Origin of the sequence: Streptomyces sp. NPDC056734 (assembly GCF_042790455.1) — a bacterium.
Taxonomy (GTDB): domain Bacteria; phylum Actinomycetota; class Actinomycetes; order Streptomycetales; family Streptomycetaceae; genus Streptomyces.
In genome coordinates this window covers 1-47428 of the sequence record NZ_JBHTZD010000027.1, presented here as the reverse complement: position 1 = coordinate 47428, position 47428 = coordinate 1, and the positions used below count along the sequence as shown (strand labels likewise).

The following is a 47428-nucleotide window of genomic DNA, read 5'->3' as shown; positions in this document are numbered from 1 at the left end:
GCCTCACCACACCTGCGAGGCCGACTCCTCCACGGGTCGACACGGCCTCACCACACCTGCGAGGCCGACTCCTCCACGGGTCGACACGGCCTCACCACACCCACGAAGCCGACTCCTCCGCAGGGCGACACGGCCTCACGACACCTGCGCGGCCCGCCTGAGCCCCAGGCCGACGCCGCCCAACGACGCCCACGGACCCGATCCCTCCACCGGGCAAGGCCGCCTCACGACACCCGCGGAGCGAGACCGCACCGCAGGGCGACACGGCCCAACGAAACCCGCGTGCCCGCCGCCTCCACCAGGCAACGCCGCCTCACAACACCCGCGGAGCGAGACCGCACCGCAGGGCGACGCAGCCTCACGGTGTCGGTCGCCCCGGCGGCTCGACGGGGCGGCCCGGGCGGCCGACGATCCTTCCCGCGCGCTCCCCCACGCCCCACAGCGTCACCCGCCACAGCGCCTCGACCAGGATGTCCCGGTTCATCTTGGAGTCGCCCAGCTCGCGATCGACGAAGGTGATGGGGACCTCGACCACGTGGTAGCCGGCCTTGATGGCGCGACGGGCGAGGTCGACCTGGAAGCAGTAGCCCTGCGAGGCCACGTCGGCCATGCCCAGTCCCTGGAGGGTCTCGCGGCGGAAGGCGCGGTAGCCGCCGGTGACATCGCGGATGGGGACGTCCAGCAGGACCCGGGAGTACAGGCTGCCGCCGCGCGAGATCAGCTCGCGGGTGCGCGGCCAGTTCACCACCCGCCCACCGGGCACCCAGCGCGAGCCGAGCACCAGGTCGGCGCCCTTGAGCGCGGTGAGCAGCCGGGGCAGTTCCTCGGGCTGGTGGGAGCCGTCGGCGTCCATCTCGATCAGTACGCCGTAGTCGCGCTCCAGGCCCCACCGGAAGCCCGCGAGATAGGCGGCGCCAAGGCCCTCCTTGCTCCTGCGGTGCAGTACGTGGACCCGCTCGTCCTCGGCGGCCAGCTCGTCGGCGAGTTTGCCCGTGCCGTCGGGGCTGTTGTCGTCGGCCACCAGGACATGCGCCTCGGGGACCGCCTCGCGCACCCGGCGGACGATGGACTTGATGTTCTCCGCCTCGTTGAAGGTCGGGATGATCACCAGAGCCGTGCCGAGCGGCCCGAAACGCCCGCTCTGGGCCGGTGTGACCGGCGTCCCGTCACCGTCGTTCACTGCTGCCCCTTCGAGTCCGTACGCAGGCGTCCACCATAGTGGCCGCGGCCTGCGATGACGTGACAGCACGTTGGTATGCCCGGCGCGAATCCACAAGAGCCGTGCCCGAGCGCGCGCGGGGGAGATCGCGCGCGGGCGCCGCGGGGACGGCGGATGGGGGCCCGGCACCCTTCGGGCCGGCCCGGCACCCGCTGGCTGCGGATCGACCGAAAGCCGTTGTCTACTGAGCGGCCGGACCCCATCCGGGTCACACCTGCCGACCGGCCGGAACGTTCCCTCGCTGTGGCGCGGGCACTGCGCCTGGCTCCCGTGGCCGGTGCCCCGGTTCGGTACCGGCCCTGACCCAGTGGCGCCCCGGCGAGCGTGCGGACCCTCCCCGGTCGGGCGTCCGGTGGTGGACCCGGCCGAACCTACCCGCCCGGGGCGGCCGGATGTCAATACCTCTCACGACCTGCGGGTCTTAACAGTTCGCGGCGGTGGGCGGCCAGGACACGCAGGTCGTACGACGGGGCGGCGGGGCGGGGAGCGCCGCCCGCGGCCCCGGGAGATCACTCGCCCGGCCGTACGAACACCGTCCGTCCGCCGACCACCGTGCGCAGACAGACCGGCAGTTCGGTGCCAGGGGTGAGGTCGGGCAGGCCGGGGGTGCCGGAGCGCGGGTCGGTGGACCAGCGGGCGACCCGGTCGTCGGGGGCCTGCACGATCAGCTCGCCGGTGCGCCACACCGCGTAGTCGGCAGGCGCGCCCGGCACCAGCACCCCGGCGTCGTCGCGCCCGACCGCCCGCCAGCCGCCCCGCGTGTGCGCCGTGAAGGCGGCGCGTACGGAGATCCGGTGCTCCGGCGTGCGGTGGAAGGCGGCGGCGCGGACCGTGCCCCACGGGTCGATCGGGGTGACCGGGCTGTCGGAGCCGAGGGCGAGCGGGACACCGGCCCGCAGCAGGGCGGCGAAGGGGTTGAGGGCGCGGGCCCGCTCGGCGCCCAGGCGTCGGGCGTACATGCCGTCGGTGCCGCCCCACAGGGCGTCGAAGGCGGGCTGGACGGAGGCGGTCAGGCCCAGTTCGGCGAAGGCGGCGATGGTGTCCGGGGTGAGCAGTTCGGCGTGCTCGACGCGGTGCCGGGCGGCACGGACGCGAGCGAGGCCGACCTTCTCGGCGGCGGCGCGCGCGCCCTCGACCACGGACGTCACGGCGGCGTCGCCGATCGCGTGGAAGCCCGCCTGGAGACCGGCCTCGGTGCAGGCGGCGACATGGGCGGCGACGGCCCCGGCGTCGAGGTGGGCGATGCCGGTGTGCGGGGCGTCGGCGTAGGGGGCGTGCAGACAGGCGGTGTGCGAGCCGAGGGCGCCGTCCACGAACAGGTCCCCGGCGGCGCCGAGCGCGCCCAGCGCGCGTGCCTTGTCGACGTCCTGCTCGGCCCAGTAGCCGACGACCCGCGGGCCGGGCTCCTCGGCGGCGAGCCGCAGCAGGCCGGTGAAGTCGTCCTCGGAGGAGATGTCGGGACCGGCGCACTCGTGCAGGGAGCCGATCCCGAGCGAGACGGCGTGCGCGAGCGCGGCGCGCTGGGCCTCGGTGCGCTGGGCGTCGGTGACGGCGGCGAGGGCGGCGGCGCGCACGGTGTGGTGGGCGGCGGCGGTCAGCGGGACGTCCTCGCGTGGTACGTCCCCGGCGGCCAGGTCGAGCAGGGCGGTGCTGACCACCGCCGAGTGGACGTCGATACGGCTGAGGTAGAGCGGCCGGCCGCCGGTCGCCTCGTCCAGTTCGGCGCGGGTCGGGGGGCGCCCGCCGGGCCAGCGGGACGCGTCCCAGCCGTGGCCGAGCAGCACGCGGTCGCCGGGGCGGGCGGCGGCGAACTCCCGTACCCGGGCCAGGGCCGCGTCCAGGGAGGCGGCGGAGGTCAGATCGAGGCCGGTGAGGGCGAGGCCGGTGGCGGTGGTGTGCACATGGGCGTCGGTGAACGCCGGGGTGACCAGTGCGCCGTCGAGGTCGATCACCTCGTCCACGCCGTCCGCGAAGGCGTCGGCGGCGCCCTCGGAGCCGACCCAGGCGATGGCGCCGTGCTCGACGACCATCGCGGTGGCGAAGGGATCGGCGGGGCTGTGGACCTCACCGCGGCGCAGCAGAACCGTGCGTTCACTCATGCCGGACAGTTTCTCTCCCGCCGGGGAGGGCGACGCCATCGGGGCAGCTCCGGGGGCGCCCGGCGCGGGCTAGATCTTCGGCGGTCGCGCCTCGTACGGCGTCGACAGCACCACCGTCGTCCGGGTCGACACGCCCGCCAGCGAGCGGAGTCGCGCGAGGAGTTCCTCCAGCTCGTGCGGGGTCGCCACGCGGACCTTGAGGATGTAGTTCTCCTCGCCCGCGACGCTGTGGCACGCCTCGATCTCGGGGACCCCGGCGAGGCGGTCGGCGATGTCGTCGGGGGCGCTGGGGTCGAACGGTTTGACCGAGATGAACGCGGTCAGCGGCAGTCCGACGGCCTCGGGGTCGACCACGGCGGCGTAGCCGCGGATGACGCCACGCTGTTCGAGCCGGCGCACCCGCTGGTGCACGGCCGACGTGGAAAGGCCCGTGGCCTTGCCCAGGTCTGTGTAGCTCATTCGCCCGTCCTTGACGAGCAGCTGCACGATATGACGGTCCAGCTCCTCCATGGCGGAGAACCTACAGTGCCGTTGATCTCCACGGATAGCTGAGAGGTACAGGTCATGCCCTGTTCGTGATGTGCGCGGGAGCGATCGGTGAGCCGCCGGGGGCCGTCGGGCCGGTCGCTTTCACTGTGGCGGGCACCTGCGGACGGCATGTGACGAACACCACAAGCCCTCAGAGCCCTTCGTGATGGTCTCGTGATTACCCGGAAGAGCGGACGGGAAGTGCTTGCTGTGGTCGAGGCCGCAGCGCCTTCACGGCCCAGCCCGAGGGGGAGAACCCAATGCAGAGTCTTAAGCGCCCTGGTCGCACCGCGCCCAAGCGGCAGCAGCCGGTCCTGGAGATCGTGCCGGAGGGCGTCGATTCCGACGACTTCGACGCGGAGGAACTCGACGCGTACGACACCTTCGAGATGTTCCGGGTGATCTGCCCGGACTGCGCGCAGCCCATCGCGCTCCTGGCGGACGAGGAGTTTCTGCCGGAGCACGCGCTGTGCGTCTCGCCGTGGAACCCGTTCGGCCTCACGGTCTGCGCGGGCACCGGCCGGCAGGCCGCCGACGCCCGTCCCGCCGACGAGTCCGTCGAGCCGCAGGAGCAGGACACCGCCCTGCTGCTGACGCTTCCGCAGGGGCTCGACTGGCGGACCCAGCCCTTCTCGCACGTGGGCGGTCCGGGCTCGCGCCCGATGCGCGTCCCGGTGATGCGCCGCCACGCCGCCTGAACCTTTCTCCACCGCGTCCGACGCGACGTCACACGGCCCGCACGGCCCGCCCCGACGCCGGGTCCGCCGTCCCTCCACTCCATCCCGGTCATGCCCGTCCACCACGGCCCGCAGGACGCCGTGGTGGGGATCAGGCTGCCCCGGGACGGCGACCGCAGCGCGGTACGCCTGCGGCGGGCCACACGCGGCATCACACTCGCGTGCCGCGGCCAGGCATCCAGGGTGGGGACGTGTCCTCCAGGACCGCATGGCGCGCACGGTGGTCCCGGACCGGCCGAGGCAGCGCCGCCGCACCCCCGGGGCGGGCCGGGCAAGTCCGCCGCCCGGATGGGTACTTGGCCGTACGGCCGAGCCGGTACGCCGACCTGGCGACCTCCGGCTCCTCCTGCACGGCCTCCGTCGCAGCGCGGCACCGTGATGTCGCCGTGCTCGGCGTTCGCCCAGGCGCGGTACCGGCGGGGCGGCCTCGTACGGCATCCATCGCGACCCCAAGCGACATTCATCACGGCGCGCCACCGGGACGCCGCTGCGCTCGGCGCCCGCCCAGGCGCGGGGCGCGTCGCGGCGGGCTTTGTCGTACCCGGGGAGGACGACGTACGCCCCCCGTCGCGGCGCGCACGGCACAGCGGTCGACGGCGAGGAGCAGGGACCCGCGCTACGGGCGGGAAGCCCGGCGTGTCGTGCTGACGAACTCACGGTCGATTCCGGCGTTCGGTGACCTGTCCCCGGTCGGGCGCGTTGCCCTGGTATGACCCCCAGACAGTCCACGACCGGGCGTCAGCGCCAGATTTTTGTACCGGTCCCCGCAGAATCGGTTCCGCGCGGCCCGCACGCGCCTCGTGCCCCCCAGCGGTACGTCCCGCTGTCGCCGCAGCAGCACCAGGACCCGCCGATCTTCCGGGAGTTGATGCTCACCTGGGAGCATCGCGGGCGCACCCTGCCGGGGCGCCACGATCCGGAGTGGGTCCGGCTCGCGGCGCCGCAGGTCAGGGCGGGGCAGTTCAGCGGGTCTCGGGACCCGCAAGGTGGCGGGCGATGACCATCCGCTGGATCTGATTGGTGCCCTCGACGATCTGGAGCACCTTGGCCTCGCGCAGATAGCGCTCGGCCGGGAAGTCGGCGGTGTAGCCGTAGCCGCCGAGAATCTGCAAGGCGTCGATGGTGACCTTCATGGCCGTGTCCGTGCAGTGCAGTTTGGCCATGGCCGCCTGTTTGGCGAACGGCAGGCCCGCGTCGCGCAGCCGGGCCGCCGCGAGGTACAGGGCGCGGCCCGCCTCGATCTGGGTCGCCATGTCGGCGAGCAGGAACCGCAGCCCCTGGAAGTCGGCGATGGGCCGCCCGAACTGGCGCCGCCCGGCCGCGTACGCCACGGCCTCGTCCAGCGCCGCCTGGGCGACACCGATGGCGCAGGCCGCGATGCCGAGCCGCCCGGAGTCCAGCGCGGCCAGGGCGATGGCGAAACCCTGGCCCTCCTCGCCGATCCGCCGACTGTCCGGAACGCGTACGCCGTCCAGGTGGATCTGGGCGGTCGGGGAACCCTTCATGCCCATCTTCCGCTCGGGCGCCGCCGCGCTCAGGCCCTCGGCGTCGCCGGGCACCAGGAAGGCGGTGATCCCGCGGGCGCCCGGCTCGCCGGTGCGGGCCAGCACGGTGCAGAAGTCGGCGATCCCGCCGTGCGTGATCCACGCCTTGGTGCCGGTGATCGCCCAGCCGTCGCCGTCCCGGACCGCCCGGGTGCGCAGCGCGGCGGCGTCGGAGCCGGAGGAGGGCTCGGAGAGGCAGTACGCGCCGAGCAGGCCGCCGCCGAGCATCGCGGGCAGATGCTCGGCCTGCTGTTCCTTGGTGCCGTCGGCGGCGAGGGCGTAACAGGCGAGGGAGTGGACGCTGACGCCGAGGCCGACGGTCAGCCGGGCGGCGGCGAGTTCTTCGAGGACCTGGAGGTAGACCTCGTAGGGCTGGTCCCCGCCGCCGTACTCACCGGCGTAGGGCAGGGCGAGCAGGCCGGAGCGGGAGAGCAGGGTGAAGACCTCGCGCGGGAAGCGTCCGGCGTCCTCCTCCTCGGCCGCCTTCGGGGCGATCTCGCGGGCGGCGATGTCACGGACCAGCGAGATCAGCTCGCGGGCCTCGTCGGTGGGCAATTGCCGGTCCACCGGCTGGGCGCGGTCGGGCATGGCGACGCTCTCCTCCCTCGCGGGCACTGCGGCGGGCGTCGCCTCGGGTGGTGGCCGCTCCGCCGGGTTTCCCTGCGCCGGCCGAGGTCATCGCGCTCCCGGGTCACGGAAGCGGCTGACCGGCGGCTGCGCGCTGTGAGTCTGCCCGATCGGGCAGACGGCGTCACTTGTTGACGACCGCTCACCCCAGGAAACCAACTGTGGCCGAAATTGGTCCGAACCATTGACCCGACTGGTCTAGTCCTCCTAAGGTTCCGGTCAATCGCCGCATCTTCGCGTTCATGCCAATCGGCCCGCGCTCTCTTCCCCCTTTCCTCAGGAGACCTCTCGATGCGATCCCTCCCCCGCCCCCGCGTCAGATTCAGGGCGCTCGTGGCAGCGGTGTGTACGACCGTTCTCGGCGCCGGACTGCTGGCCGGGGCGGGCACCGCCACGGCGAAGTCCGAGCCGGCGGCGGCCAAGGCGCCGTCCGGCCAGAGCTCCGACAAGGTGATCGGCTACTACACCGAGTGGGGCACGTACGGCCGCGACTATCTGGTCAAGGACATCGTCACGTCGGGCTCCGCGAAGAAGCTCACCCACATCAACTACGCCTTCGGCAACGTGGTCGACGGCAAGTGCACGATCGGCGACAGCTACGCGGCGACCGAACGGGCCTACACCGCCGAGGAGTCGGTGGACGGGGTCGCGGACACCGCGGACCAGGCGCTCAAGGGCACCTTCAACCAGCTGCTCGAACTGAAGAAGAAGTACCCGCACATCAAGGTGCTGTACTCGTTCGGCGGCTGGTCCTGGTCCGGCGGCTTCGGTGAGGCCACGCAGGACCCGGCCGCGTTCGCCGAGTCCTGCTACGACCTGGTCGAGAACTCGCAGTGGAAGAACGTCTTCGACGGCATCGACATCGACTGGGAGTACCCGAACGCCTGCGGTCTCACCTGTGACACCACCGGCCGGGAGTCCTTCCCCGCGCTGATGAAGGCCGTGCGCGCCGAGTTCGGCAAGCGCAACCTGGTCACCGCCGCCATCACCGCGGACGCCAGCGCCGGCGGCAAGATCGACGCCGCCAACTACGCGGGCGCCGCGAAGTACGTCGACTGGTACCTGCCGATGACGTACGACTTCTTCGGCGCCTGGGCCGCGGCCGGCCCGACCGCGCCGCACTCGCCGCTCACCGCCTACCCCGGCATCCCCAACGCCGACTTCAACGCCGCGGCGACCATCGCCAAGCTGAAGAGCCTCGGCATCCCGTCCTCCAAGCTGCTGCTCGGCATCGGCTTCTACGGCCGCGGCTGGACCGGCGTCACCCAGGCGGAGCCCGGCGGCACGGCGACCGGGCCGGCGACCGGCACGTACGAGGCCGGGTTCGAGGACTACAAGGTCCTCAAGGAGACCTGCCCCGCGACCGGGACGGTGGGCGGCGCCGCGTACGCCAAGTGCGGTGACGACTGGTGGAGCTACGACACCCCCGGCACCATCAACACCAAGATGAAGTACAAGGACCAGCAGGACCTCGGTGGCACCTTCTTCTGGGAGCTGAGCGGCGACACCGCCAACGGTGAGCTGATCAAGGCCATCAAGTAACACGCACCACGGACACTTGGGGCGGGGATCGGCGGATCCCCGCCCCAAGGCTGTTCCGGCCCCCCGGCTGTTCCGGCCCCGGTGGCGAGGCTCCGGCGGTCGGCTCCCGTAAGCCGATCAGCCCTCCGGGAACCCGCTCAGCCCTCCCGGGGCGCGGGCACCCCGTCCCGGCGGGCGGGGCCGGGGGCACGGTGGGAGGGGTCCATCTCCTCCACCGCGCGGAGGGTGCCGCCGAGGGTCTTGACCAGCAGCCGGCACATCGCGTCGCGGGTCAGGACCGGGCGGGCGATCCAGTCGAGGACGGCCCCCTCGACCCCGCAGATCCAGCTGATCAGCGCCACCCGGGCGACCGGCGCGATCTCCCGCCGCCCGTAGGCGCCCTCGGCGATGGTCTCGACGATCGCCTCGCGCACCCCGTCCCGGATGGCCTGCACCTCGGTGTCGAAGCCGACGCCGCCGCTGACGATCGTGCGGTACGCGGCCTGGTGGTGCTCGGCGTAGCGCAGATAGCCGTCGATGGTGCGGTGCACCCGGTCCACCGGGTTGCGGTCCGGGCCACCGGCGGCGGAGGTGACCAGCTCGGACACCGCGTCCTGGATGATCGCCAGGTAGTAGCCGCGCTTGGACCGGAAGTAGTAGTAGATCAGGCCCTTGGCGACCCCGGCCTGGCGGGCGATGTCGTCCATCGACAGGGCGTCGTAGGACGTGTCGGCGAACAGCTTCCGCCCGATGGCGATGAGTTCGGCCCGGCGGGCCAGCGAGCGCTCGGTGCCACGGGCCCGGGGACGGGAGGCGGCGTCACGCCGCTGACTGGTACTCACATTCGACCCTGGTCTCATCCGGGCTGCGGGAGTGAGCAGTATGCCAGGTCGGTCCGCGCCGGAGATCAAGGACGCGGAAACGGCCGGTCACGCCGCACGGCATCGCCGGGCGCGGGATCAGACCAGGCCGAGCTGGGTGATCAGCATCGCGACGACCACGACGAGGGTCCAGCCGACGAGGTGCTCCACGATCTTGGGGCCGTCCGCCCTGGGGCCGCCGGTACGGGTGCGGGCACCGGCTCGGGTGGTGCTGGAGTGCGCGGTCATGGGCAGTCTCGCTCTGGTCGTGCGGGTGGTGGTCTCCCCCGTCGGCGGCTCGCCGATCCGTCCACTGTGCCACCGCCGGCGACCGGCGCGGCGGAGAGCTTGGTCACAGGCGGACGCCCCCGGCCGGGCGGCGCAGGGCGTCCACCGAACGACCGGCAGCCCGATCGACCTTCTGATCAGCCGCTGGTCAGCGGCCGGTCAGCGCACCCCCACCGCCGCGAGCGCCGTGCGCTGCCGGGTACTGAGGCGGGCCGGGAAATAGAGGTAGCAGACCCCGCCGGTGCCGGAGGCCACCTTGCCGGAGGCGTTGTAGCGCTTGGTCCGCAGCCAGATGTTCTCCCACTCGCGCCGCCGGTAGACCCGCCGTACGGCGTCATTGCCGGGCGAGGCCGGGTCGTTGGCGATCACATCGCCGTCGGCGGTGAAGCCGATCACCGTCATCAGATGCCCGGCGGTGCCGTACCCGGCGCCGGTCAGCTCCGACTCCAGGAAGGACTGGGAAGTGATGACCGGAATGCCCGCCTCGATGAGGGTCTCCACGTCCGTGAGCGAGCCCAGCCGAGTCACCACGCCCTGGAGCCCGTCGAAGGTGGCGGCATAGGCGGCGTTGAACGGCCAGTTGCCGCACCCCGCGTACTGGTGGTCGTAGGTGTGGCGGGCCGCGTGGCACACCTGCGGGTCGGTGTAGGCCGGGTCGACCCAGGACAGCTGCTCCTCGGTGAGCCCGCCGCCCCAGTATTCGATGATCATCTGCGAGGAGGTGGGGCTGCACCAGGCCTCGCCGCCGTTGTCGTACTGCGGGTACCGGCCCTTGTGGATCTCCTGGGAATAGCGCGGCACGGTCAGTTCGGCGGCGAGCGCGGGCACGGACGCCGGGACGGTGAAGCGGTCGGGGACGTCGGAGCCCAGCGCGCCCGCCCGCCACACGGTCGGGGTGAGCCGGGTGCCCGGCCTGCGGTACAGGGTGAGCCGCAGCCGGTACGAGGCCAGGCGCAGGCCGGACGCCGGGTCGTCGATCCCGAAGGTGTCCGTCGAGACGCTGCTCCTGCCGTCGCTCTGGTCGTCCAGGGAGGTCCGCCGGATGTCCTCGTCGCCTGCCGCCCAGCGGCCCATCACGTACCAGGGTGTCTCCGTGCCGTCCGTGTACGTGCCGGTCAGCTCGGTCTGGAGCCAGGTGCCGGGCGTGGTGTGCGCGTTCCAGGACACGATGACCTCGGTGGCGGGCACGATGAGCGGGTGCACGGGCGAGGTCCAGGTGCCGTACTCCCAGGCGGCGGTCGTCCCGGTGTGCGGATCCCGGTGGTCGACGGTGCCCGCCGGGGTGGCGAGCACCAGGCCGGGACGGTCCCCGGACACCGCCGAGGTACCGCGCGCGACACCGGAGCACCAGTCGTCGTACGAGATCCAGGCCCGATTGTCGACCGGGCGGGCCGGAGCGCCGCCGCCGTCCCCGCCGCCGCGGGGGGCGGCGGAGGCGGACCCGGCGCCGCCCGCGACGGCGGCGGCCACGGTCGCTGCCAGAACGGTTCTGCGGGACGGCTCTTCGGCACGGCGGATATCGGCACGGCGCATGGGTGTGCGACCCCCAGGAGTCCGGGACGGGCGCGGCCGGTCCGACCGCGTGGGGCAACTATGGCCGCCGGGGAGGGGCGCGGCCAGCACCCGCGAGCGTGTGCCGGGCACCAATATTGGTTCAGTCCATTGGCATGTCCCGGGTGGCCCTGTTCGGCTCCGCCCGGCCCGTACCAGCGATGATGGTGAGATGCCCCGCCCGAATGACACCGGCCGCACCACCCGGCCCGACCTGTCCCACCCGTCTGGCCCGCCCGGCCCATCCGGCCCTTCGGAGGGATCCCCCCTGTCCACCCTCGCCGGCACCCTGCGCGCACTCCCGCCCTCCTGCGGCCCCGTGCGGCTCATCGCGGTGGACGGGCACGCCGGTTCCGGGAAGACCACCTTCGCCGGGCGGCTGGCCGAGGCGCTGGGCGGCGTGCCCGTCCTGCACCTGGACGACATCGCCAGCCACGCCGAGCTGTTCGGCTGGACCGGCCGCCTGCTGGACCAGGTGATCGCTCCGCTCGCCCACGGCGAGGACGCGCGCTACTCCCCCTACGACTGGCACGCCCGCGCCTTCGGCACCCCGAGGGCGCTGCCCGCCGCGCCGGTGGTGATCGTCGAGGGGGTCGGCGCCGGCCGGCGCGCGCTGCGCCCGTATCTGGCGCGGCTGCTGTGGATGGACGTACCGCACGAGACGGCGTGGGCGCGGGGGCGGACGCGGGACGGGGCGGAGCAGCGGGAGTTCTGGTCCGGGTGGGTCGCCGCGGAACGGCGGCACTTCGCCGAGGACCCCTCGCGGCCCCACGCCGAGGCGCTGGTGCGGCAGTTGCCCACGGGGTACCTGGTGCTGCCGGGGTCTGTGATGAGTGCAGGTCCAGACCAGATTGTGACCGAGGGTGACGACTCCACGCCAATGTGTTGAACTTGTGAAGACCCTTGCGCCCCAACTTGTGCCGGTGCCTCAACTCGGCTTGACCCAAGGGCCGTACAGGACTTACGTTCTCAATGTGCGGCCAATCGAGGCCGCCCCAGGACGCGAAGCCCCCGGTTGTTCCCCCGTGATCGGGGGCTTCGTTCTGCCCTCCCCCTCTTTTCCCCCTCGTTTTCGGCGTTTTTCGTGCGCCAGGCGCTGATTCCCGCTCACCCTCGGTCACCGCGTGCGCCGTGCCGTGTCCGCTCGGCTCCGCGCCGGGTCTGCCGGGTCTCTGCTCCCACCTCGCCGAATGGCCTGTGCGGCACCCTACGGCGGGCCGTGCCGCCGCGGGTACCATGCCCTCGGTGCGGCCTTCGGACGGCTGCTTCGCGCACCTGGCAACTCCGGTCCGCGGCACAGCGGTTGGCGGGGCCGACGGCCACCGGGCGACGGCCCGGTGGGACACCGACGGGGGCACGGTTTGTGGGGGGACGTGATGGACTTCGGCACGCAGGGCGGCCCCGAGGCCCCGGCCGATCTGGCCTGGCTCAGAGGCGTGGACGCCTACACGATGGGCGCCTATCCGCAGGCCGAGGAGGAGTTCCGGACCGCGGTCAGGATCGACCCCGGCATGGCGGACGGCTGGCTGGGACTGCACGCGCTGCGGGTCGACACCACGACCGCGCTGCTGCGGATGTACCGGCACCAGGACCGCTTCGGCGAACAGCGCACCCGGCACCGCCGGACACTCAACTCCTGGTACTGGCTGGGCTGGTGGGTGCAGCCGGTACTGGAGAATCCGCGTGATCTGCTGCTCGCGCACGCCTCGCACTGGCTCGACGGACGGCATGTCCCCGAGCTGGACCGGGCGCTCGCCGGGCTCCCGCCGGTCGACACCGACCCGCAGGTGCGCTTTCTGCACGCCTGCCGGTCATATCTGGTCAAGGACTGGGAGCAGTTGGTACGGCACACCGACCCGCTTCTCGGCGATCAGCTGCTCGGTATCGAGGCGGGCCTGTTCGGCGGGATGGCCCGGGTCCGCCTTGAGATGTACGGACAGGCCGAGCCGCTGCTGTCGGCGGCCCTGATGCGCTGCCGCAGCGAGCAGCCGCAGCGCAAGGAGCTGCGCTACTGGCTGGCGCGGGCGCACGAGGGCACCGGGCGCAGCGCCGCCGCGCTCCCCCTGTACCGGGCGGTGCACCGGGTCGACCCCGCGTTCATGGACACCTCGGCCCGGCTCGCCGCGATCGCCGAGGGCGACGGGTACGACGACGCGGACGGGCTCGCGGCGCTCACCCTGACCAGCGCCGGGCCGGACGGCTTCGACGGGGACGGGCTGGATCCGCTGTTCGGCGGCGAGGACCGCAATCTGAAGCTGACCGAGCCGGTCGGTCCGGGCGGTCCGGCGCCGGCCGGGCCGGTGCCGTCGGTGCCGGACCCCGTGGTGCGGGCCAAGTCACCGGGGCCCGAACAGCCACTGCCGGCCGGGCCGACCGATGCCGCGTTACTTGACGAGGCGCTCGCCGAGCTGGAGCGCATGGTCGGCCTTGAGCCGGTGAAACGGCAGGTCAAGGCCCTGTCGGCACAGTTGAACATGGCCCGGCTGCGGGCCGGGCAGGGGCTGCCGGTGCAGCCGCCGAAACGCCACTTCGTCTTCTCCGGCCCCTCCGGCACCGGCAAGACCACCGTCGCCCGCATCCTGGGCCGGGTCTTCTACGCCCTCGGCCTGCTCGGCGGCGACCATCTGGTGGAGGCCCAGCGCGCCGATCTGGTCGGCGAGTATCTGGGCCAGACCGCCGTCAAGGCGAACGAGCTGATCGACTCCGCGCTCGGCGGTGTCCTCTTCGTCGACGAGGCGTACTCGCTGTCCAACTCCGGCTACGGCAAGGGGGACGCGTACGGCGACGAGGCGCTCCAGGTGCTGCTGAAGCGGGCCGAGGACAACCGCGACCATCTCGTGGTGATCCTCGCCGGGTACCCGGAGGGCATGGACCGGCTGCTCACGGCGAACCCCGGACTGTCGTCCCGCTTCACGACGCGCGTCGACTTCCCCTCGTACCGCCCCCTGGAACTCACCTCGATCGGGGAGGTGCTCGCGGCGGAGAACGGGGACGTGTGGGACGAGGAGGCGCTGGACGAGCTGCGGTCGATCGCCGGGCACGTCGTCGACCAGGGGTGGATCGACGAACTGGGCAACGGGCGGTTTCTGCGCACGCTGTACGAGAAGAGCTGCGCGTACCGGGATCTGCGGCTGTCGGGATACCCGGGCACACTGTCCCGGGACGACCTCGCGACCCTCCGGCTGCCGGATCTGATGCAGGCGTACGGAGAGGTGCTGTCGGGTCGGGGACCACAGGATCCGTCCGCTTTGTGACACCTTCGCCGCGGGCGGGGGACGTGGAGCACCCCCGCCCCCCGCACCCCCGCCCGCGGCGACCGCGACCTACGTGGCGAGCACCTGCTCCGGCAGTCTCGCCGCCGGGTGGGCCGGGTCGGTCACCTCCCCGACCAGCAGTTCGAGTACGTCCTCCAGGGTCACCACGCCGAGCACCTTGCCGGACGCGTCCGCGACCTGGGCCAGATGGGTGGCCGCCCGGCGCATCACGGTCAGGGCGTCGTCCAGGGGGAGGTCCGGGCGCAGGGTCGTCATCGGGCGCCACACCTGCTGGGGGACCGCCCGCGCCGAGTCCTCCTCGTCGAGCACGTCCTTGACGTGGATGTAGCCCATGAAGGCGCCGTCCTCCACCGCCACCGGGAAGCGGGAGTAGCCGGTGCGGGCGGTGAGGCCGACGATCCGGGCCGGGGTGACCGACGGGTCGACCGTCACCAGGCAGTCGCGGGCCAGCAGGACGTCCGTCACCGGGCGGGAGCCCAGTTCCAGAGCGTCCTCCAGGCGTTCCTGCTCCTCGGGGTCGAGCAGTCCGGCCTGGCCGGAGTCGCCGACCAGGCGGTTGAGCTGTTCGCTGGTGAAGACGGCCTCGACCTCGTCCTTCGGCTCCACCCGGAACAGCCGGAGCACGGCCTCGGCGCAGGCGCCGAGCGTCACCGTGATCGGCCGGCACAGCCGGGCGAAGGCGACCAGGCCGGGGCTCAGCCACAGGGCTGCCTTCTCGGGGGCGGCCATCGCCAGGTTCTTCGGGACCATCTCGCCGATGACCAGATGGCAGAAGACCACCACCGCGAGCGCGATGACATAGCCCAGCGGGTGGATCATCGCGTGCGGGAGATGTATCCAGGCGAACAGCGGTTCCAGGAGATCGGCCACGGTCGGTTCGGCCACCGCGCCCAGGGTCAGCGAGCAGACCGTGATGCCGAACTGGGCGGCGGCCATCATCTGCGGCAGATGTTCCAGGCCGTACAGGACCTGGCGGGCGCGGGCCGTGCCGAGGGGTTCGATCTGGCTGCGGCGGACCGAGATCAGGGCGAACTCGGCGCCGACGAAGAAGCCGTTGGCCAGCACCAGCAGCCCGGCGAAGAGAAGCTGGAGCACGCTCACCGGGCCGCCTCCAGCACCGGCGCGGCCTGCACCAGGCGGACCCGCTCGGCGCGGTAGTGCCCGACCTGGCGTACGGCCAGTCGCCAGCCGGGCAGCTCGGTGCGGTCGCCGACGGCCGGGATCCGGCCCAGCAGATCGGCGACCAGCCCGGCGACCGTCTCGTAGGGGCCCTCCGGCGGCTGGAGGCCGATCTTGCGGAGGGTGTCGACGCGGCAGCTGCCGTCGACGTCCCAGGCGGGCCGGCCGTCCTCGGGCGGGGCGGGACACAGCTCGGGCAGGTCCTGGCCGTCGTGCTCGTCGCGGACCTCGCCGACGAGTTCCTCGACGATGTCCTCCAGGGTGACCACCCCGGCGGTGCCGCCGTACTCGTCGACGACGACCGCGATGGGCTGCTCGCTGCGCAGCCGGGCGAGCAGCGGCCGTACCGGCAGGGACTCGGGGACCAGCAGCGCGGGGCGGGCGATCCGGGCGACCGGGGTGCGCAGCCGGTCGTGGGCCGGCACCGCGAGGGCGTCCTTGAGGTGGGCCATGCCTTCGATCTCGTCGATCCGCTCCCGGTACACGGGGAACCGGGACAGGCCGGTGGCGCGGACCAGGTTGACGACGTCCTCGGCGGTCGCCGACGCCTGGAGCGCGGCCACCTTCACCCGGGGGGTCATCACATGCTGGGCGGTCAGCCCGCCGAGGGACAGGGTGCGCACGAACAGGTCGGCGGTGTCCTGTTCCAGGGTGCCGGCCCGGGCGGAGTGCCGGGCCAGGGAGACGAGTTCGCCGGGGGTGCGGGCGGAGGCCAGCTCGTGGGCGGGTTCGAAGCCCAGGGCGCGGACCAGCCGGTTGGCGACCGCGTTGAGACCGGCGATGACCGGCCGCAGGAGGCGGGCGAAATGGTGCTGCGGTCCGGCCACGAACCGGGCGACCTCAAGGGGGCGGGACACCGCCCAGTTCTTCGGTACGAGTTCGCCGACCACCATCTGCACGGCGGACGCCAGCAGCATGCCGACGACCACGGCCACGCCGGGGACCACCCCTTCGGGCAGGCCGGTGGCGAGCAGCGGGCCGTCCAGGAGCCGGGCGAGGGCCGGTTCGGCGAGCATGCCGACGACCAGGGAGGTGAGGGTGATGCCGAGCTGGGTGCCGGAGAGCTGGAAGGACAGCTCCTTGAGGGAGGCGACCACCGTGGCGGCGCGGCGGTCGCCGGTCGCGGCGGCCCGCTCGGCGTCCGGGCGCTCGACGGTGACGAGGCCGAACTCGGCGGCGACGAAGAAGCCGTTGGCGAGAATCAGCAGGAACGCGGCTGCGAGCAGCAGCAGGGGGAGGGTCATGATGCCGCCGCCTCGGCCTGGATGCCAGTGCGCCGGGCACTGGGTCGACAGGGGGCGGCGCAGGTACTACAGGACGATCCGTCCATCGCCGGAGGGGGTCACTCCTCGGGTAGCAGGAACCCCCGCGCGCCGGGCGGCGGCGCAGGGGCGGGGGCGCAGCGAAACGCCTCCACCACCAGATTAATCACGACACCTGTGACCGCGGCAGGGTGGACGCGGCCCGGTCAGTCGTGCGCCGCGCCGGCCGGGTGTCCGGAGCGGTCCTCGACCAGGGCGCGCAGGGCGCGCGCGTCGGCGATGGCCTGCTCCTTCGCGATGCCGGGCTGGATCCCGATGACGGCGAGGCTGGTGCCGTCACTCAGATCGAGGAAGACCCACGGGTCACCGACGCGCAGATTGACCCCGACGATCTCGGCCCATGCCAGGCGGCGGCTGCCGGCGAAGTTCACGACGGTGACCCCGGTGGCGTCGGCGACGACCTTCGGGCGGGCCAGCACCAGCACCACACAGGACAGCATCAGCGCCGTGAACACGAAGCTGATCCGCTCGGCGGTGCTGAGCCGGTCGAGCAGCAGCGCCATCGCCGACACCACGAGGAAGATCGTGACGGCGGCGGTGAGCAGGACGGCCCGGGTGCGGGTGGGGCGGAAGGTGACGGGCAGGGGGCGCGTCGCGGGGGCGCTGGGCGTGGACACGGGGGTCTCCTCCGGCATCGCTGATTCCTGCGGCATCACGGTCTCCTCCGGCATCACGGTCTCCTCCGGCATCGCTGTCGCGCCCGTCAGAGCCGGCAGGCGTGGATGGCGGTGGTCAGGATGGCGCGGGCGCCGATGTCGTAGAGGTCGTCCATGAGCCGCTGGGCGTCCTTGGAGGGGACCATCGCGCGGACGGCGACCCAGCCCTCATTGTGCAGCGGGGAGATGGTCGGACCCTCCAGCCCGGGCGTGATCGCGACGGCCTCTTCGAGGTGCTCGGCGCGGATGTCGTAGTCCATCATCACGTACGTCCGGGCCACCAGGACGCCCTGGAGGCGGCGCAGAAACTGCTGCACCTTGGGCTCCTCGATGTCCGCGCCGGTACGGCGGATCACGATGGCCTCGGAGTTCATGATGGGCTCGCCGATCACCTCCAGGCCGGCGTTGCGCAGCGAGGTGCCGGTCTCCACGACATCGGCGATGACCTCGGCGACGCCGAGTTCGATGGCGGTCTCGACGGCGCCGTCGAGGTGGACGACGGAGGCGTCGATGCCGTTGTCGGCGAGGTGCTTGGCGACGATGCCCTCGTAGGAGGTGGCGACCGTCCTGCCGCTGAGGTCGGCGACGCCGCCCGCGATGCCGGGCTTGGTGGCGTAGCGGAAGGTGGAGCGGGCGAAGCCCAGCGGGAGGATCTCCTCGGCGCCGGCGCCGGAGTCGATCAGCAGATCGCGGCCGGTGACGCCGATGTCGAGGCGGCCGGAGGAGACGTAGATCGCGATGTCGCGGGGGCGGAGGTAGAAGAACTCGACCTCGTTGACCGGGTCCACGATCCGCAGTTCCTTGGACTCGCGGCGCTGCTGGTAGCCGGCCTCATGCAGCATGTCCGCCGCAGGCCCGGAGAGGGAACCCTTGTTCGGGACGGCGATGCGCAGCATGAGGTCGGCTTCCTTCGTGTGAGGCGGGAAAAGGGGGGTGCGGCTGGCTTACAGGTGGGCGTAGACGTCGTCCAGGGAGATGCCGCGCGCGACCATCATCACCTGCACGTGATACAGCAGCTGGGAGATCTCCTCGGCCGCCGCGTCCTTGCTCTCGTACTCGGCGGCCATCCAGACCTCGGCGGCCTCCTCCACGACCTTCTTGCCGATGGCGTGGACGCCCTTGCCGACGAGTTCGGCGGTGCGGGAGGTGGTGGGGTCGCCGTGGGCGGCCTTGTGCTGGAGCTCGGTGAACAGCTCCTCGAACGTCTTCTTGGACATGGTGGCGCCCACTTTACGCGCTGCGCCGACCGGTCTGACGGCCCGGTTCGGATACTGAGCGCAGGGCGGCCACCGTGGCCACGGCCGCGGTCACCGCCTCGTGGCCCTTGTCCTCGCTGGAGCCCGGCAGTCCGGCGCGGTCCAGGGCCTGGTCCTCGGTGTCGCAGGTGAGCAGGCCGAAGCCGACCGGGACGCCGGTGTCCACGGCGACCTGGGTGAGGCCCTGGGTGACGCCCTGGCAGACGTACTCGAAGTGCGGGGTGCCGCCGCGGATGACCACCCCGAGGGCGACGACCGCGTCGTAGCCGCGGCCCGCGAGGGTCCTGGCCACCACCGGCAGTTCCCAGCTGCCGGGGACCCTGAGCAGGGTGGGTTCGCCGATGCCCAGGTCGCGCAGGGCGCGCAGCGCGCCCTCCACCAGGCCGTCCATCACCTTCTCGTGCCACTGCGCCGCGATCACGGCGACCCGCAGGTCACCCACATCGCGTACGGACAGCTCCGGTGCGCCGTTGCCGCTCACGTTCCGCTGACTCCTCTGGTGTGGTGGTGCGTTCGGTTCGGTGGGTTCGGTGGGTTCACTGGTTGCCGCAGGTGGCCGCCGGGTCGGCGGGGGTGTCCAGCCAGGGCAGGTCGTGGCCCATCCGGTCCCGCTTGGTGCGCAGGTACGTCAGGTTGTGCTCGCCCGCGGTGACGGGCATCGGCTCGCGTCCGGTGACGGCGAGGCCGTGACGGACGAGGGCGTCGGTCTTGTCGGGGTTGTTGGTCATCAGGCGCAGGCTGCGCACGCCCAGGTCGGTGAGGATCTGCGCGCCCGCCGCGTAGTCCCGGGCGTCGGCGGGCAGGCCCAGCTCCAGATTGGCGTCCAGGGTGTCGCGGCCGTGCTCCTGGAGTTCGTAGGCGCGCAGCTTGGACAGCAGGCCGATGCCGCGGCCCTCGTGTCCGCGCAGATAGACCACCACGCCCCGGCCCTCGGCCTGGATGCGCTGCATGGAGGTGCGCAGCTGGGGGCCGCAGTCGCAGCGCAGGGAGTGGAAGACATCGCCGGTGAGGCATTCGCTGTGCATCCGGACCAGGACGTCCTCGCCGGCGCCGAGGTCGCCGTGGACCAGCGCCACATGCTCGACGCCGTCGGCGAGCGAGCGGTAGCCGTACGCCGTGAAGGTGCCGTGGGCGGTGGGCAGCCGGGTCCTGGCCTCGCGGCGGACGGTGGGCTCGGCGGCCCGGCGGTGGGCGATCAGGTCCTCGATGGAGATGATCGTCAGGCCGTGTTTGCGGGCGAAGGGGATCAGCTCGGGCAGCCGCAGCATCCGGCCGTCCTCGCCGGCGATCTCCACGATGGCGCCGGCCGGGCGCAGGCCCGCGAGCCGGGCGAGGTCGACGGCGGCCTCGGTGTGGCCGTTGCGGACCAGGACGCCGCCGGGGCGGGCGCGCAGCGGGAAGATGTGGCCGGGGCGCACGAAGTCGCCGGGCCCGGCGTCGCCGTGGGCGAGGAGCCGCAGGGTGGTGGCGCGGTCGGCGGCCGAGATGCCGGTGCTCACGCCGTGCTCGGCACCGGCGTCGACGCTCACGGTGAAGGCGGTCTTCATGGACTCGGTGTTGTCCTGGACCATCTGCGGCAGGTGCAGCCGCTCCAGTTCGTCGCCCTCCATGGGGGCGCAGATCAGGCCCCGGCACTCGCTCATCATGAAGGCGACGATCTCGGGGGTGGCCTTCTCGGCGGCGATCACCAGATCGCCTTCGTTCTCGCGGTCCTCGTCGTCGACGACCACGACGGGGCGGCCGGCCGCTATGTCGGCGATGGCCTGCTCGACCGGGTCGAGCCCGAAGTCCTCGAAGCCGTCGGTGGAGCAGAGGATCGGTGCCGTGGTCATGCCGGCGCTCCTTCCAGGACGGGCCGCGTCTCCTTGCGGGAGCGCAGCCACCAGTCGCGCATGCCCCACAGGACGAGTGCGCCGTAGATGACGTAGACGAAGCCGGAGAAGGCGTAGCCGTTCGCGAAGTTGAGGGGGACGCCGACGGCGTCGACGAGCAGCCACGCGAACCAGAACTCGACCATGCCGCGCGCCTGGGCGTACATGGCGACGACCGTGCCGACGAAAATGTAGGCGTCCGGCCAGGGGTCCCAGGACAGGCTGGGGAAGGCCGTGAAGAGCAGGGCGACGGCGACCGTTCCGGCGGCGGCGGTCGCGAGCATCGCGGCGCGCTCGCGCCAGGTGGCGAAGCGGACGGAGATCCGGCCGTCCCGGCCGCGGCCGGGCCCGCGCCGCCACTGCCACCAGCCGAAGAGGGCTACGGCCATGACGACCGTCTGTTTGCCCGCGCTGCCGGTGAGGTGGCCGTAGAAGGCGCCGAAGAGGATCAGGCCGGACAGGAACTGCACCGGCCAGGTCCACAGCGAGCGCCGCCAGCCGAGGGCGAGGGCGATCAGCCCGAGGACGTTGCCGATCATGTCCGACCAGATGATGTGCTGGCCGAACAGGGCGAACGCCTCGGAGTTCAGCCCGCTCACCGCTCCTCCCGGGGGGCGGTGGCGTCCCGGACCCGGTCGGTGCCCTGACCTGCGGCGAGCAGCCGCTCGACGTACTTGGCGATCACGTCGACCTCAAGGTTGACGGGGTCGCCGGGCTGCTTCACGCCGAGGGTGGTCAGGGCGAGGGTGGTGGGGATCAGGCTGACGGTGAAGTGGTCGGCGCCCGCGTCGACGACGGTGAGGCTGATGCCGTCGACGGTGATGGAGCCCTTCTCGACCACGTAGCGGGTCAGCTCGGCGGGCAGGGAGATCTGCACGATCTCCCAGTGCTCGGAGGGGGTGCGCGCGACGATCGTGCCGGTGCCGTCCACATGGCCCTGCACGATGTGGCCGCCGAGGCGGTCGCCGACGGCGGTGGGCCGTTCGAGGTTGACGCGGGAGCCGACGGCGAGCGCGCCGAGGCTGGAGCGCTTGAGGGTCTCGGCCATGACGTCGGCGGTGAACTCGTCGCCCTCGTGCTCGACGACGGTGAGGCAGACGCCGTTGACGGCGATGGAGTCCCCGTGCCGGGCACCCTCGGTGACGACGGGTCCGCGGAGCCGGAAACGACAGGCGTCGTCGAGGTTCTCGACGGCGGTGATCTCGCCCAGCTCTTCGACGATTCCGGTGAACACTTCCCGGGTCCTCCTGCCTCTTCGGGCACGGACTCCGGGGCTGTCGATGACGACAGACTTCGCGAACGAGAACACCGGCGGCGACGCCTGGGACGATCCGCCCGGACGACGGACGGAACTCTCGACGGCGACGCACTGGACACACTCGCTCGCCGCGCACTGCCTCCCATCCGGACTTTAACCGTCGGTCCAGGAATTTCACCTGGTCAACCGGCCGCTGGAGGCGACCGGGTCGCGGACTGTAACCGCCGGTTCGGACTTTCACCGACCCCGGAGTGCGCTGCTGTTGTTACTCAGCCAGTGTGCCACGGCAGCGCGACATCCATACGGGCGACGCTTTGTGGGCTGACTCACAAGGGCTGCCTGAAGGGAGTCTCAAGGCCGTCTCAAGGGTGCCTGAAGGGTGCCCGAAGGGGCTTCGCCGGGGGCCCCTCACCCGGGAACCTGCTGCCACGGCCCGCCGCCCCGGAATCACAGGCATCTCCCATCTTTCTCCCATCGCCCGCACACCTCCCCCACACAATCCCAGCTCAACTCGCCGCCGATCCCGGGCCATTGCAATTGGTCCATACCTATTGACGCAATGGTCTAGTCCTCTCTAGGGTCCGTCGCAACTTCCGTGGAGAGGAACCGACTGTGCCGTCCCCCTCACGCATCCCGTCCGCCGGCCGCGCGAGACCCGCCCTGCTCGCCGCCGCCGCAGCGGTCGCGGGTCTGCTGCTCGCCGGGCTCCCGGCGAATGTCTCGCACGCCGCCGACCAGGAGTCCTGTCGCCCCGACGGCCTCTACCGCACGCCCGGCGTCGAGGTGCCCTACTGCTCGGTCTACGACACCGAGGGCCGCGAGAAACTGGGCGCGGACCACCAGCGCCGGATCATCGGCTACTTCGCCAACTGGCGCACCGGCCAGGACGGCAGGCCCGCCTACCTCGCCAGCGACATCCCGTGGGACAAGATCACCCACATCAACTACGCGTTCGCGGGCATCGACTCGGCCAACAAGATCAGCATCGGCGCGGCCGGGGCGGACAACCCCAACACCGGCATCACCTTCCCCGGCGTCCCCGGCGCCGAGATGGACCCGGCGCTGCCCTACCAGGGCCACTTCAACCTGCTGACCAAGTTCAAGAAGCAGCACCCGGACGTCAAGACGCTGATCTCGGTCGGCGGCTGGGCCGACAGCGCCGGCTTCTACAAGACGACCACCAACACGGACGGCTCGGTCAACCAGGCCGGCATCGACACCTTCGCCGACTCCGCGGTCGAATTCCTGCGCACCTACGGCTTCAACGGGCTCGACATCGACTACGAGTACCCGACCTCCATGGTCAACGCCGGAAATCCCGCCGACTGGCCGGTGGCCAACGCCCACCGCGCCGGGCTGAACAAGAGCTATGCCGCCCTCATGAAGACCCTGCGCGAGAAGCTGGACCGCGCGAGCGCCGCCGACGGCAAGCACTATCTGCTGACCGTGGCCGCGCCCTCCTCCGGCTATCTGCTGCGCGGGATGGAGACCTTCCAGGTCCAGAAGTACCTGGACTACGTCAACATCATGTCGTACGACCTGCACGGCACCTGGAACGAGCATGTCGGGCCGAACGCCGCTCTCTACGACGACGGCAAGGACCCCGAGCTGGCGGCCTCCGGCATCTACACCACCACCCAGTACGGCGGGATCGGGTATCTGAACACCGACTGGGCGTACCACTACTTCCGCGGGTCGATGCCGGCCGGGCGGATCAACATCGGGGTGCCGACCTACACCCGGGGCTGGAAGAACGTCCAGGGCGGTACCGACGGGCTGTGGGGCAAGGCGTCCGCGACCACCTGCCCGGCCGGGTCGGGGCTGACCACGTGTGGTGACGGTGCCGTCGGCATCGACAACATCTGGCACGACAAGGACACGGGCGGGCTGGAGGCCCCGGCCGGGTTCAATCCGATGTGGCACGCCAAGAACCTGGAGAAGGGGATCGTCCCCGACTATCTGCCCCAGTTCGGGCTGCCCGCGGACACCCAGTTGACCGGCACGTACGTCCGCAAGTACGACCCGACCCTGGCCGCGCCCTGGCTGTGGAACGCCGAGAAGAAGGTGTTCATCTCCACCGAGGACGAGCAGTCCATCGGCGTCAAGGCCGACTACGTGGTCGACAACGGCCTGGGCGGCACCATGATCTGGGAGCTGGCCGGCGACTACGACTGGAACGCGGCCACGGGCCAGTACGAGGCCGGCGACACCCTGATCTCCCTGATGTACGACAAGTACAAGACGGCCACTCCCTACGGGGCCAAGAAGTCGGACATCGCGCTGCCCACCGAGGCGGTCAAGGTCGATGTGGAGTTCGGGCAGTTCCCGCTCGGGGACACCAACTACCCCATCAGCCCCAAGCTGAAGATCACCAACAACACGACGGCGACACTGCCCGGCGGCACGGAGTTCCAGTTCGACTACGCGACCTCCGCGCCGGACAACGCCAAGGACCAGTCCGGGTGGGGCACCTCGGTGGTCAGCAGCGGTCACACCGGCAGCAATGTCGGCGGCCTGAAGGGCGACTTCCACCGCGTGTCGCTGAAGCTCCCGGCCTGGCAGACGCTGGCGCCCGGCGCCTTTGTCGAGCTGGACTTCGTCTACTACATGCCGGTGTCGACGCCCTCCAACTGGACGGTGACCTTCGGCGGCAGGACCTACGCGCTGGCCGGTGACCTGGCCCGCGGCACCACCGTGATCGAGCCGGGCGGCGGTACGGGCGGCACCCCGACGCCGACCCCGACCGGCCCGTGCGTCCCGGCCGCGTGGAGCGCGACCGCCGAGTACGGCAGCAACACGGTCGTGTCCCACAAGGGGCACACCTGGAAGGCCAAGTGGTGGACGAAGGGCGAGGAGCCCGGCACCACCGGTGAATGGGGGGTCTGGCAGGACCAGGGGACCTGCTGACCCCGCACCACCCGACGGACCCGGCGGCGGTGACGACGGCCCTTGCCCGCCGCCGGGTCCCCCCAACCCCGTACGGCCCCCGGCGCGCTGCCCGGGGGCCGTTCTGGCAGGCTGGGTCCATGTCGACCGGCGTGGAAGTCTTCGAGAGCCACCGGCCCCGGATGTTCGGGCTGGCCTACCGGATGCTCGGCTCGGCCGACGAGGCCCAGGACATCGTCCAGGACGCCTATCTGCGCTTCAGCGGCGCCGACCACGACCGGATCGAGCACCCGGCGGCCTGGCTCGCCAAGGTCGTCACCAACCTCTGTCTCACCCGGCTGACCTCCGCCCGCGCCCGCCGTGAGCGGTACGTCGGCACCTGGCTGCCCGAGCCGGTGCTCACCTCCGACGGCACCCTCGGTCCGCTCGAATCCGCCGAGCAGCGCGACGCCGTGTCGCTGGCGATGCTGGTCCTGCTGGAGCGGCTCACCCCGAACGAGCGCGCGGTGTACGTACTGCGCGAGGCGTTCGGGTACGGCCACCGGGAGATCGCCGAGGTGCTCGACCTCGGCGAGGCCAACTGCCGTCAGCTCTACCGGCGGGCCGTCCAGCACATCTCCGCCGAGCGCAGCCGCTTCGAGCCCGCCCCCGAGCGGCAGGCGGAACTCGTCGCCTCCTTCCTCACCGCCGCCCGCGAGGGTGATCTCGCCGGTCTGGAGAAACTGCTCGCCGACGACGTCACCTGGTGGGGCGACGGCGGCGGCAAGGCCGTCGCGGCCCCCCGGCCCATCGAGGGCCGGCTCAAGGTCGCGCGGTTCCTCACCGGCGGCGGGCAGCGGCTCATGTCCGGCCTCCGCTACACGGCCGCGGAGATCAACGGCGGAAGCGCGCTGGTCGTCTGGGACGGGGAGCGGGTCGTGGCGGTCGCCGGGTTCGACATCCGGGACGGCCGGATCACCGACGTGCGGGCCGTGGTCAACCCGGACAAGCTGGAATTCGTACGGCGTCAGCTGGGCGCTTCCTAGGCGCCGGGTGCGCCGGTGTCGCCTTCGCGGGGGTCGACCTTCGCCCTCGCGGGGGTCGACCTTCGCCTTCGCGGGCGTCGACCTTCGCCTTCGCGGCGGGGCCGCTGTCACATCTGCGGGGGCCGTTCGGTCTGAACCGGCACAGGGCGGCCCCGGCCGGGGCGCGCGGTGTCCGGAAGGGACTGAACAGCATGAGCACGATTGTGGTGACCGGCGGTACCGGAACGCTCGGCCGGCTCGTCGTCGAGCGGCTGCGCGCGGAGGGGCACGAGGTGCGGGTGCTCAGTCGGCACGCCCGGCCGTACGCCGTCGATCTGCGGGTGGGCGGTGCCGCGTTGGACGCGGCCGTCGCCGGGACGGACACCGTTGTGCACTGCGCGAGCACGCCTCGCGGGGGTGATGAGAAGGCGGCGGCGCGGCTGATCGGGGCGGCGCGGGCGGCGGGTGTCCGGCATCTCGTCTATATCTCCATCGTCGGCGTCGACCGGGTGCCGCTCGGCTACTACCGGACCAAGCTGGCGGTGGAGCGGCTGGTGGAGGGGTCGGGGCTGGGGTGGACCGTGCTGCGGGCCACGCAGTTCCACGATCTGGTCGCCGGGGTGTGTGCGGTGCTGGCGAAGGCGCCGGTGATGTTCGTGCCGTCGAGGGTGAGCGATCAGCCGATCGCGGTGGCCGAGGTCGCGGACCGGCTGGCGGGGCTGGCGGTGGGGGCGCCTCGGGGGCGGGTGGCGGACATGGGTGGGCCCGAGGTGCGGTCGTTCGCGTCGCTGGCGGGGGCGTACCTGGGCGCGGTGGGGAAGCGGCGGCGGGTGGTTGAGGTGCGGTTGGGCGGGCGGGTGTATCGGGGGTTTCGGGGTGGGGGGCATCTGGTGGCGGAGGGGGGCGTGGGGAAGGGGACGTTCGAGGAGTACCTGGTGGAGAGGTTCGGGGGGTGACGGGTGACGGGTGAGGGGTGGGCGCGTGGGGGTGGGGGTGGTGCGGGCTGTGTGGCGGCTTTCCGTTCGTCGTGGTTGCTCGCGCAGTTCCCCGCGCCCCTAAGAGCCTCGCCCTCGCGTCCCTGAAAATCGCGCCCCCACTCCCCCAGAAGCCGCAATCCCCGTGCCCCTGAAAAAAAGAACTGGCAACAGGGGGTCGTCTACCGGTCCTGCGGGGCGAAGACCGTGTCCTGGGCCTGCTCTCGGGCTGTGAGGAGGGCGCCTCTGAGGACCGCGTCGCCGCCGAGTTCGCTGGGGCGGACCTCCGTCGTCAGGGGGGACATGCGGCGGATACGGGACTCGACCCTCGTGGCCAGTTCGGGGCCGCCCGCCCGGCCCACCTCGCCGCCCAGGACCACCCAGCCGGGGTCCAGGATGGCGGCGACCGAGGCGACGCCGATGGCGATGCGGTCGGCGAGGACGTCGAGGAAACGGGCGGCGTCCGGGGTACCGGACCGCGCCGCCGCGCGGACGACAGCGGCGGCCGGGAGTTCGCCCGGTGCCGGCGGGGCCGCCGTGAGACCGTGTTCCGCCGCGAGGCGTTCGATCGCCGCCGAGCCCGCCAGGGAGTGGAAGCCGCCCTCGCAGTCCCGCGCCGACGGCAGGCCCGAGGTGCCCGGGACCGGGAGGAAGCCGATCTCGCCGGTACCGCCGGAGGCACCGCGGCGCAGGATGCCGTCGAGGACGACCGCGGCACCGGCGCCATGGCCGAGCCAGAGCAGCACGAAGGTGTCCCGGTCGCGGGCGGCACCGTCGCGCCGCTCGGCGACGGCGGCGAGATTCGTCTCGTTCTCGACGGTCACCCGGGCCTCGGGCAGCCGTTCCTGGAGGGCCGCCGCCAGTCTGCGGTGCCAGGCGGGCAGGCCCGTGGAGTCACGCAGCTCACCGGTCGCCGGGTCGATCAGGCCCGGGGCGCCGATCCCCACGGTGTGCAGCCGGTCGGCCCCGGCCTCCTTGGCGGTCCGCTCGACCAGCGCCACCGCCTGCTCCACGGCGGGCCCGGTCCCGAGGTCACCCCCGATCGGCACGGCGGCCCGGGCCAGCACCTCCCCGAGCAGATCGGAGACGATCACCGAGAGGCCCTCCGTGCGGGCGTCGACCGCGGCGAGATGGGCGAGCCCGGCGACGATCCCGTACAACCGGGCGTTCGGGCCACGCCGCTGCTCCCCCGCCTCGCCCACCACCTCGACCAGCCCGGCGGCGGTGAGCCGCTCCACCAGGTCGGCCACGGTCGGCCGGGACAGTCCGGTCAGCTGCTTGAGCTGACCCGCCGTCAACGGCCCCTCGTCCTGGAGCAGACGCAGGGCGAGCCGGTCGTTGATGACCCGGGCGGTGCTCGGGGATGCGGGCATGCCGGGATCCTCCCAGATGGCGAGGGCCGCGCCGATCACGGCCGCCGAAATTCCCCTATCTATCAGGCAGGGACCCTGATAGTTTACGGCGTCGAATGGGACGACACACAACGGGGAGGGTCCCAGCATGAGCGGGACGGCCAAGGGCAGCCACGATCAGCGTGCCGTGCGGCACGCGCGGTACGCCGTGGCGGCGGTGTTCCTGGTCCATGGATCGGTGACCGGGTCGTTCGCGACCCGGGTGCCGTGGATCCAGGACCACGCCGGGGTGAGCGCGGGCCAGCTGGGCCTCGCGCTGGCGTTCCCGGCGCTCGGCGCCTCGCTGGCGATGCCGCTGGCGGGCCGGATCAGTCACCGTTTCGGCGCCCGGACCGCCTTGCGCGCCCTGCTGGCCCTGTGGACGCTCTCCCTGATCCTGCCGTCGCTGTCGCCGAACATGGCCACCCTCTGCCTCGCCCTGTTCGTGTACGGCGCGACCTCCGGCATGGCGGACGTGGCCATGAACGCGCTCGGCGTCGAGATAGAGAACCGCCTCGGCCGCTCGATCATGTCCGGCCTGCACGGCATGTGGAGCGTCGGCGCCCTGATCGGCTCGGCGGGCGGCACTCTGGCCGCGCACCTGGGCACGGACGCCCGGCTGCACCATGTGATCGCCGCCGGGGTGCTCACGATGCTGGGGCTCATCGCCTGCACCTGGGTACTGGATCTCCAGCCCGCCGAGAACGAGGAGCCGCCGCCGCGGTTCGCGCTGCCGCCCAAGTCGGCGGTGCTGATCGGCGCGGTCGGGTTCTGCGCGGTGTTCGCGGAGGGCGCCAGCCTGGACTGGTCGGCGATCTATCTGGAGGACCAGCTCGGCAGCTCGGCCGGGCTCGCGGCGGCCTGCACGACCGGCTTCACCCTCACCATGGCGGTGGCCCGGCTGGCCGGTGACAAGGTCGTGGACCGCTACGGCTCGGTCCGCACGGTCCGCTCCGGCGGGTTCCTCGCCGTGGTCGGCGGTCTGCTGATCGTCCTCGGCGGCCACCCGGCCGTCGCCATGACCGGCTTCGCCCTGATGGGGCTGGGCATCGCGGTGGTCGTACCGCTGTGCTTCGCCGCCGCCGGGCGCAGCGGGCCCAACCCGAGCCAGGCCATCGCGGGCGTCGCGACCATCACGTACACCTCGGGTCTGGTCGCGCCCAGCGCGATCGGCGGGCTGGCCCAGCTGACCAGCCTGGTGATCTCCTTCGCCCTGGTGACCTTGCTGTCGAGCGGCCTGGTCGTCTTCGCCAAGGTCCTGCGCTCGGGTGACCGGGAGCGGCCGAGGGTGACGGGGCCGAGCCCGGCGGTTGCCGAGCCGCAGCCCTGACGTCGGCGCGGTTCCTCGGTTCCTGGGCGTCGTCGGGTCTCGCGGTGGTTGTGCGGAGGGGAGAGAAACCCCGGCCTGGACGGGTCACCTCGCCGGGTGTGTCGTAGCTGGTCAGACACGGTTGATTCAGCCATCGAAGCGCCGGTCGCCGGGCCGGATCACACAACAGGACAACCCGCGCGTCACAACCGTTCGTTGTTCTCCTAGGGTGAGCGCGTGGACCTCAACGCCGTACGCACCTTTGTCGCCGTCGCCGACAGCGGGCAGTTCCAGAAGGCCGCCGTGGATCTGGTGCTCACCCAGCAGGCCGTGTCCAAGCGGATCGCCGCGCTGGAGCGGGACGTCGGGGTGCGGCTGCTCACCCGGACCGCCCGGGGCGCCGAACTCACCATCGACGGGCAGGCGTTCCTGCCGCACGCGCGTGCCCTGCTGCTCGCCGAGGAGCGGGCCGCGGCGGCGGTACGGCCCGGCAGCCGGGCCCTGCGTGTCGATGTGATCGGGCGGCGGCTGTCGCTGGCCGGGGTGCTGCACGACTTCCACCGGCGGTACCCGGAGATCGCCCTGGACGTGGTGACGCTGCCCAGCGCCGAGGCGGCGATCACCGCCGTCCGGAACGGCACGATCGACGCGACCTTCCGCGCGGTGACCATGCCGGGGCAGCGGCTGCCGGACGGCATCGCGGCGGTGCCGGTGCTGGACGAGCCGCTGCTGCTGTTCACCGGCCCCGGGCACGAGTTCGCGGGCGCGGCCTCCGTCGCCCTGGCGGAACTCGCCGGGCACCGCATCTGGATGCCGGGCAACGCGCCCGGCACGGAGTGGTCCGCCTACTACGAGGAACTGGCCGCCGCCTTCGGGCTGACCATCGACACCATCGGCCCCAACTTCGGTGTCGAGGCCCTCATCGACACCATCGCCGGTTCCACCACCCTCGCGACCTTCCTCGGCGAGCGCACCCCGCTGGTCTGGCCCACCGGCTACGACATGCGGCTCGTCCCGGTGTGCGACCCCACGCCGGTCTACCCGCACTTCCTGGTCTGGCACGCCGAGAACCCGCACCCGGCGCTGCCCCCGCTGCGCGCCCATTTCGCCACGGTCCAGCCGGGACGCGCGGCGGCGGAGCCGGGCACCTGGCGTCCGGTGTGGACCCGGCACGGGGGCGTCGTACCCGGCTGACCGGCGGTGGCCCCCTCCACGCCCCTCCCCTTACCTCCCCCACCCCCGACCCAGAGCCCCCCGCCCCGGTCACCGACCTCCCCTCCCCACCCCCGACAATGACCCTGACCTGCACGCACGACGAAAGCGACCCCTGCCATGGATCTCGGCGTCCGCTGGAAACTGCACGGTGACGGACGCACCCCGGCGCCCGGTGCGGTGGTCCGGCCCGATGAGCGGCTGACCTGGCCGCGCACCGCCGGACTCGGCGCCCAGCATGTGGTCGCCATGTTCGGCGCGTCCTTCGTCGCCCCGGTCCTGATGGGCCTGGACCCGAATCTGGCCATCATGATGTCGGGCGTCGCGACGGTCGTGTTCCTGCTGGCGACGCGCGGAAAGGTGCCGAGCTACCTCGGCTGCTCGCTGTCGTTCGTCGGGGTCGCCGCCGTCATCCGCGCGCAGGGCGGCAGCAGCGCCACGGTGACCGGCGCGGTCTTCGTGGTCGGCGCCGCGCTGTTCCTCGTAGGGCTCGCGGTGCGGCGGTTCGGGGCGCGGATCATCCACGCGGCGATGCCGCCGGTCGTGACCGGCGCGGTGGTGATGCTGATCGGCTTCAATCTCGCCCCGGTCACCGCGTCCACCTACTGGCCGCAGGACCAGTGGACCGCTCTGCTGGTGATGCTGTTCACCGCGTTCGCGGTGGTGTGTCTGCGCGGCTTCTGGTCCCGGATCGCGATCTTCCTGGGCCTGCTCTTCGGGTACGGCGTCTCCTGGGCGTTCGACCGGATCTTCGGCCCGATCCACTCGGTCGACGCGAGCGGCCAGGTCACCGACCACTGGCGGCTGGACTTCTCCGCCGTCGGCCAGGCCGACTGGATCGGGCTGCCCGCCTTCCACGGCCCGTCCTTCGAGTGGTCCGCGATCCTGGTCGCGCTGCCGGTCGTGATCGCGCTGGTCGCGGAGAACGCCGGGCACGTCAAGGCGGTCGGCGAGATGACCGGCGACTCCCTCGACGACAAGCTCGGTACGGCGATCTCCGCCGACGGCGTCGGCTCCATGCTGTCGACGGCGGTCGGCGGCCCGCCCAACACCACGTACTCCGAGAACATCGGCGTGATGGCCGCGACCCGCGTCTACTCGACGGCCGCTTACTGGGCCGCCGCCGGTTTCGCCCTGCTGTTCGGCCTGTGCCCGAAGTTCGGCGCGATCGTCGCCGCGATCCCCGGCGGGGTCCTCGGCGGCATCACCGTCATCCTGTACGGCATGATCGGCCTGCTCGGCGCGCAGATCTGGATCAACGCCGACGTCGACCTGCGCAATCCGCTGAACCTGGTCCCGGCCGCCGCCGGCATCATCATCGGCGTCGGCAATGTCTCCCTGAAGATCAGCGACAACTTCTCGCTCAGCGGCATCGCGCTCGGCACCCTCGTCGTCATCACCGGCTACCACGCCCTGCGCGCCTTCGCCCCCGCCCACCTCAAGACACAGGAACCCCTGCTGGACGAGGGCACCAGTTCGTACGACACGCCGGGCGGCGACGGTCAGACGCCGCGCGCCAAGTCGTAGGCGTACGACGGGGTGAACGTGCCCGGCGTGCCCTTGCACCCGTCGGACTCGCCGGGGAGCTTCACCCACAGGTAGGCGTCGACGCGGGCCTCGCCGGTGCTGAGCGTGGGCGCCGTGCCGAGCAGCCGCCCGGCGGGGTCGCACCACTCGCCGTCGGCCGGGGCGCCGTTGCCGTTGCGGCTGGTGTCGATGACCGCGCCGAGCCCGTCGGGGCCGCCGAGGGCGTCCAGCACCTGGCGGGCGTAGCCGATCTCGTCGGCCGTGCGGTGGAAGTTGGAGACATTGCTGAAGATCCCGTCGGAGGACTCGGGCGAGGCCGCGCCCGCCTGCCGCAGCAGCGCGGCCTGATCGGCGGGGGCGTGCCAGCCGGAGTGCCCGGCGTCGTAGTACACGCGGGCCCGCGGGTTGGCGGCCTTCAGCACCCGGCCCGCGCGGGCCAGCGAGGCGAACCGGTCGGCGCGCTCGTCCTCGGACAGACAGCCGGACTGCGCGATCGAGTCCGGCTCCAGGATCACGATGACCTCGGCGTCCCCGAGCCCGGCGGCGAAGGCATCGATCCACGCGTCGTAGGCGGCGAGATCCGGCGCCCCGCCCTGGGAGTGCCCGCCGCAGTCACGGTCCGGGACGGCGTACGGCACCAGCACCGGGACCCGGTCCTGCGCGGCGGCGCCGGAGGTGACCTCGCGGACCCGGCCGGTGAGGGTGCCGGGCGTGTCGTCGGGGAACCACACCGCCGCCGGGCGGGCGGCTATCGCCGATTCGATCAGGTCGGCGCGTGGATCGCCGGGGTTGTCCCGGACCCAGTCCAGCACCTGCGACTCGGGGTGACGGTAGAGACGGGAGGGGGCGGGGGTGGTCCGGGGCTCGGTCGCGGGGGGACTGCTGGGTGGGGGCACGGGCGTCGGCGTCGCCGTTCGTTCCGGGGTGGGACCGGATGACGGCGAGGCGGACGCGGAGGGCGTGACCGCCGACCGCGAGGGCGAGGGTGGCACGGGGTGGCGTTCGACGCGCGGAGTGCCGGTGACCTCGGCGGGTCCGGCCTCGTCCGGGCGGGGCGGCTCCCCGCTCGCCGCCAGCAGCCCGGCGACCGCGCCGACCGTCATCACCACCGACGCCGCCACGACCATGGCGTGCCGCCCGGCCGCACGCCTGCGCGCCGCCCGACGGGCCGCCAGACGCCGCGCACGTGAGCCTGTCACCGTACGATCCCCCTCGTCCCCGGCCTTCGTCCCCCACCGCGACGGCCGCGTCCCCCGTTCTGGGGAAGCGGCGGGCCCTTGGGCACCGTGGCCGACCCAAGGCTGGGACCCTGCCCCCATGGCGCCGTTGGAACACCTCACCACACCCGTCGGCACGGTGGTCGCACGGATGCGCACTCTCGACGCGACCCTGCCCGCGCGGGACGGGGTCGCCGTCTTCAACCGCGTCTATCTCGCGGCCACCCAGGCCGTGCACGGGGACATCGGCACCGGCCGGTTCACGGACCCGGGGGCGGCGACCACGCGGGACATACGCCCCACCGATCCGGGGACAGCGACCACCCTGGACATACGCCCCACCGATCCGGGGACAGCGACCACCCTGGACATACGCCCCACCGATCCGGGGACAGCGACCACCCTGGACATACGCCGCGCCGATCCACGAGGGGCGGCCACCCTGGCCGTACGCCTCACCGAGCGCTATCTGACAGCCGTCGACGCGGCGGCACAGGGGCACCGTCCGCCCGCCTGCTGGCGTCCGCTGTTCCAGCTCCGCCGCCATCCCGGCGTACGCCCGTTGCAGTTCGCGCTGGCCGGGGTAAATGCGCACATCGGGCACGATCTGGCGCTCGCCGTGGTGGACGCCTGCCGTACGCTCGACTGCGCTCCGGCCGGCCTGGAGGACGAGTTCGACCGGGTGGGCGCTCTCCTCGCAGCGCTGGAGGAGCGCGTCCGCGAGGATCTGATGCCGGGTCCCGATCTGCTCCGGATCGCCGATCCGCTGACCCATCTGCTGGGCGCGTGGAGCCTGGAGCGGGCCCTGGACTCCGCCTGGGCGGCGGCGCGGGCGCTGTGGGGGCTGCGGGCCCTGCCGGACGTGGCCGGGGAGTTCACCGACCGCCTGGACGCGGCGGTCGGCTTCGCGGGCCGCATGATGCTGACGCCGCTGCCGGGCTGAACTCCGCTCAATCCTCCGGGAGTTCGACCGGCGCGATCTCGTCGTACAGATCGCCGGGGCCGGGGTTGGCCGGGTCGGTCGTGCCGCCGAGGTGGTGCATCACGCCCCAGACCGCGTTCAGCGCGGTCTGCACGGCGCCCTCGGCCCAGCCCGCCGTCCAGGAGATGTCGTCACCGGCCAGGAAGAGGCCCCGCTTGTCGGCGGGCAGCCGGTCCTGCATGAAGTGGGTGAACAGGCGCCGCTGGTAGCGGTAGTGACCGGGCAGGTTGGCCTTGAACGCGCCCATGAAGTACGGCTCGTTCTCCCAGGACACGGTCACCGGGTTGCCGATGATGTGCTTGCGGATGTCGACGCCGGGATAGATCGTGCCGAGCGACTTCAGCATGACCTCCATCCGCTCGTGCGCGGACAGCGGCAGCCACTTCAGACTGTCGTCGCACCAGGTGTACGAGAGACAGATCACGGCCGGTCGGTCCGGACCGTCGTCCAGCAGATAGGTACCGCGGGTCATCCGGTCGGTGAGCGTCATGGACATCAGGTCCCGCCCGGTGTCCTGGTCCTTGTCCCGCCAGAACGGCCGGTCGACGGGGACGAACAGCTTGCTGGACTCCATGTAGTGGGTGCGCTCGATGGCGGTCCAGTGGTCGATCGGGAACAGCGCGTCGTCGCAGGCGATCTGGGAGAGCAGCATCCAGGACTGGGCGGTGAAGACCGCCGCCGGGTACGTACGGATGTCGCCGTCGGCGTCGGTGACGGTGATCCGGTTCCCGGCGGTGCGGTGCAGCCGGGTGACGGCGGGCCGGGGCACGCCGTCCTGGTGCAGGGAGGCGAGCGAGGTGCCGAGCGCCCAGTGCACGATCTTGTGCGGCTCGCGCTCCCAGAGCCGCAGCGGCAGTTGCTGGGAGCCGCCGACGATGCCCCGGTGGTGGTCGTCGGCCTCGGTGTAGACGACCCGCAGGATCTCCAGGATGGAGTTGGGGAAGTCGGTGTCCCAGCCGCCGGTGCCGAAGCCGACCTGGCCGAAGATCTCGCGGTGCCGGAAGGACGCGAAGGCGTCGGAGTCGCAGAGGAAGCCGTAGAACGTCTGGTTGTCGAGCCGCTCCACCAGCCGGGCCCAGATCTCGCGGATGCGCGGTACGTCCCGCTCGCGCAGGGCGCGGTTCATGTCGGAGAAGTCGGCGCCCTCCTCCAGGCACCGGTTCCAGGCGTCGGCGACCTCGCGGTAGACGGGTGGGAGGTCGGCTGCGGTCTCGGCGTAGTGCGACTCGCCCTTGAGGTCGACGACGGTCGACGGGGTGGCCTCGGCGAGCGGGTTGGGGAAGGGCCGGGTGGTCAGCCCGACCAGGTCGATGTAGTGCTGGAGGGCGGTGGAGGAGGGCGGGAAACGCATCGCGCCCATCTCGGCGGTGAGCCCCTCGGTGCCCGGCCCCTCGAAACCGACGGTCCGCAGCCGCCCGCCGATCCGGTCGGCCTCGTACACGACTGGCCTGAGGCCCATCTTCATCAGCTCGTACGCGGCGACGATGCCGGACAGCCCGCCGCCGATGACGGCGACCTCGGTGCCGTGCCCGGTCGCCGGTAGCTGGCCGAGCCCCGCCGGATGCGCGAGGAAATCGTCGTACGCGTACGGGAAGTCCGGACCGAACATGGTGATCGGCGGCTGCCGCTCCCCGGCGTGCTCGACGGCGTTGGGCACGGTGGACGTCATGGGGTACGGGCTCCTTGCGGGGTGCTGCGGCGGGGGCCGGGTGCATGGGTACGGCCCGCACGCACCGCCGGGCGACCGGAAGGGCGCCGGGGTGGCCGGGTGCGGGGGTCTCCCAAAACGGTAAAGGCGGGGTCAGACGCGGACAAGAAGGGGCCGTTGCGCGCCGGTGCGCGGATCATTGCGTGGATCGGGGGCGGGACGGCGATTCATTGCGTCGCCCCGTCTCCGGCCCCCAACGGGTCCGCGCCCCCCGTACCCGCCCCGTCCCCGTACCGCCCGCGCACCGCCCCCCTCAGCTCGGCGCCCCCGACGAGAACCGTCTCAGCAGCGGCGACAGCACCAGCACCGACTTGGTCCGCTCAACGAACGGCTCCCCGGCGATCCGCTCCAGCACCCGCTCGAAATGCCGCATGTCGGAGGCGAACACCTGCGCGACGGCATCGGCCTCACCGGTGACGGTGGAGGCGGCCACGATCTCCTGGTAGCGCTCCAGGCCCCGCCGGATGGTCTCCGGCGAGGTGTTGCCCCGGCAGTAGATCTCCACGAACCCCTCGGTCTGCCAGCCGAGCGCCGACGGATCCACCCGTACCGTGAAGCCGGTGATGGCGCCCGTCGCCCGCAGCCGGTCCACCCGGCGCTTCACGGCGGGCGCGGACAGACCGACGAGCTGCCCGATGTCCGCGAAGGAGCGGCGGGCGTCCTCGGCGAGGGCGTGCAGGATGCGTTCGTCGAGATCGTTGAGCACGGAGGAAGTAGAACACGGCACCGGCCCCCTCCTCGATCCCCGCACCTCCCTGGTCAGGAGGGCGCAAGGGACGACCGGGGGCGTCGGCCCATGGGCGGGCGAAAGAGATATGCCCCCGGGACGGCTCAGCTCCAGCTCGCGTGCAGCGGCTTGCCCTCCGCGTAACCCGCCGCGCTCTGGATGCCGACAATCGCCTTCTCGGCGAACTCCTCCAGGGAGGCGGCGCCCGCGTAGGTGCAGGAGGAGCGGACGCCCGCGATGATCGAGTCGATCAGGTCCTCGACGCCGGGCCGGTCCGGGTCCAGGAACATCCGGGAGGTGGAGATGCCCTCCTCGAACAGCGCCTTGCGGGCCCGGTCGTACGCCGACTCCTCGGAGGTCCGGTTGGCCACGGCACGCGCGGAGGCCATGCCGAAGGACTCCTTGTAGAACCGGCCTCCGGCGTCCTGCTGAAGGTCGCCGGGCGACTCGTAGGTGCCCGCGAACCAGGAGCCGACCATCACATTGGACGCCCCGGCGGCCAGCGCCATCGCCACATCGCGCGGGTGGCGGACCCCGCCGTCGGCCCATACGTGCTTGCCGTACTTCCTCGCCTCCGCCGCGCACTCCAGCACCGCCGAGAACTGCGGCCGGCCGACCCCGGTCATCATCCGGGTGGTGCACATCGCGCCGGGACCGACCCCGACCTTGATGATGTCGGCACCGGCCTCGACCAGATCCTTGACGCCCTCGGCGGACACGATGTTCCCGGCGACGATCGGCACCCGCGGGTCCAGGTCCCGGACCAGCTTGACCGCGCTGATCATCGACTCCTGATGGCCGTGCGCCGTATCGATGACGAGGGTGTCGACGCCCGCGGCGATCAGCCGCTCGGCCTTGCGCGCGACCTCGCCGTTGATCCCGACAGCGGCGGCGATCCGCAGCTTGCCGTCGGCGTCCACGGCCGGGGTGTAGAGCGTGGCGCGCAGCGCGCCGGTACGGGTGAGGATGCCGGCCAGCCTGCCCTCCCGGTCCACGGCGGGCGCGTACCGCCGGTTGGCGCCGTCCAGCCGGTTGAACGCCTCGCGCGGATCGATGTCCGCGTCGAGCAGCACAAGATCCTTGGACATGACCACTTCGAGCTGGGTGAACCGGTCGACGCCGGTCAGATCCTGGTCGGTGACGACCCCGATGGGCCGCTGGTGCTCATCGACCACGACGCCCGCGTTGTGCGCCCGCTTGGGCAGCAGCGCCAGCGCGTCGGCGACGGTCTGGTGCGGGGCGAGCACGATCGGTGTGTCCAGGACGAGATGGCGGCTCTTGACCCAGGCGACGACCTCGGCGACCACATCGAGCGGAATGTCCTGCGGCAGGACCACGAGCCCGCCCCGCCGGGCCAGCGTCTCCGCCATGCGCCGCCCGGCGATGGCGGTCATATTGGCGACGACCAGCGGAATCGTGGTGCCCGTGCCGTCCGGGGAGCTGAGGTCCACGGCCTGCCGCGAGCCGACGGCGGACCGGCTCGGCACCATGAAGACGTCGTCGTACGTCAGGTCGTACGAGGGCCGGATGTCGTTGAGGAAACGCACGTGCTGCACATCCCAGTCGTTCAGAGGCGGCCCCCGGACAGGACAGCCAGGGGGAAGAGCACGTACTTCAGTGTCCCATGCCGCCCGGAACGCCCCACCAGGTCACATCATCCAGCCTGGTCAGCCCACGTCTAGGAGCTTCCTCCAAGCGCCAGCGCGACGGTCAGCCCCGCCCCCGCACCGGCCGCCTGCCCGAACACCTCAACGGCCGTCTCCCACTCCCTGGGCCGCGCGGCGGCGTACGCCTCCCAGTTCCGTACGACGATCAGCAGCCCCCGCTCCACCGACTCCCCCGGCCACAGCTCACGGTCGGCGAGACTGTCGGCCAGCGCGTCCCAGTTCCGCCCGAACCAGTCGGGCAGCGCCAGCGCGCGGGCGCAGCGGTCCATCAGCCCGGCCTTGTCGGTGACCCCGCCGAGGTCGAGGCTCACCACGACTGCCGTCATGCCGGAACCGCCTTCGTCCTTGTCGGGGCCATCAGAGTCCGTCGGGGTCCGCCCGGTTCAGCGCGGAGCGCGGCGGGCCGCCGGCCGTCATCAGGTAGTCGGCCGCCGAGGTGTCCGTGACCAGGCTGGTGACCAGCCCCGAGCGCAGTACGGCGTCGATCGCCGCCGCCTTGCGCTGGCCGCCCGCGATGGCGACGACCTCCGGCACCCGGCGCAGCTGGCCCGCCCTGACCGTGATGCACCGCTCCCCGAGGTCCCGCCCGATCCGGCGGCCCTCGGAGTCGAAGAGGTGCGCGGCCATCTCGGCGGCGACGCCGAGCGAGGCGTAGTGCGCGCGCTCCTCGTCGCTGAGCATGTCGTGCACGGTCGAGATGCCGGGCTCCCAGGAGCCGATGGACACACAGGCCACGGTGACCTTGTCGAAGTACTCGAAGGCTCGCGCGAGGCCGGTCTGCTGGCGCAGCGCCGTCGCGGTGGCCGCGTCCGGCAGCAGCATCGGCGCGTAGATCGGGTGGGCGTCGCCACCGGACACCTGGGCGGCGCGGCGCACGGCCTCCACCGAGCCGCGCTCGGAGGTCCCGGCGTCGTAGACCCCGGTCAGCTGCACCACCGTGCACGGCGGCAGTCTGTCCAGCGCGGCGGCCATGTGGATGGTGGACCGGCCCCAGGCCAGGCCCAGCACATCGCCCTCGTTGACGAGTTCGGCGAGCAGCTCCGCGGCGACCTCGCCGAGGTTCTCGGGGTCGGGGGTCTCCTCGGCCTCGGCCGGGGACTCGACCACCACGGCGTGCCGCAGACCGTAGCGGGCGCGCAGCGCGTCGGAGCGCTCGGCGTCCAGCTCGGCCGGGACGCGGATCTCGATGCGTACGAGATCCCGTTCGAGGGCGGTCTCCAGGACCCGGGCCACCTTGAAGCGGCTGACGCCGAACTCCTCCGCGATCTGGATCTTCGATTTGCCCTCAAGGTAGAAGCGGCGGGCCATGGCCGCCGCCTGGACCAGCTCAGCGGGTCCCATCCGCATGGCTGACCGGCCCGCCGACATACCCGACACGGCGTTCTCCTCACTGCTGTTCACATTCTGGATTCGCCGTTCATCCTCGCAGATTCGGCGGAGTTGATCAGCCCTGATGGGAGCCGTTCACATTTCCTTGGCCGGGTGTCTGCCCGGTCGGGCGGTTCCCGGACCGGTCCGACCGCCGGCCCCGGGGTGGGTGGTCCACCCCGGACCGTGCAGGTGGGTGGTGTTACCGGTGCCGGTGGTCCACTGGAACGCGGGCGGGCGGCCGTCACGCCCCGTGCTGGTGCGCGCACGCCCAGGAGGCGCGGGCGGTGGCCGACTCGGCCTGAGTGCGCAGGGCACGGACCGCGTCGGCCGGGTCGGCGGCCCCGTAGACGGCCGAACCGGCGACGAAGACGTCCGCGCCGGCCTCGGCGCACCGCTCGATCGTGGCCGCCGACACCCCGCCGTCGATCTGGAGCCAGAGTTCAAGTCCGTGTTTGGCGATCAGCTCACGGGTCCGGCGGATCTTCGGCAGCATGATGTCGAGGAACGCCTGCCCGCCGAAGCCGGGCTCGACCGTCATGATCAGCAGCATGTCGAGTTCGGGGAGCAGATCCTCGTACGGCTCGATGGGGGTCGCGGGCTTGAGCGCCATGGCGGCGCGGGCACCCTTGGCGCGGATCTCGCGCGCGAGGCGCACGGGCGCGGCGGCGGCCTCGACGTGGAAGGTGACGGAGGAGGCCCCCGCCTCCACGTACTGCGGGGCCCACCGGTCCGGGGCCTCGATCATCAGATGCAGGTCCAGCGGGGTGTCCGTGGCACGAGCCAGCGACTCCACGACCGGCACGCCGAGGGTGAGGTTCGGGACGAAGTGGTTGTCCATGACGTCGACATGGAGCCAGTCGGCTCCGTCCACCGCCTTGGCCTCCTCGGCAAGACGCGCGAAGTCGGCGGACAAAATACTGGGACTGATCTGAACGGGCATGCCCTAAGCGTCCCATGCCGGACGGGGGTGGACCGAGGGGGTACGGGGGGGGGACCTGGCCGTCCGTCCGGGGTGGGCATTGCGCCCTCCCGGGCGACAGGGGTGCGGGCGGCTTCCGGACGGCCCGGGGGCACCTCGCCGGACGTCCTTCAGGCGGCCCGAGCGCAGCAGCGGGGGGACGGGCGAGGGGGTCCGGCCGTCCGTCCGACGTGGGCTCGCGCACCCCCGAGGGCGGCAGGGGGATACGGGCGCCTTTCGGACGACCCGGCGGAACACCGGCCGGACGACCTTCAGCAGCCATACGCAGCAGCGACCGGACGGGCAGGGCCGGGCCGGGGACCATCGCTCCGGCTCCAGCACAGGCTTTGATCACCCTCGGGGGCGGCCCAAGGGGTACGGGGCGGACCCCGACCGTCCGCCCGGCGCTCCCTGGACGGCAAGGGTTCGGGCGGCTTTCGGACGGCCCGGCCAGCAGCCAGCCAGCCACCCGACCTTTACACAGCCCGGGCGCAACAGCGACCAAACGCCGTTCAAACGGCCCGGAACAGCGGGGCCGCAGCCTCAGGCGGCCCGGCGCAGCGGCGGCGGCCAGCAGCCCTCAAACAGCCCGGCACCGCAACAGCCGCAACCCCCAAGCGGCCCGGCACCGCAACAGCCGCAGCATCCCTCAAGCAGTCCGACGCAGCAGCGCCAGATACATCGCGTCCGTGCCGTGCAGGTGGGGCCAGAGCTGGATGTCGGGGCCCTCGCCCAGGTCCGGTACGCCGGGCAGCAGCGGGCGGGCGTCGATGAGGTCGGCGCCGGGGAACTGCTTGAGCAGGTCCGCGACCACCGCGCGGGTCTCCGCGAGGTGCGGTGAACAGGTGGCGTAGCCGACGATCCCGCCGACCCGGACGGACTCCAGCGCCGTGCGCAGCAGACCGCGCTGGAGCGGGGCGAACCCTTCGAGGTCATCGGGGCGGCGCCGCCAGCGGGCCTCGGGGCGGCGGCGCAGGGCGCCGAGACCGGTGCACGGTACGTCCATCAGGACCCGGTCGAAGGTGCCGGGCCGCCACGGCGGACGGGTGCCGTCGGCGGTGATCACCTGGTACGGGCCCAGGTTGCCGTCCAGCGCCCGCGCCACCAGCCCGGCCCGGTGCGGCTGCCGCTCGGCGGCCAGCAGGGTGGCCCCCCGCCCGGCGGCGAGCGCGGCGAGCAGCGCGGCCTTGCCGCCGGGCCCGGCACAGCCGTCGAGCCACTTCTCATCGGGGCCGTCGACGGGCGCGTTCGCGAGGGCCAGCGCGACCAGCTGGCTGCCCTCGTCCTGCACCCCGGCCCGCCCCTCGCGCACGGCGTCGACCGCGCCGGGCTCACCGCCCTCGGCCAGCCGCACGGCGTACGGCGACCAGCGCCCCGGCACGGCGGCCTCCTCGCGCAGCAGCTCGTCGGTCGTGGCCCGCCCGGGACGGGCGACCAGCGTCACCTCCGGCCGCGCGTTGTCGGCGGCGAGCAGCTCCTCGATCCCGGCCCGGCCCCCGCCGAGCGAGTCCCACAGCGCGGAGACCACCCAGCGCGGATGGGAGTGCACGACGGCGAGATGGTCCTCGGGGTCCTCGTCGTAGGGCGGCGCGATCCGCGCCAGCCAGGCGTCGAGATCGTCCTGCGCGATCTTCCGCAGCACGGCGTTCACGAACTTGGCCCGTCCGTCGCCGAGCACCACCCGCGCCAGCTCCACGGTCGCGGACACCGCGGCGTGACTGGGGATCCGGGTGCCGAGCAATTGATGCGCGCCCAGGGCCAGCACGTCCAGCACCGGCGGGTCCACCTCGCGCAGCGGCCGGTCCACACAGGCGGCGATGATCGCGTCGTACGTCCCCTGCCAGCGCAGCGTGCCGTACACCAGCTCCGTGGCCAGCGCCGCGTCCCGTCCGTCGAAGCCCTCCTTCTCCCGTGCCTTGCGCAGCAGCGGCGGCAGGACGAGGTTGGCGTAGGCGTCCCGCTCGTCCACCGCGCGCAGCGCGTCGAAGGCGAGGATGCGGACGGGGTCCTTCTGGGGACGGCGGTAGGGTTTGCCGGGCTTGCGGGGCCGACGTGCGGTGTCGCTCACGAAAAGGTGCTCCGGATGGGTCCGTCGATGGGGTCCGTCGATGTGTGCATGCTGTCCGTCGATCTGTGCATGTGGGGTGCACCCAGCGTACGTCGCGGGGCGGGGCGCGTTTCCGCCGCGAGCGCAGCCGGATTGCGCCGGAGCGTCCCGACCGCACCGGGGTCACGCGGGCGCGCCTTGCCGCCCTGGGGGTCACGCGGGCGCCCCCTGCCGCCAACGGGGGTCACGCGAGCACCCCGACGGCCGCCTCCCGGTCCCGCGCTGAGCGCCCCACGCGCCCGCGCCGGGCCCCGGGAGCCACCCTCGCGCGAGCTACCCCCCGAGCACCTCACCGTCGGCGTCGCGCACCCCGCGTGCCCAGTCGGCCGCGCGCATCGGCTTCTTGCCCTGGGCCTGCACCCACAGCAGCTCGACGGCGTGCGAGCCGGTGCCGACGTAGACATTGTTCTTGCCGACGGACAGCTGCCCAGGGGCGAGTTCCTTCCGCTCCGGCAGCGACGCGACCTGGATCAGCTTCAGCCGCTCGCCCCGGAACACGGTCCAGGCGCCGGGCGCGGGCGTGCAGCCGCGCACCACCCGGTCCACCCGCAACGCGGGCGCCGCCCAGTCGATGTGCGCGTCCTCGACGGAGATCTTCGGGGCGAGGGAAACACCGTCGGCGGGCTGCGGTACGGCGGTCAGGGTGCCGTCCTCGACGCCGTCCATGGTCGCGGCGAGCAGCCCGGCCCCGGCGAAGGCGAGCCGGGTGAGCAGGTCGCCGCTGGTGTCGGTGGGGCGGATGACCTCGGTGACCGTCCCGTACACCGGCCCGGAGTCCAGCCCCTCCTCGATCAGGAAGGTGGACGCGCCGGTGATCTCGTCGCCCGCCATGACGGAGTGCTGCACGGGGGCCGCGCCGCGCCAGGCGGGCAGCAGGGAGAAGTGCAGATTGACCCAGCCGTGCGCCGGGACGTCGAGGGCGACCCGGGGCAGCAGCGCCCCGTAGGCGACGACGGGGCAGCAGTCCGGGGCGATCGCGCGCAGCCGCTCCAGGAAGTCGGCATCACGCGGCTTCGCCGGCTTCAGCACCTCGATGCCGGCCTCCGCCGCCCGCTCGGCCACCGGTGAGGCGACCAGTCGGCGGCCCCGCCCGGCGGGCGCGTCGGGCCGCGTGACGACGGCGGCCACCTCGTGCCGCCCGGAGGCGAGCAGGGCGTCCAGCGCGGGTACGGCGACTTCGGGGGTACCGGCGAAGACCAGCTTCATAGGGGGTATCGGGCCTCTCGGGCGGGGGTCGACACAGGCGGCGCGCGCGGCTGTCGGTGCGGGCAGCGCACAGTGTAAGCGGCAGGCCACTGCGCGACGGAGCCGCCCGCGCACGCGCCGCCACCGGGGGCGTACGCATATGCCCTTACGCCCCTGGACCGTGACCCGTGGCGCGAAGACGCGTTGGTCAAGAAAGAGTTGACCAACGGGCCGCGGTCGCGACCCGATCCTTTCTCCTCAACGCCGGTTCGAGAGGCTTGTTCATGGCCGACCACGCAACCCACGACGCCCAGGCTCGGGCCAGCCTGCACTTGCTGGTGCGGGACATCGAGCGGGTCCGCCGGCAGGTGGACGCGTTGCGCACCCTCACCGCCCAGCTGGGCAACGTCTACCGCCCGCGCCGCTCGGGCCCCTCCACGGGCTTCGTCGTCTACGGACGGGCCCCCGCCCCGACGGTCCGTCTCGCCCAGGAACTGCGGGACAGTGTCGAGACCCTGGTCACCGCCGCGGTCGACTTCGACCGCTCGCTCGGTTTCTCGTGGGACGCGGTGGGCTCCGCCCTAGGGGTCACCAAGCAGGCGGTCCACCGCCGCTACGGCTCCCGCCGGGCCACCGCGCAGGCCGCCGCCGAGGCCGAACGCGCGACGGAGCCGTCGGGCAGCCGCCCGGTCGGCGTGCCGGGCGCCCTGCCGACCGTACCGGCCGCCCGCGCGATGCCGACCCAGCCGACCGCGGGCAGCCCGGTCCTGCGGGACGACCCGCGCCCCACAGCGTTCCCGGGCCCCCGCAACGGCTGACCGGCGGCGCCCGCCCGCACACCTGCTGATGTCCCGCCTTCCCGGCATCGTCCGGGAGGCGGGATTCTGCCATCTGGGCGAACATTTCCCCTGCTCCGGGGCGAAGGCCCCACTACCCCCGGGGCGAAGGCCCGAGCCCGGACCCGGCAGCCCAGCTTCCCCCGCTCCCCAATACCGCCCACACCCCCACACCCCCACGCCCCTCCCCCACCTCCGGCCCCGCCGTCTCACCCAATATCCGGCGGATCCACCCGCACCCGAACCGCCGCCCCCTCCCCTCCCCCACCCTTCGCCATCCGAGCCGCCTGTGCGGTCTTCAGGGCGGAGGCGAGGGCGGCGCCACTGCCCGGCGGCACCCGGACCAGCACCCGGTCCCAGTGCTCGCCCGGCGGCGGGGCGCCGGTCCGGCGGGGGCGGCCAGGGGCCGTGTCCGGCACCGGTACGGGCCCGAGCAGCTCCGCGTCGGACGGCAGTTCGGCGGCGGCCAGGAACTGGGCGACGGCCTCGGGCGGCCCGGAGAGCGACGCCATCCGGGAGACGGGCGGGAACCCCAGTTCGGCCCGCTCGGCCAGCTCGCGCACGGCGTGCCCGACGGGATCCCAGCGCACCAGCGCCTGTACGGGCCGCAGGGTCGGCTCGGCGACGATCACGACGGTGCCGCCGGACGGCTGGTCGCGTACCAGGGCGGCGGCGGCGATCCAGCGCCGCAGCGCGTCCTCACCGGCGCGCAGATCGGGCCGTCCGAGCATCGCCCAGCCGTCGAGCAGCAGGGCGGCGGCGTAGCCCCCCTCGGCGACGGGCTCGGCCCCCGGTGTGCTGACGACCAGCGCGGGCGCACCCGGCACCGTGTCCAGCACATGCTCGCGCCCGGAGGTCCGCACCGGAACCGCGGGAAAGGCCCGCCCCAGTTCCTCGGCGGTCCGGCGTGCCCCCACGATCTGCGCGCGCAGCCGGAAGGACCCGCACTCCGGACAGTGCCAGGCGCTCTCCTCCCGCCCGCACCACCCGCAGGCGAGCGTCTCGCCCTGGGCGTGCGCCTCCAGCGGCCCGGAACAGTGCCGGCAGCGGGCGGGCGCCCGGCACTGCGCGCAGGCCATCCGCGGCACGTACCCCCTCCGGGGCACCTGCACGAGCACGGGCCCGTGCCGCAGCCCTTCCCGTACGACCTGCCAGGCGAGGCTGGGCAGCCGCGCGGCCCGCGCCGCCTCGTCCCGCGCGAGATCCCCGTCACCGACGGTCCGCACCAGGGGCGCGGTCGCCCGCACCCGCTCCCGGGACGCCACGACGGGCCGCGCCCAGCCGCTGTCCACGAGCTGCGCGGCCTCGACCGTGCAGCTCCAACTCCCCAGCAGGAAAGCGCACTTGTCCAGTGCGGCCCGCAGCAGCAGCACTTCACGCGCATGGGGCTGCGGAGCGTGCGGCTCGCTGTGGCTGTCGTCGCCGTCGTCCCAGATGGCCACCAGCCCGAGATCGCGCACGGGCGCGAACATGGCGGCCCGGGTCCCCACCACGGCCCGCACGGACCCGCGCCGCACGGCCAGCCACTGCCGGTACCGCTTCTCGGGCCCCGCCTCCGCCGTGAGCACGGCGTGCCGCCCCTGCCCCAGTACCTCGCTCAGGGCGGCGTCGACCCGCGCGACAGCCCGCCCGTCCGGTACGACGACCAGCGCCCCGCGCCCCGAGGCGAGCGTGGCCGCGACGGCACGGGCCACCTCCTCGCTCCACTCGGGTCCGGGCAGCGCGTTCCACACCGCGCGGGGAGCGCCGCCGGAGGCGAGGGCCTCGATGAACGCGCCCCCGTTCTCGTAGCGCCCCCAGGTGCCCGCCTCCGGTGCCTTCGGCGGCGGCGATGGTTCCGGCGAGGGGCGGCCCTCGGCGCGCGCGTTGCGGGGTGGCACGGCGAGTTGCAGCACATCGGCCAGGCTCCCGGCGTACCGGTCGGCGACGGCACGGGCGAGCCCCAGCAATTCCTCGTCCAGCACCCGCTCGGGCGACACGACCTGCGCCAGCGCGGCCAGCGGCCCGGAGTAGTCGCTCGCGGCCAGCCGCTCGATCAGGAATCCGTCGATCAGCCCCCCGCCCTCTCGCCGCCCCTCCCGCACCCGGTGCCGCCCGGCGCCGAACCGCACCCGCACCCGCACCCCCGGCTGCGCCTCGGCGTCCAGCTCCCGGGGCACCGCGTAGTCGAAGTACCGGTCGAGATGCAGCACCCCCTTGTCCACCAGCACCCGCGCCACCGGCAGCTCCTCCGCCAGCGCGGCCCCCCGCCAGGTCCGCGGCTTCGCCCGGGGCACCTTCGCCTGGCGCACACTCTCCCGAATGAACGCGAGCTGCTCCGGCGGCGCCCCCGCGCCCCCACCCTCCACCGGCCCATCCTCGCTGCTCACACTTGCATTCTTACCAAACAGCACTGACAACACGACGGGACCGCCCACCCGGCCCCGGCTCCCTCACGTCCCCCGAGCCCCCCAAGCTCTCCAAGCCCCCGGAGTTCCCCGGGCGCCGCGCGGACCGAAACGCCGAGGCCCGGCCCCCCGCAGGGATGCTGTTGGTTAATTCGGGCCTGGTTGCTTCGCCCCGTCGCTATGCGGCGG

At 72.8% G+C, this 47428-nt stretch carries 39 protein-coding genes and 1 riboswitch; of the genes, 12 read left to right on the top strand and 27 right to left on the bottom strand.

Annotation, left to right across the window (positions count from 1 at the left end; genetic code table 11):
* Positions 1 to 358 precede the first annotated feature (358 nt).
* The 3 genes from ACFRFC_RS32205 to ACFRFC_RS32195 all read right to left on the bottom strand — a co-directional run bounded on the left by ACFRFC_RS32205 (position 359) and on the right by ACFRFC_RS32195 (position 3828).
* Positions 359 to 1180, bottom strand: a complete 822-nt coding sequence (locus ACFRFC_RS32205; protein ID WP_382693135.1) for a polyprenol monophosphomannose synthase — start codon at positions 1178 to 1180, stop codon at positions 359 to 361.
* Positions 1181 to 1728: 548 nt separating this feature from the next.
* Positions 1729 to 3318, bottom strand: coding sequence for an amidohydrolase (locus ACFRFC_RS32200; RefSeq protein WP_382693134.1), 1590 nt, complete (start codon positions 3316 to 3318; stop codon positions 1729 to 1731).
* 69 nt (positions 3319 to 3387) lie between these two features.
* A complete protein-coding gene (locus ACFRFC_RS32195) occupies positions 3388 to 3828 on the bottom strand; it encodes an Lrp/AsnC family transcriptional regulator (protein ID WP_382693132.1) in 441 nt (146 codons plus the stop codon).
* A 278-nt stretch (positions 3829 to 4106) separates the two neighbouring features.
* On the opposite strand from ACFRFC_RS32195, the gene ACFRFC_RS32190 reads away from it, so the two are divergent.
* Positions 4107 to 4544, top strand: a complete 438-nt coding sequence (locus tag ACFRFC_RS32190) for a hypothetical protein (protein ID WP_382693129.1) — start codon at positions 4107 to 4109, stop codon at positions 4542 to 4544.
* Between the two features lie 1001 nt (positions 4545 to 5545).
* On the opposite strand, the gene ACFRFC_RS32185 is transcribed toward ACFRFC_RS32190, so the two are convergent.
* The gene (locus ACFRFC_RS32185) at positions 5546 to 6715 is read right to left on the bottom strand and encodes an acyl-CoA dehydrogenase family protein (RefSeq protein ID WP_382693127.1); all 1170 of its coding nucleotides are present in this window, start codon (positions 6713 to 6715) and stop codon (positions 5546 to 5548) included.
* 330 nt (positions 6716 to 7045) lie between these two features.
* On the opposite strand from ACFRFC_RS32185, the gene ACFRFC_RS32180 reads away from it, so the two are divergent.
* Positions 7046 to 8296, top strand: a complete 1251-nt coding sequence (locus tag ACFRFC_RS32180; RefSeq protein ID WP_382693125.1) for a glycoside hydrolase family 18 protein — start codon at positions 7046 to 7048, stop codon at positions 8294 to 8296.
* 137 nt (positions 8297 to 8433) lie between these two features.
* Here the strand turns inward: ACFRFC_RS32180 and ACFRFC_RS32175 are convergent, their stop codons facing one another.
* From ACFRFC_RS32175 to ACFRFC_RS32165, 3 genes are all read right to left on the bottom strand, one after another.
* Positions 8434 to 9135 (bottom strand): TetR/AcrR family transcriptional regulator, encoded by a 702-nt coding sequence (locus ACFRFC_RS32175; protein WP_382693124.1) that lies wholly within the window; start codon positions 9133 to 9135, stop codon positions 8434 to 8436.
* Positions 9136 to 9234: 99 nt separating this feature from the next.
* Positions 9235 to 9384 (bottom strand): SCO1431 family membrane protein, encoded by a 150-nt coding sequence (locus tag ACFRFC_RS32170; RefSeq protein WP_382693122.1) that lies wholly within the window; start codon positions 9382 to 9384, stop codon positions 9235 to 9237.
* A gap of 198 nt (positions 9385 to 9582) precedes the next feature.
* A complete protein-coding gene (locus tag ACFRFC_RS32165) occupies positions 9583 to 10941 on the bottom strand; it encodes a peptidase C39 family protein (RefSeq protein WP_382693146.1) in 1359 nt (452 codons plus the stop codon).
* Between the two features lie 205 nt (positions 10942 to 11146).
* On the opposite strand from ACFRFC_RS32165, the gene ACFRFC_RS32160 reads away from it, so the two are divergent.
* Positions 11147 to 11863: a uridine kinase gene (locus ACFRFC_RS32160; RefSeq protein WP_382693119.1), complete on the top strand. Its 717-nt coding sequence runs from the start codon at positions 11147 to 11149 to the stop codon at positions 11861 to 11863.
* A gap of 487 nt (positions 11864 to 12350) precedes the next feature.
* Entirely contained in the window at positions 12351 to 14228 is a 1878-nt protein-coding gene (locus ACFRFC_RS32155; RefSeq protein WP_382693117.1) for an AAA family ATPase, read from the top strand.
* Positions 14229 to 14297: 69 nt separating this feature from the next.
* On the opposite strand, the gene ACFRFC_RS32150 is transcribed toward ACFRFC_RS32155, so the two are convergent.
* The 9 genes from ACFRFC_RS32150 to ACFRFC_RS32110 all read right to left on the bottom strand — a co-directional run bounded on the left by ACFRFC_RS32150 (position 14298) and on the right by ACFRFC_RS32110 (position 21767).
* On the bottom strand, positions 14298 to 15350 hold the full coding sequence (locus ACFRFC_RS32150) for a hemolysin family protein (protein ID WP_382693114.1): 1053 nt from the start codon (positions 15348 to 15350) through the stop codon (positions 14298 to 14300).
* Positions 15347 to 16672, bottom strand: a complete 1326-nt coding sequence (locus tag ACFRFC_RS32145; protein ID WP_382693111.1) for a hemolysin family protein — start codon at positions 16670 to 16672, stop codon at positions 15347 to 15349. Before ACFRFC_RS32145 ends, ACFRFC_RS32150 begins: the two co-directional genes overlap by 4 nt.
* A 224-nt stretch (positions 16673 to 16896) precedes the next feature.
* Positions 16897 to 17385, bottom strand: coding sequence for a PH domain-containing protein (locus ACFRFC_RS32140; RefSeq protein WP_382693144.1), 489 nt, complete (start codon positions 17383 to 17385; stop codon positions 16897 to 16899).
* 68 nt (positions 17386 to 17453) lie between these two features.
* Positions 17454 to 18302, bottom strand: a complete 849-nt coding sequence (gene hisG, locus ACFRFC_RS32135) for an ATP phosphoribosyltransferase (protein WP_382693110.1) — start codon at positions 18300 to 18302, stop codon at positions 17454 to 17456.
* A gap of 48 nt (positions 18303 to 18350) precedes the next feature.
* On the bottom strand, positions 18351 to 18623 hold the full coding sequence (locus tag ACFRFC_RS32130) for a phosphoribosyl-ATP diphosphatase (RefSeq protein ID WP_382693108.1): 273 nt from the start codon (positions 18621 to 18623) through the stop codon (positions 18351 to 18353).
* Between the two features lie 13 nt (positions 18624 to 18636).
* Positions 18637 to 19143 (bottom strand): 6,7-dimethyl-8-ribityllumazine synthase, encoded by a 507-nt coding sequence (gene ribH, locus ACFRFC_RS32125; RefSeq protein WP_382693105.1) that lies wholly within the window; start codon positions 19141 to 19143, stop codon positions 18637 to 18639.
* A 55-nt stretch (positions 19144 to 19198) separates the two neighbouring features.
* Positions 19199 to 20494, bottom strand: a complete 1296-nt coding sequence (locus ACFRFC_RS32120) for a bifunctional 3,4-dihydroxy-2-butanone-4-phosphate synthase/GTP cyclohydrolase II (RefSeq protein ID WP_382693103.1) — start codon at positions 20492 to 20494, stop codon at positions 19199 to 19201.
* The gene (locus tag ACFRFC_RS32115; protein ID WP_382693100.1) at positions 20491 to 21132 is read right to left on the bottom strand and encodes a nicotinamide riboside transporter PnuC; all 642 of its coding nucleotides are present in this window, start codon (positions 21130 to 21132) and stop codon (positions 20491 to 20493) included. The genes ACFRFC_RS32120 and ACFRFC_RS32115 overlap by 4 nt, the downstream gene beginning before the upstream one ends.
* Entirely contained in the window at positions 21129 to 21767 is a 639-nt protein-coding gene (locus ACFRFC_RS32110; protein ID WP_382693098.1) for a riboflavin synthase, read from the bottom strand. The genes ACFRFC_RS32115 and ACFRFC_RS32110 overlap by 4 nt, the downstream gene beginning before the upstream one ends.
* Before the next feature lie 152 nt (positions 21768 to 21919).
* A riboswitch (FMN riboswitch) is annotated at positions 21920 to 22050 on the bottom strand.
* Positions 22051 to 22403: 353 nt separating this feature from the next.
* Here ACFRFC_RS32110 and ACFRFC_RS32105 point away from each other — a divergent pair.
* From ACFRFC_RS32105 to ACFRFC_RS32095, 3 genes are all read left to right on the top strand, one after another.
* The gene (locus tag ACFRFC_RS32105; RefSeq protein ID WP_382693096.1) at positions 22404 to 24698 is read left to right on the top strand and encodes a chitinase C-terminal domain-containing protein; all 2295 of its coding nucleotides are present in this window, start codon (positions 22404 to 22406) and stop codon (positions 24696 to 24698) included.
* Positions 24699 to 24817: 119 nt separating this feature from the next.
* Positions 24818 to 25702 carry an RNA polymerase sigma-70 factor gene (locus tag ACFRFC_RS32100; protein WP_382693095.1) on the top strand — a complete coding sequence of 295 codons (885 nt, stop codon included), beginning with the start codon at positions 24818 to 24820 and terminating at the stop codon, positions 25700 to 25702.
* A gap of 191 nt (positions 25703 to 25893) precedes the next feature.
* Positions 25894 to 26637 (top strand): SDR family oxidoreductase, encoded by a 744-nt coding sequence (locus ACFRFC_RS32095; protein ID WP_382693093.1) that lies wholly within the window; start codon positions 25894 to 25896, stop codon positions 26635 to 26637.
* Between the two features lie 200 nt (positions 26638 to 26837).
* Here the strand turns inward: ACFRFC_RS32095 and ACFRFC_RS32090 are convergent, their stop codons facing one another.
* The gene (locus ACFRFC_RS32090; RefSeq protein ID WP_382693091.1) at positions 26838 to 28028 is read right to left on the bottom strand and encodes an ROK family transcriptional regulator; all 1191 of its coding nucleotides are present in this window, start codon (positions 28026 to 28028) and stop codon (positions 26838 to 26840) included.
* A 127-nt stretch (positions 28029 to 28155) separates the two neighbouring features.
* Between ACFRFC_RS32090 and ACFRFC_RS32085 the strand changes: the two genes are divergently transcribed.
* The 3 genes from ACFRFC_RS32085 (at position 28156) to ACFRFC_RS32075 (ending at position 32094) form a co-directional block, all read left to right on the top strand.
* Positions 28156 to 29376, top strand: coding sequence for an MFS transporter (locus ACFRFC_RS32085; protein ID WP_382693089.1), 1221 nt, complete (start codon positions 28156 to 28158; stop codon positions 29374 to 29376).
* A 216-nt stretch (positions 29377 to 29592) separates the two neighbouring features.
* On the top strand, positions 29593 to 30549 hold the full coding sequence (locus ACFRFC_RS32080; protein ID WP_382693087.1) for a LysR family transcriptional regulator: 957 nt from the start codon (positions 29593 to 29595) through the stop codon (positions 30547 to 30549).
* Positions 30550 to 30687: 138 nt separating this feature from the next.
* On the top strand, positions 30688 to 32094 hold the full coding sequence (locus ACFRFC_RS32075; protein ID WP_382693085.1) for a uracil-xanthine permease family protein: 1407 nt from the start codon (positions 30688 to 30690) through the stop codon (positions 32092 to 32094).
* Here ACFRFC_RS32075 and ACFRFC_RS32070 read toward each other — a convergent pair.
* Positions 32070 to 33221 carry a glycoside hydrolase family 6 protein gene (locus ACFRFC_RS32070; protein ID WP_382693142.1) on the bottom strand — a complete coding sequence of 384 codons (1152 nt, stop codon included), beginning with the start codon at positions 33219 to 33221 and terminating at the stop codon, positions 32070 to 32072. The genes ACFRFC_RS32075 and ACFRFC_RS32070 overlap by 25 nt on opposite strands.
* A gap of 190 nt (positions 33222 to 33411) precedes the next feature.
* On the opposite strand from ACFRFC_RS32070, the gene ACFRFC_RS32065 reads away from it, so the two are divergent.
* Positions 33412 to 34254 (top strand): DUF5995 family protein, encoded by an 843-nt coding sequence (locus ACFRFC_RS32065; RefSeq protein ID WP_383112672.1) that lies wholly within the window; start codon positions 33412 to 33414, stop codon positions 34252 to 34254.
* A gap of 7 nt (positions 34255 to 34261) precedes the next feature.
* Here the strand turns inward: ACFRFC_RS32065 and ACFRFC_RS32060 are convergent, their stop codons facing one another.
* The 8 genes from ACFRFC_RS32060 to fmt form a co-directional block, all read right to left on the bottom strand.
* Entirely contained in the window at positions 34262 to 35962 is a 1701-nt protein-coding gene (locus ACFRFC_RS32060) for a flavin monoamine oxidase family protein (protein WP_382693081.1), read from the bottom strand.
* 292 nt (positions 35963 to 36254) lie between these two features.
* On the bottom strand, positions 36255 to 36707 hold the full coding sequence (locus ACFRFC_RS32055) for an Lrp/AsnC family transcriptional regulator (RefSeq protein ID WP_382693139.1): 453 nt from the start codon (positions 36705 to 36707) through the stop codon (positions 36255 to 36257).
* 125 nt (positions 36708 to 36832) lie between these two features.
* Positions 36833 to 38275, bottom strand: a complete 1443-nt coding sequence (locus tag ACFRFC_RS32050; protein ID WP_382693137.1) for a GuaB1 family IMP dehydrogenase-related protein — start codon at positions 38273 to 38275, stop codon at positions 36833 to 36835.
* A 131-nt stretch (positions 38276 to 38406) separates the two neighbouring features.
* Positions 38407 to 38721, bottom strand: coding sequence for a barstar family protein (locus ACFRFC_RS32045; RefSeq protein WP_382693079.1), 315 nt, complete (start codon positions 38719 to 38721; stop codon positions 38407 to 38409).
* Between the two features lie 31 nt (positions 38722 to 38752).
* Positions 38753 to 39796 carry a sugar-binding transcriptional regulator gene (locus ACFRFC_RS32040; RefSeq protein WP_382693077.1) on the bottom strand — a complete coding sequence of 348 codons (1044 nt, stop codon included), beginning with the start codon at positions 39794 to 39796 and terminating at the stop codon, positions 38753 to 38755.
* Positions 39797 to 40007: 211 nt separating this feature from the next.
* Entirely contained in the window at positions 40008 to 40706 is a 699-nt protein-coding gene (rpe, locus tag ACFRFC_RS32035) for a ribulose-phosphate 3-epimerase (RefSeq protein ID WP_382693075.1), read from the bottom strand.
* Between the two features lie 667 nt (positions 40707 to 41373).
* Entirely contained in the window at positions 41374 to 42792 is a 1419-nt protein-coding gene (locus ACFRFC_RS32030; RefSeq protein ID WP_382693074.1) for an RsmB/NOP family class I SAM-dependent RNA methyltransferase, read from the bottom strand.
* A 312-nt stretch (positions 42793 to 43104) separates the two neighbouring features.
* Positions 43105 to 44037, bottom strand: a complete 933-nt coding sequence (fmt, locus tag ACFRFC_RS32025) for a methionyl-tRNA formyltransferase (RefSeq protein WP_382693072.1) — start codon at positions 44035 to 44037, stop codon at positions 43105 to 43107.
* A gap of 263 nt (positions 44038 to 44300) precedes the next feature.
* Between fmt and ACFRFC_RS32020 the strand changes: the two genes are divergently transcribed.
* The gene (locus ACFRFC_RS32020; protein WP_382693070.1) at positions 44301 to 44834 is read left to right on the top strand and encodes a hypothetical protein; all 534 of its coding nucleotides are present in this window, start codon (positions 44301 to 44303) and stop codon (positions 44832 to 44834) included.
* Between the two features lie 227 nt (positions 44835 to 45061).
* Here ACFRFC_RS32020 and ACFRFC_RS32015 read toward each other — a convergent pair whose 3' ends face one another.
* Complete coding sequence (locus ACFRFC_RS32015; RefSeq protein WP_382693068.1) at positions 45062 to 47221, bottom strand: primosomal protein N'; 2160 nt, start codon at positions 47219 to 47221, stop codon at positions 45062 to 45064.
* Between the last annotated feature and the right edge of the window lie 207 nt (positions 47222 to 47428).

Excerpts from the sequence above, each read along its gene's own strand:
- ACFRFC_RS32200 (WP_382693134.1), bottom strand. The coding sequence starts at position 3,318 with ATGAGTGAACGCACGGTTCTGCTGCGCCGCGGTGAGGTCCACAGCCCC.
- ACFRFC_RS32195 (WP_382693132.1), bottom strand. The coding sequence starts at position 3,828 with ATGGAGGAGCTGGACCGTCATATCGTGCAGCTGCTCGTCAAGGACGGG.
- ACFRFC_RS32190 (WP_382693129.1), top strand. The coding sequence starts at position 4,107 with ATGCAGAGTCTTAAGCGCCCTGGTCGCACCGCGCCCAAGCGGCAGCAG.
- ACFRFC_RS32185 (WP_382693127.1), bottom strand. The coding sequence starts at position 6,715 with ATGCCCGACCGCGCCCAGCCGGTGGACCGGCAATTGCCCACCGACGAG.
- ACFRFC_RS32180 (WP_382693125.1), top strand. The coding sequence starts at position 7,046 with ATGCGATCCCTCCCCCGCCCCCGCGTCAGATTCAGGGCGCTCGTGGCA.
- ACFRFC_RS32175 (WP_382693124.1), bottom strand. The coding sequence starts at position 9,135 with ATGAGACCAGGGTCGAATGTGAGTACCAGTCAGCGGCGTGACGCCGCC.
- ACFRFC_RS32170 (WP_382693122.1), bottom strand. The coding sequence starts at position 9,384 with ATGACCGCGCACTCCAGCACCACCCGAGCCGGTGCCCGCACCCGTACC.
- ACFRFC_RS32160 (WP_382693119.1), top strand. The coding sequence starts at position 11,147 with ATGCCCCGCCCGAATGACACCGGCCGCACCACCCGGCCCGACCTGTCC.
- ACFRFC_RS32155 (WP_382693117.1), top strand. The coding sequence starts at position 12,351 with ATGGACTTCGGCACGCAGGGCGGCCCCGAGGCCCCGGCCGATCTGGCC.
- ACFRFC_RS32145 (WP_382693111.1), bottom strand. The coding sequence starts at position 16,672 with ATGACCCTCCCCCTGCTGCTGCTCGCAGCCGCGTTCCTGCTGATTCTC.
- ACFRFC_RS32140 (WP_382693144.1), bottom strand. The coding sequence starts at position 17,385 with ATGCCGGAGGAGACCCCCGTGTCCACGCCCAGCGCCCCCGCGACGCGC.
- hisG (WP_382693110.1), bottom strand. The coding sequence starts at position 18,302 with ATGCTGCGCATCGCCGTCCCGAACAAGGGTTCCCTCTCCGGGCCTGCG.
- ACFRFC_RS32130 (WP_382693108.1), bottom strand. The coding sequence starts at position 18,623 with ATGTCCAAGAAGACGTTCGAGGAGCTGTTCACCGAGCTCCAGCACAAG.
- ACFRFC_RS32120 (WP_382693103.1), bottom strand. The coding sequence starts at position 20,494 with ATGACCACGGCACCGATCCTCTGCTCCACCGACGGCTTCGAGGACTTC.
- ACFRFC_RS32100 (WP_382693095.1), top strand. The coding sequence starts at position 24,818 with ATGTCGACCGGCGTGGAAGTCTTCGAGAGCCACCGGCCCCGGATGTTC.
- ACFRFC_RS32095 (WP_382693093.1), top strand. The coding sequence starts at position 25,894 with ATGAGCACGATTGTGGTGACCGGCGGTACCGGAACGCTCGGCCGGCTC.
- ACFRFC_RS32090 (WP_382693091.1), bottom strand. The coding sequence starts at position 28,028 with ATGCCCGCATCCCCGAGCACCGCCCGGGTCATCAACGACCGGCTCGCC.
- ACFRFC_RS32085 (WP_382693089.1), top strand. The coding sequence starts at position 28,156 with ATGAGCGGGACGGCCAAGGGCAGCCACGATCAGCGTGCCGTGCGGCAC.
- ACFRFC_RS32075 (WP_382693085.1), top strand. The coding sequence starts at position 30,688 with ATGGATCTCGGCGTCCGCTGGAAACTGCACGGTGACGGACGCACCCCG.
- ACFRFC_RS32070 (WP_382693142.1), bottom strand. The coding sequence starts at position 33,221 with ATGGTCGTGGCGGCGTCGGTGGTGATGACGGTCGGCGCGGTCGCCGGG.
- ACFRFC_RS32065 (WP_383112672.1), top strand. The coding sequence starts at position 33,412 with ATGGCGCCGTTGGAACACCTCACCACACCCGTCGGCACGGTGGTCGCA.
- ACFRFC_RS32060 (WP_382693081.1), bottom strand. The coding sequence starts at position 35,962 with ATGACGTCCACCGTGCCCAACGCCGTCGAGCACGCCGGGGAGCGGCAG.
- ACFRFC_RS32045 (WP_382693079.1), bottom strand. The coding sequence starts at position 38,721 with ATGACGGCAGTCGTGGTGAGCCTCGACCTCGGCGGGGTCACCGACAAG.
- rpe (WP_382693075.1), bottom strand. The coding sequence starts at position 40,706 with ATGCCCGTTCAGATCAGTCCCAGTATTTTGTCCGCCGACTTCGCGCGT.
- fmt (WP_382693072.1), bottom strand. The coding sequence starts at position 44,037 with ATGAAGCTGGTCTTCGCCGGTACCCCCGAAGTCGCCGTACCCGCGCTG.
- ACFRFC_RS32020 (WP_382693070.1), top strand. The coding sequence starts at position 44,301 with ATGGCCGACCACGCAACCCACGACGCCCAGGCTCGGGCCAGCCTGCAC.